The organism is Streptomyces sp. CB02414, from assembly GCF_001905385.1.
Lineage (GTDB): Bacteria > Actinomycetota > Actinomycetes > Streptomycetales > Streptomycetaceae > Streptomyces.
In genome coordinates, this window is record NZ_LIPF01000002.1 from 450,731 (window position 1) to 505,886 (window position 55,156).

A 55,156-nucleotide genomic window follows, 5' to 3' on the forward strand; every position below is an offset into this window, starting at 1 on the left:
GCACTGGCCATGCTGGCCGTGGTGCTGGTCCCCCTTCTGCGGCGCCGGCGGAGCGCGGTCGGCCTGGTCCCGCCCGGCCACCCCGACGCGGCGGATCCCGCGAACTACGGCTTCGCCCGCGAGGAGGAGCTCGACATCCGCATGCCCGGTCCCGACGAGGACCTGCTGGAAGTCCTGGACCTGGTGCAGCGCACCCAGGACTACCGGGGAGCCCGGCAGCTCCTGGCCGGCACGGAGGCCGAGGGCGAGCGGCGCTGGCAGCGCGTGCAGGCCTTCGCGGGCGCCGCGTCGCTGGAGCTGGCGCAGCGGCCCGGCGGTGTCGGTGAGACGCCGGGCGGCCAGTGGCTGCGGGTGTGGCGGGCCGAGGCCCCCAAGGACGCGGGCGGGGCGGCCGTGCAGGCCGAGTTCCTGGTGCAGCAGGCGTGGCGGACGGCGACGCCCGGCACGGACGAGTTCCGGATCATCATGGAGGAGGCGAAGGCGGCCTGCGGGGAGGCGGCGCTGCTCGCCCCCGGGGACCCGATCCCGTACATCGTCGAGCTGTCGGTGGCCCGCGGGCTCGGCTATCCGCGCGAGGAGTTCGAACAGCTCTGGCTGAAGATCCTCGACCGCGCCCCGAACCACATGGGGGCGCACCTGGCCGCCCTGCACTACTGGTGCGAGAAGTGGCACGGCTCCCGGGAGCTGGCGTACTCCTTCGCGGAGGCCGCGGCCGCCCGCGCACCGCGCGGTTCCCTCCTCGCGGCGATGCCGCTCTTCGCGGTCTACGAGCACCTGCCCGAGATCACCATGGTCCGCAGCTTCCACCAGAGCGAGGTCGTCACCAAGGCGGTCCACGGCGCGCTGCACGCGGTGCACTCGGCCCGTCCCGACGACCCGATGCAGGCGCACGTCCGCCATCTGCTGGTGTTCTTCCTGGTCCGCGGCGAGCGCTGGTCCGAGGCCATGAACCAGCTGATAGTGATCGACGGCCACGTGGGCGCACTGCCCTGGACCCTGTCCCCCGACCCGGCCGGGGAGTTCGCCGTCTACCGCGCCCTGGCGGTCGCGGGCTACGAGGCCAACGGCGGGAGCCCGGCGACACTCCCCCACTGACGGCCCCGGTACCGGTGGCTCGACGCGGGAGGGCGGCCAGGCGGCATCACCGCCTGGCCGCCCTCCCGTGACCGTCCGGTCCCGTCAGCCCTCGGAGCGGGCGGGCAGCCGCCATCCCGGGCGCGGGAAGTGGCAGGTGTAGCCGTCCGGGTACCGCTGGAGGTAGTCCTGGTGCTCGGGCTCGGCCTCCCAGAAGGGGCCGACCGGCTCCACCTCGGTGACGACCTTCCCCGGCCACAGCCCGGAGGCGTCCACGTCCGCGATCGTGTCCTCGGCGACCCGCTTCTGTTCGTCGTCCACGTAGTAGATCGCCGAGCGGTAGCTCATGCCGATGTCGTTGCCCTGGCGGTTCTTGGTGCTCGGGTCGTGGATCTGGAAGAAGAACTCCAGGAGCGTGCGGTAGTCGGTCTGCTCGGGGTCGAAGAGGATCTCGATGGCCTCCGCGTGCGTACCGTGATCGCGGTACGTCGCGTTCGGCACGTCACCCCCGGTGTAACCGACCCGGGTCGCCGTCACGCCCGGGAGCCGCCGGACCAGCTCCTCCATCCCCCAGAAGCATCCGCCCGCAAGCACGGCCCTCTGCGTCTGCGCGGCCATCGCGGCCCTCCAATTCCCGTCACTCTGATCACTGGGGCTACTCGGCTCGCACACCGACATCCCACGTCCACCTCCCTCAACGCAGGAACGCTGCGAGCGATTCCGCGCCGCATCGGGGGCATGCGGCCGCCGGCACGGCTCTTGCCCGGGCGGGGTGAGCGGTCACCTGGTGCGGACGGGCATATCGGTTCTGCCTCACTCGTTCGAGCGGTGGGCCGGCGCACGCGGTGGATACTCTGGGGCGTGGGACCAGAATCGCGCCCATGGGAGTAGCAATGACCACCTCGGCTGCCGGGCAACCACTCATCCCCCAGCCCCCTGCCACGGTCGCCGCCTTGCGCCAGGCGATCAGGCAGATCGTCCCGGCCGCGCTGCCGGCCTTCACGCGGGAGCTGGACCAGGCGGCCGACCAGTCCCGGCAGGGCTCCGACCTGGCCCCCTTGCAACGCTTCATCGCCCAGTGGGCCGCCTACGTCCACATCCAGCGGCAACCGGAGCTGGCAGCAGACCTGCGCAGCTGGGAGGAGCTGGCCGCGTCGGGGGACGCCGCCCAGGCACGCCAGGCCGCCTCGGAGATCGGCCGCATCCTCGACCAGGCACACGCCGCCGTCGGCCTTCCCTCCCGGTGACCACGGAGTGGCGATGGGAGTACGACCCTGACCACGTTCACGTGGCAGGCGGTGTCCCTGTTCATGTAGTGGCGGAAGTGGAACGGCTGGCGGGTCAACTCATCGACCTGGCCGGTACGGGCGTCGACATCAGCGAACTCGGCAACGGTCCGCGGCCCGGGGGGCTACGGCGGATGGACGCCGCCGGCGGCTGGTTCTACTTCCTCGTGGCACGCGGGAGCCGCTCGTCATCATCGTCCCTATCGTCCCACCGCTCGACGCGCTGTAGACCCCGGCCCCCGAAGCCACGGACACAGAGACCATGACCATCACGTCACCCTCGCTGGCGGTCCTCTGGCGGGACCTACGCCCCTCCGGCCCGCCCGTCGCTCACACGTTCCGCAGCGGGTACGCCGACCGATGGGTCCGTTTCCACACCCTTCCCGGATCGAAGCGCTACCCGGAGACGGCAGGCGAGTACGCGACCGTACTGGAGCGGCACAACGCCATCCTCGACGAGCTGTTCCCGGGCACCGATGTCTTCGTGGTGACCGCGGACTGGGCCGCCACAGCGGACGGTCCCGCCCACCACCCGGAGCCCCGCCGGACGCTGCACGCGGACGGGATCCACTGGTGGACCGACTCGGACACGGCCGATCCTGACCCCGACTTCCACGTCCACATGCGTCTCTACGCCGACCGACGGCCCTGGCGACCAGGCTGCGTCGACGAGCTGCTGCGTGCCGTCGCCGACGACCGGCTCGCCGAAGTGTTCCTCACCGACACCGGCCTCCGGCGCATCCACCACCCGTACGACGGCGGCGCGGACGTCGTCCTTGCCACACCGGCCGAACGGGACCGGTTCGCCAACCGGTATGTGGAGTGGTTGCCCACCTGACGGGACCGGTCCGTGACCACGAGACGTCCCGCGACAACCGGATCCTCACGTGTCCGAGGCTGTACCGCTGTCTACGACGGTCGGAGGGCCAACGAACGCAGCAAGCCAGCGGAACTCTCCAGCGGCTCCGGGTTGTGCGGAGTACGGCTCCCACGCCAAGGCGTAGGAGCCCGCCAATGCGCAGGTGTTCGGCACGTACTTCCCTTCGGCCCAGAGCAGCGTCCCGGCGAGCTCACGCCCCCCGTGGATCCTGAAGTCGTGGTCACGGGTAGGTCGGCGGCCGGGGACCGGTGGCGTCCACAGGGACGGTTCGTTGGTCAGCATGATCGCGAGACCGTTCTGTGCCGTGCGGCCGCAGAACCGCTCCAGCCTGGCTATGTCGCGTACGAAATTCAGGCGCGCGAGATCCGTGGCGGCGTGAGACCTGAGCGCGTAGTCCTCGGAGGGAGTGCCGGCCGTGCCGGTCCATTTCCGGGTGAAGTACTTGAACTCGACGGCGGTACGCGCATCGGGTCCGATGCAGAGCAGGTCCAGGTACTCGGTTCTCCCCGACGACCGTTGCGGAACCTCGAGCCGGGACTCGACCTCCGGTGCCAACTCCCACAGGGCTCGGGCGAAACTGTGCTGAAGATCGGCCTCGGAGTGGAAGACGGGCCTGCGCCGGCGCAACCGGGCCACGACCTCGTGCAAGGACGTCCGACCGGCGATGTTCCCTGGGCCGCCGACCGGTGCCATGGCTCTGTGCTTCATGGGACGACTACTCCACTTCGATGCCGAAATCCCGGACGAGTTCCTCCAGGCCGCCCGTGTAGCCCTTGCCGCCCAGGACGAAGTCCCAGTCACCGTTCGGCCGCCGGCGGAAGGAGCCGAGCACCAATGCCGTCTCGTGCGGCCGGCCGTCGGAGACTGCGAGCTGTCCGAGCTCGGCCGCACCCGGGTCGAGCAGCCGGATGCGTGCGTCCGTGAAACCGGAGAGGTCTGCGTTCGGGTTGATCTCCGGGTCGACGGCCGCCACCAGGACGAGGCGGTCGGCCTCAGCGGGCAGCCCTTCGAACGAGACGCAGATCGCGGCCTTGTCCGGTTCGGTCGCGGGAAGCGTACGCACTGAGCCGTCCGGCACCTGCGGGTTGTTGAAGAAGACGAAGTGATCGTCACTGAGGACCTGATTGCCACGACAGACCAGAGCGCACACGTCCAGGGCGACGCTCCCTGCCCATGACATGCCCAGGACGTTGTAAGCGTCGGGCAGCGGAGCGGCCCGTGACACCGACGTCTGTTGCTCCGGTGCTTGCCGGACGCCGTCGCCGAGGCGTCCCCGCAGTCCGTGACGGTGCAGGAGATCCACGAGTTCCGGGCCGGAGACGAGTTCCAGCGGCTTGCCGTTGGCGAAGGTGTGTGAACCCGGACCGAAGCCCGACGTCGTCACGAGCACGCCCTTGTTGGCACCGGCGTCCTGCACGGTTCCGTACAAGTCACGGACGGCGGCGGGCGGCACCGTGTTGCGGTAGCGCTTCACCTGGACGACGATCTTGCCGCCCCGGATCGGCGTGGGATCCAGCGCGTCGACGTCCACGCCGCCGTCGTTGGAACGCTGGGTGGTCACCGCCTGCATGCCCATCGCCCGGAAGAGATCGGCGACGAGCCCCTCGAAGGCGATCGGGTCCATGGCGAACAGGTCCGCTTCCTCACCGTCGCCGTGGGAGACGACGCTGTCACCGACGTCCGCGGGCCGCCTGCCCGGCCGTACCGGGGAGAGCTGGTCCGGTCGGGCCGAGACCTGTCCGCGAAGCGCGTCGGCCAGGCAGCTCCCTGCGTCCACCTGCGCCAGATGCAGGTCACGGAACGAGGAGCGTGAGGCCATCACGGTCGCGAGGAAGATGTGGCCGGGACGGCCCGTCGTCGGATCGTGCCCGTCGACGAACCCGTTCAAGGCCACTGACTCGAGCGCTCCCGCCTCGTCCGCGGCGAACAACTCGTGCAGGACCAGCAGCACGCACTGGGCCAGCACCTCCCGGTACAGGGCGCGGCGTCGGCCCACCGGCTGGGGGGTCTCCTTGTCCTGGTCCACGCTGGGCATGTACCGGACGGACTTCACACCCGGTACGACGTCGTAGGCGGGCAGCTCCCAGTCCAGGACCAGTTGCCCGGCCGCCGAGTCGTAGGCGGCCGTCACCTGGCGCGGGAATCCTTCCGGCCATGCCGTCGAGGCGTAGAGGGCCGCGGAGAAGTACTCGATCACCGCATCGGGGTCCCGGCGCCTCACTCCCTCGGTGACCGCCACCACCCCGGTGTTGTGCCGCCGCACATCGGCCAGTTGGGTGTCGGCCCACTGCTGGTACTGCCGTTGGTACGAGGCCAGCTCCCGCTGCCGGTGAGCCTCGGCTGCCTGCGCGGCCTGCCAGTCCCGCTCGAAGCGCGTCCGCGCCTCCGCCTGGGCCTGGGCCCGGCGGTTCGCCGTCCAGCCACTCTGCGTCTGGTAGTGCCTGAAGTCCGGCATGGGCACCGGCTGCGCCAACGGTCCGGGCGCGAAGGGCTGGACCTCCTCGGGCCGCAACAGAGCGGCAGCCGTGAACGCCGGAGCCCGGCAACCCGAGGCCAGCAGTCCTCGCAACGACGCCACCTTCGCGTCCAGTTCCTCGGTCCGTCGTAGAGCCTCCGCCTTACGGTACTCACGGTGGCTCTGAGCAGCCCGGTACTGATAGGCCCGCGCCTGCTGTTCCTGCTGCCTCAGCCGCCTGGCTTCGGCTTCCCGCTGCCGTTGCTGCTGCCGCTGCACCTCGGCCCAGACGCCGACGAGACCAGTAGACCGACGACTCATGTGCTGCATGCCCTCCCCAAGGCACCGGCTGTCCCCACAACCAGTTGTAACCAGACGACTCTAGCCAGCAATCGCCGTCTCGCCCATCCGGTCGTCGAGAATTCCGCGCCGGTCCCGTCTCCGCGGGTGGCAACCCCAGGGCGGTCCGGCCGGTCGAGGCGTGGATCATGGAGCCGTGACGGAGTGGACGACGAAGCCGCCGCCGGCCGAGCGGGCGGTGTTCGAGCCGGAACTCACGGCCTACCAGCGGACGCTGCGGAATCGGCTGCTGGCGGCCCCGGTGGTGCCCGCGCCAGATCCCTGGCGTCCGGTTTTCGAGTACCGGCGCGGCGTCCCCGTCGGCGGACTGCTCGGCATCGGCTTCGCGTCGCACCCCGAAAGCGGCCACGACCTGGTCATGGTCGTCTCGCGCGACGGCCACGGTCTCTTCGACGCCGTCACGGGCGAGAAGATCGCCAGGGACCGCGACCCCGATCCGGAGGACAGCACCCCCGCCGCGGTCGCCGACCTGTCCTGCCCCGGGCTGGGACCCGTAGCCGGGAGCCGCGTACGCATCGCGGGGCTCTTCGGCGGTGGGCTGCACACCACCACCGGGGACGGCTGGGCCCTGGAGGTGGTCACTCCCGCCTGGCCGAACGAACGCGTCCTTCTGTCCTGCGACGGCGGGCTCCCCCACACCCGTCCGCACGGACAAGAGTGGTGGCACGTCTTCCACGCCGACTACTCCTCCTTCCGTGCGGCCGGCTTCTCCCCGTCCGGACACACCCTCGCCGTGGCGACGAGCAGTGACCTCAGTTTGTGGACGAGAGCGGACGCCCGGCAGGGCTGAGCCCGGTCGGTCGCCGCGGTCGCTCCTTCAGTAGGGTCTTCGCAGCCGGTGCGCAGGGGCGGCAAGGGGCGGTTGGTGGGCGCGGGTTGGCTCGATCGGGGGAGTTGCGGATGTTGCGGACGGCTCGGGGGTTCGCGGTCGGTGCGGTGATGCTGACGGGGCTCACCGCTTGCGGTGGTGGCGGGGAACCCGTAGCCCGCGGTGACAGCACGGCGTCCGCCGACGCGGGCAGGGCGGACGCGCCGGCCACCGGCGGAGACCGGGAAGCGAAGGCACCGGTCGTACTCACCCAGGACCAGGTGCGCAGAGCGCTGGTCGACACGGAGAGTGCCCCGGACGGGTGGGAAGGATTCGGCGCCGACATCGAGGTACCGGAGGAGTCCCTCAGGATGTGCCGGGAGGACACGGGCACCCGGTGCGACGGCTTCGTCGCTCTGGGATCGTCGTTCATCCGGCAGTCGGTGTCCGGCGGCCGGGTCGTCTTCCGCATCTACGCCTTCGGCACGCCGGGCGACGCCGAGGCGGCGATGAAGGGCTTGGCAGCCGGGGAGCGCGGCAAGGCCGGCAGCCGGGCCCGTCCCTTGGACGTGCGGCTGGACACGGACGAGACCGATGCGTTCACCGGCCCGGAGACGATGATCGTCACCCGCCTGGGCGGCACGCTGGTCCGGGTGACGAGCGAGGGTCTTCCGCAGACCGTGCCCTACGCCGATCTCGCCAGGCTCCAGACGGCTCGCGTCCGGCAGACGGCCGCGCTGGAGGGCGTCGGTCCGTGATTCCTCCGGCCGGGGGCGGGAGCCGGTGACCCGGGGGCGGCCAGGACGGTGCCGGAACGCGGCGTCGCCCCGTCACTCCACCCGCCGCAACCCCGTCACCAGCACCCCCACCAGGCGCCGGGCGTCGTAGCGCGGGTCGTTCTCCGCGCCGATGCAGAGGTTGCCGACGCCGCGCATGAGTTGGTAGGCGGACAGGTCGGAGCGGATCTCGCCGGCGGCGGCCGCGGTGTCGAGGAGGCTGGTGCAGACCGGCACGAGGCGGTCGAGGAAGTACGCGTGCAGCGTCTCGAAGCCGGCGTCGCCGGACTGGAGCACGCCGGCGAGGCCGTGCTTGGTGACCAGGAAGTCGACGAAGAGGTCGATCCACCGGGCCAGGGCGGTGTACGGGGTGGGGCTGCTCGCCAGCAGTTCGGGGCCGGCCTCGGCGCAGGCCTCCACCTGGTGCCGGTAGACGCCGATGATGAGGTCGGCCCGCGTCGGGAAGTGGCGGTAGATCGTGGCCGTACCGACGCCCGCCTCGGCCGCGATGTCTCGGACCGGTGCCTCCACGCCGGACCTCACGAAAACCGCGGCGGCCGCTTCCAGGAGGGCCTCCTGGTTGCGCCGGGCGTCCGCCCGTCTGGGGCGGTCGGTGCGGCCCGCGGCCTCGTCGGCGTCCACCATCGCGTCGTTCCTCCAGATCCCGGCATTGCTAAACGGGACACCGTTCCGTATCTTCAAACGGGACGGTGTCCCGGTTGCCCATGATGCCAGAGCCCGGAGCCGTCGTGCCATGCCGTGCGCCCGCGCACCGCTGCCCCCTCTCCCTTCCCTCGACGGAGGAACACGATCATGCAGTACCGCACCTTGGGCCGTACCGGCGTCCAGGTCAGCTCCCTCGCGCTCGGCGCCATGAACTTCGGCGCCATCGGCCGCACCACCCAGGACGAGGCCACCGCCATCGTCGACGCCGCGCTGGAGGCCGGGGTCAACGTCATCGACACCGCCGACATGTACGGCCGGGGCGAGTCGGAGGAGATGGTCGGCAAGGCCGTCGCCGGCCGCCGCGAGGACATCGTGCTGGCCACCAAGGCGGTCATGCCGATGAGCGACGAGCGCAACCACCGGGGCGCCTCGCGCCGCTGGCTGGTCACCGCGCTCGACGACAGCCTGCGCCGCCTCGGTGTCGACCACGTCGACCTGTACCAGGTCCACCGGTGGGACCCGGAGACCGGCGACGAGGAGACCCTGGCGGCACTGACCGACCTCCAGCGCGCGGGGAAGATCCGCTACTTCGGGTCCTCGACCTTCCCCGCGTACCGCATCGTGCAGGCGCAGTGGGCCGCCCGCGAGCACCGCCTGAGCCGCTACGTCACCGAGCAGCCCAGCTACTCCGTCCTCCAGCGCGGGATCGAGAGCCACGTCCTGCCCGTGACCGAGGAGTACGGGCTCGGCGTCCTGGCGTGGAGCCCGCTGGCGTCGGGATGGCTGTCGGGCGCGGTGCGGGCGGGCCGGGAGATCGCCACCCACCGGTCGGCGTTCATGCCGGAGCGCTTCGACACCTCACTGCCCGCCAACCGGGCCCGGCTGGACGCCGTCGAGCGGCTGGCCCGGGTCGCCGACGAGGCCGGACTGACCATGATCCAGCTCGCCCTCGGCTTCGTGACCGCGCACCCCGCCGTGACCAGTGCCCTCATCGGCCCCCGCACCCTGGACCACCTGCACGCGCAGCTCGCCGCCGCCGACACCGTGCTCCCCGGCGACGTACTGGACGCGATCGACGAGATCGTCGCGCCCGGTACCGACCTGGCGGCGCACGAGAAGTTCGACACGCCGCCCGCGCTGCTCGACCCGTCGCTGCGGCGGCGCCGGCTCCCGGTCCCCGCCGGGCTCACGAGCGCGCGGTAGCCGACGCGCCGTCCTGCGCCCGCCCGGCCCGCTCCCTCAGGAACTCCTCCCACGTCCGCCGGCCCGTCCGCGCGCCCTCCAGCGTGAGGTTGGCGCCCGCGCGGTAGGCACGGCCCGCCTTGCCGGGGATGCGGACCGGCAGCCGCGGGCGCCGGCGGCGGCCGTGCAGGGCCAGGTAGGGCCGGACCAGGGCGGGCAGGTCGTGGACCTCGGGACCGGTCAGGTCGGGGACGCGGCCGGCGGGGGCCGCGAGGGCCAGTTCGGCCATGCGGGCGGCGACCTCACGGGAGTCGACGGGCTGGAGGCGCAGGCCGCCGGGGACGGGCAGGACCGGCAGCTTGGCCATCTTCTCGATCATCGTCAGGGTCAGCTCGTGGAACTGGGCCGCCCGCAGCACCGTCCACCCGATGCCCGACTCGGCGACGGCCCGCTCCGACTCCAGCTTCGTCCGCAGCCACGCCAGCGGGACGGCGTCCGCTCCGACGACCGAGATGTACACGAGGTGCCGTACGTCCGCCCCGGCGGCCGCGCGCACCAGGGTGCGGGTCGCCTCGTCGTCGCCCTTGGGGCCGCCGGCCAGGTGCAGCACGGTGTGTACGCCGGCGACGGCGGCCTCGACGCCCTCCCCGGTGAGGAGGTCGCCGGTCACGTAGGTGACGCCGTCCGCGTCGGGGCGGGGGCTCCGGGTGAGGATCCGCACCTCGTGGCCGGCCGCCCGCAGCAGCGGGACGACGTGGCCTCCCAGGGTGCCGGTGCCACCGGTGACCAGGAGGGGGGTGGTGGGGTCGGAGGGGGTCGAGGGGTACGTCATGGCTGCTGCTCCCGGGGTCCTGGCGTCCGGGGGAGCGGGTGTGGGTCCGCCCCGCCCGGACGTCCGCCTTGTGTGTCCGTGGCGGTATGACCCGGGGCGGGGCGGGAGTGTGACAGGGAGGGCGAGATTTCTTCCGCGGCCTCTTCCTCGTATCCTCCGCGGAGCCCTCCCCCGGCGTCAGATCGTCGCCGTGTCGATCACGAAGCGGTACCGCACGTCGCTCGCCACGACCCGCTCGTACGCCTCGTTGATCTCGGAGGCGGCGATCAGCTCGATCTCGGCGCCGAGGCCGTGCTCGGCGCAGAAGTCCAGCATCTCCTGGGTCTCGGCGATGCCGCCGATCATGGAGCCGGCGAGGGTCTTGTTGCCGCCGATGAGCGAGAACAGGTTCAGCGCGATGGGCTCCTCGGGGGCGCCGACGTTGACCAGGGCGCCGCCGGTCCTGAGCAGACCGAGGTAGGCCCCGAAGTCGAGCGGTGCGGAGACCGTGGAGAGGATCACGTCGAAGGTGCCCGCCAGGTCCTTGAAGGTCTGCTCGTCGCTGGTCGCGTAGTAATGGTCGGCACCCAGCTTCAGGCCGTCGTCCTTCTTGCGCAGCGACTGGGACAGGACGGTGACCTCGGCGCCCATCGCGTGCGCGATCTTGACGCCCATGTGGCCAAGGCCGCCCAGGCCGATCACGGCGACCTTCTTGCCGGGGCCGGCGCCCCAGTGCTTGAGCGGGGAGTACGTGGTGATGCCCGCGCACAGCAGCGGCGCGGCCACGTCCAGCGACAGCCCGTCGGGGATGCGGACGGTGAAGGCCTCGGCGACGACGACCTTCTGCGAGTAGCCGCCGTACGTGGGCTTACCGTCGTAGCCGACGGCGTTGTACGTGCCGACGCTGCCCTTGAGGCAGTGCTGCTCCATGCCGGCCTCGCAGTTCTCGCACTCGCGGCAGGAGTCGACGAGGCAGCCGACGCCTACGCGGTCGCCGACCTCGAACTTGGTGACGCCGGGGCCGACGGCCTCGACGACACCGGCGATCTCGTGACCGGGGACCATCGGGAAGATGGCCTCGCCCCAGCCCTCGCGGGCCTGGTGGATGTCGGAGTGGCAGATGCCGGCGAACTTGATGTCGATCAGGACGTCGTGCTCGCCCACCTCGCGCCGCTCGATGGTGGTGCGCTCCAGCGGAGCCTTGGCGGCGGGTGCTGCGTACGCGGCGACAGTGGTCATGCCGGGTTCTCCGGGATTCTCTTGGCTTGACTGGGTGATGCCTCCACCCTGCCCGCGACCTGCGGTTCCACCCAGACCACGGCTTTGCGTACGACCGGCGTGCGTACCACTGGCGGGGACAGGCTCCGGTGCGTACGACCGGGAATACGTCCGGCGATACTGGAAGCATGGATGGACAGCTTGACCGGCGGGCCGAACTGAGCGAGTTCCTGCGCACCCGGCGGGCCCGGCTGAAGCCGGAGGACGTGGGGCTGGAGTCCTTCGGGCGGCAGCGCCGGGTGCCCGGCCTGCGGCGGGAGGAGCTGGCGCAGCTGGCCGGGGTGTCGGTGGCGTACTACACGCGCCTGGAGCAGGGCAACGGGCAGAACGTGTCGGCGGAGGTCCTGGACGCCATCGCGCGCGCCCTGCGGCTGACCGACGCGGAACAGGCCCACCTGACGCATCTGGCGAGGCCGAAGCAGCAGCGCCGGCGGGCCGGGGCCCCGCGGGGCAGGCAGCCGGTGCGGGTGGCGCTGCTCCAGTTGCTGGAGTCGATCGAGACGGTGCCCGCGTACGTGACGGGCCGCCGCTCGGAGATCCTCGCCTGGAACCGGATGGCGGCAGCCCTCTTCGGCGACTGGGGCAAGCTGCCGGCCGCGGAGCGGAACTGGGCGCGGCTGGTCTTCCTGAACCCGGACTACCGCGAGTTGTTCGTGGACTGGGACCAGAAGGCGTACGACATGGTCAGCTTCCTGCGCATGGACGCGGGCCGGCACCCGGACGATCCGCGGCTGTCCGCGCTGGTCGGCGAACTGTCCGTGAAGAGCGAGGAGTTCCGGCGACTGTGGGCCACGCACGACGTCAAGGAGAAGAGCTACGGCGTCAAGCGGATGCGGCACCCGCTGGTGGGTGACCTGACCCTGTCCTTCGAGACGTTCCGTCTGGTCGACGACGACGAGCAGTGCTTCGTGACGTACCACGCCGAGCCGGGCTCGCCGTCGGCGGAGGGACTGCGGCTGCTGGCCAGTTGGGGGACGGACGCGGCGGCCACCTCCGCGGTCACGCCGTGAGCGCGCCCTGACTCAGCGCCGCGACGGAGGCAGGCCTTCCGCAACGATGTCGGCGAAGGCCCGGGCCGGCGGGGACAGCGCGTCCCAGCGGCGTACCGCCCAGCCGACCGACAGCGGCGGCAACGCCGGGATCGGGACCAGGCGCAACGGCCCGTGCTCCGTGGCGGCGGGCAGACCCGGTACGGCGGGCACGACGGCGTGTCCCAGGCCGAGTTCGGCGAGCAGCAGTGCCGTGTCCCAGTCGGCGACGCTCGTGTTCGAACCCGCCCTGACACCCAGCTCGTTGAAGGCCTCGTCCAGCAGCCCGCCGGAGGTCGAGTTGGGCGGCAGGCGGACGAGGGGGACCTCGTCGAGGTCGGGTACCTCGATGTGCGAACGCGCCGCGAGCGGGTCGTCCGCCCGGGCCGCGAGCACCCAGGGCAGGTCGAAGACGGGCCGCTGCTCTATCCCGCGTACCGAACCGGCGATGGTGATCCAGGCCAGGTCCAGGTCGCTGGAGAGCAGTGCGTCGAAACAGTCGCGGCTGGAGGTCTCGGTCCGGAACTCCAGGCTCACCCCCGGGAATCGCCGGCGGAATGACACGATCGCCTCGGCCATGAAGTGCCGCACGGTCGTCCCGCCGGTGGTGATCCGTACCGAGCCGGCCTCACCGTCCACGAGGTCCCCGAGTCGGCGCAGGGCGAGATCGAGCCCGGCAATGCCCTCGGACGCGGCTTCACACAGGACGCGCCCCGCGGCGGTGGGCACGACGCCGCGAGGCTGACGTTCCAGCAGGCTCGCACCGCTCTCCCGCTCCAGCCGCTTCACGTGCTGGCTCACCGCCGACTGGGTACAGCCCAGGTCCCGGGCCACGGCGCTGAGGCTCCCGGCCCGGCACACGGCGACGAACACGCGCAGGTCGTCCAGGGTCATGGACCCAAGGTACAGCTTGGAGGAGGCGAGCAATCCCCAGGATTGACTGGGGTATTGCGGGCCATCAGGATCGTACTGCGGTCCAGGCGGCAACCCGTCCGGTGCCCTCGCGCGGATCCGGACCGAGCGACGGCGCCGTCCGGGTGCCGACCCGGCGACCGCCCTGCCGCCCCGTCTGCCGTGCAGCCGGAGGCCCGAGCTGCCGGAAGGACCTCGCACATGACCACCTCTCCCGTACGTCCGTGGACCGTGGCCGTACTCGGCCCCGGCGGGGTCGGCGGACTGCTGGCCGCGCTGCTCGCCCGTGCGGGGCACCGGGTGATCTGTCTGGCGGGCCCGGCCACGGCGGCCGCCCTGCGCGAGGACGGGCTGCGCGTGCGCAGTGCGCAGTTCGACGACTTCTCCGTCCGGGTGGAGGCGGCCACCGAGCTGCGGGAGCCGGTCGACCTGTGCCTGGTGACGGTCAAGAGCACCCGCCTGGAGGCGGCCCTGGAGAAGGTCCCGCGTCAGATGCTCGACGAAGGGATCGTGCTGCCGCTGCTGAACGGCGTCGAGCATCTCGCGGGGCTGCGCCGGCACTTCGGGGAGCGTCGGGTGGTGGCGGGTGTCATCCGGGTGGAGTCGACTCGCGTCGCACCGGGAGCCGTCGAACACGGCAGCCCGTTCACCGAGGTCGATGTGGCGGGGCCCGCCGAACGGCTCGGGGAGTTGCGTGACGTCCTCCGCACCGCGGGCGTGACGGCCCAGGTGGCCGGCGACGAGTCCGCGCTGCTCTGGACCAAGCTGGCCTTCCTCGCGCCGTTCGCGCTGCTCACGACGTGGTACGGGAGGACGATCGGCGAGGTTCGCACCGAACGCCGCGCGGAGCTGGTCGCTGTCCTCAGGGAGGCAGCCGCGGTCGGCGGAGCCTGTGGTGCGTCCGTCGATGTCGCCCGGTCCCTGGCGCTGTACGAGGCGTTCCCGCCCTCCGCCAGGTCGTCGATGCAGCGGGACGCCGAAGCGGGGCACCCACTGGAACTGGACGCCATCGGGGGCGCGCTCCTGCGCGCCGCCCGGCGACACGGGGTGTCCGTTCCGGTGGTCGCACGGCTCGTGACGGACCTGGAACGCCGCCACCGTACGGTCACGCCGTGAGCGTGCCCCGGCTCAGTCGCTTCCCGCGCTCCGCCACGGGAGACGGCACTTCTCACGTTGAGGCGCTCCGGCCGGACGACGCCCCGTGCCGCCCGACCGGATTCAGGACCTCCCACCCTGTGCCGGGGCTACGGGTACCGGCGGGGTGAACACGCCTCCCAGCAGGGTGGCCGCCGGCAGGGAACTTCGTCGTGTGGCCGCAGTCGCTGTCGGCAGAACAGCGGAACAGAACATTCCGATGCGACCGCAGAGCGAACGGGACAGCGGCTGCCACCCCGGTGCGGGGGCGGCAGCCGCTGTGCGCGCGAAGACGTGGAGGTACTGAGGGGACGGTGACGGGTCAGACCGCCGAACCCGCCTTCCACTGGGCCCAGTCCATGTTCCAGCCGTTGAGGCCGTTGTCCGGGGCGATGGTCTTGTCGCCGGTGTTCTGGACGACGACCACGTCACCGACGATGGAGTTGTCGTAGAACCAGGCGCCCGGCGTGTTCGGGTCATCGGCGCCCTGGGCGTCGGCCAGGCCCACGCAGCCGTGGCTCGTGTTGGCCTTGCCGAAGATGCCCTTGCCCCAGTAGTTGCCGTGGATGAAGGTGCCGGAGGTGCTCAGGCGCATGGCGTGGGGCACGTCCTTGATGTCGTACTCGCCCTCGCCGTCGTCGTCGGTGAAGCCGACGGTCGCGCCGTTCATCCGGGTCTCCTTGAACTTCTCGGAGATCACCATCTGGCCTTCGTAGGTCTTGTTCTCGGGGGAGCCGGCGGAGATCGGGATGGTCTTGATCGTCTTGCCGTCCTGCGTGACCTTCATCTGCTTGGTCTTGGCGTCGACGTACGAGACCTGATTGCGGCCGATCTTGAAGGTGACCGACTTCTGCTGGACGCCGTAGACGCCCTCGGCGCCCTCGACCCCGTCGAGCGCCAGCTTGAGGGTGACGGTGGAGCCCTCCTGCCAGTAGTCCTGGGGGCGGCAGTCCATGCGCTGGGTGCTGAACCAGTGGCAGGCGACTTCCTGGCCGCTGCTGGTGTTGACCGTGATGCCCTTCTGGACGGCGGCCTTGTTGGTGATCTCCTTGTCGAAGTTGATCGACACGGGCATGCCCACGCCGACAGTGGTGCCGTCGTCCGGGGTGAAGGTGCCGATGAAGCTGTTCTTCGGGGAGACCGTGGTGAACGACGCGTTCTCGTGGGCGGCGCGGCCCTCGGAGTCGGTGGCGGTCGCCGTCACCTCGTAGGTGGTGGCGCGCTCCAGCTGGCCGCTGGGCTTCCAGCTCTTCTTGTCGGCGGATATCTGGCCCTCGACCGCAGTGCCGTCCTTGGCGGTCATCTTGACCTCGGTGAGCGAGCCCTTGCTCACCGTGACGGCGGCGGAGTTGTTGATGGAGGCGTTGTCGGTGCCGTCCCCAGGGGTGATCTTGATCTGGGCCTCGGACGACTTCTTGGCCGCCGCCTTGTCGGCCTCGGCCTGCGAGGTCTTGCCGTCCCCACCCGCGGAGGTGTCGGCGTCGCCGCTGGAACATGCCGAGAGCACCAGCACACCGCCGAGCAGTGCGGACGCGGCCGCCAGGCCCTTGCGCCGCTTACCGTCCGTCATCACACGCTTCTCCATCGTCGCCGATTCCCGTGACCCCGAGATTCCCCGTCAAGACTTTCAACGCTACGACCGGTTCATCCCGTTCCACATCGGTCTCCGGTGTGGGGCATACCACGTTTCCGCTCGGGGGCGGTACGTGCAGCGGTACGGGGGCGGTCCGTGCGCCCCGTGAGACGACGAAACCCCGGACGGTGGTTGCCGCCCGGGGTCACGAATTTCCCCACACCGCGTCAGCCGACCGTCATTTCATCGTCTTCCGGGTCGTTCTCGTCGCCATCTTCCTCGTCCGGGTCCCACTCGGGCGAATCGGGGTCGTAGTCGATCTGCTCACTGCTCCAGGAGGCCTGCTGGAGCTCCACCCCGGGCACCTCGCCGACCAGGTCGAACGGGTCGACGAGGTAGGCCAGGGCCTCGGCGGTGTCGTCGGTCACAGCGCTCTCGGCGTGCGCCCGTTCGGCGTCGGACAGGTCGGCGTCGCCGGCGACCGCCTGCAGCGCGGCACCGGTGACGGCCTGTTCGTCGTCGACCTCGAGGACGAGGTCGACGCGAATCCGTACAAAACGTGATGTCTGAGGAGTGCTCATGCCCGGAGCGTAAGGCCGACCGCTCCCGTGACTTTCCTGTGACCCGCGCCTTTCACTAACATCTGCCCACACGGCCAATTCGCCAGCGCCACAAGGGGATCGATATTCCGTGTCATCCGCTCGCCGTCCGTTGCTGACCGCCGCCGCCGCGGGCGGTCTGCTGTGCGCCCTGTGGTTCGTCCCGTCCGCGAACGCGACGCCGGAGACACCGGTGCTCGAGTCCGCCGCCGCGAGCCCGTCTCCGCAGGTCACCGCGCAGGCCAGAGCCGCCTCCACGGGCACGGCGGCCACCGGTGAGGAGACGGCCCGCCTGGCCGACACCGGAAGCTTCGACAGCACCCCCTACGTCGTCGGCGGCGCCCTCTGCCTCGGACTGGGCATCGGCTTCGTCGGGTACTCGGTGCGCCGGGAACGCCTTGAGTTTTAGAAGACTTGACGTTCTTTTGGGATTTTTGACCAAGTGAGAACAGGTGAGACCACGAAAGGGGCCCCCGTCACTCCGACGGGGACCCCCTCCCTGTTCGGCGGGAAGCGCTAGCGCAGCGGTCCGGTGACCGTCTCCGCCGCCGCGACCAGGTGCCCGTCGCGCACGAACGCGTCGGCCGCGGCGAGGTCGGGCGCCAGGTAGCGGTCCGGGCCGGGGCCTTCCACGCCGGCCGCCCGTACGGCGTCGATGACGGCCTGGGACGCCGGGGCCGGGGTCAGGCCCTCGCGGAGCTGGATCGCGCGCGTGGCGGCGTACAGCTCGACGGCGATCACCCGGGTGAGGTTGTCGACGGCCGTGCGCAGCTTGCGCGCCGCCGACCAGCCCATGGACACGTGGTCCTCCTGCATCGCTGAGGACGGGATCGAGTCCGCCGAGGCCGGTACGGCGAGCCGCTTCAACTCGCTGACCAGGGCCGCCTGCGTGTACTGGGCGATCATCAGCCCGGAGTCGACGCCGGCGTCGTCGGCGAGGAACGGCGGCAGGCCGTGGCTGCGGTTCTTGTCCAGCAGCCGGTCCGTGCGCCGCTCGGCGATGGAGCCGAGGTCCGCGACGGCGACGGCGAGGAAGTCGAGGACGTAGGCGACCGGGGCGCCGTGGAAGTTGCCGTTGGACTCCACGCGCCCGTCGGGCAGCACCACCGGGTTGTCCACGGCCGACGCCAGCTCACGCTCGGCGACGAGACCCGCGTGGGCCATCGTGTCGCGTCCGGCACCGGCGACCTGCGGGGCGCAGCGCACCGAGTAGGCGTCCTGGACGCGGGGGGCGTCGTCCTGATGGTGTCCGGTGAGCCCCGAGCCCTTGAGCACGGCGGCCATGTTGGCGGCGCTCGCGGCCTGCCCGGGGTGCGGGCGGATGGCGTGCAGCTCGGGGGCGAGCACCTTGTCGGTGCCGAGCAGGGCCTCCATGGTCAGCGCGGCGGTGATGTCGGCGCTCTTGTAGAGGGTGTCGAGGTCGGCGAGGGCCATGACCAGCATGCCGAGCATGCCGTCGGTGCCGTTGAGGAGGGCGAGACCCTCCTTCTCGCGCAGCTCGACCGGGGTGATCCCGTGCTCGGCGAGCAGTTCTCCGGCGGGCCGTACGGTGCCGTCGGGACCCTCGGCGTCGCCCTCGCCCATGAGGGTGAGCGCGCAGTGCGACAGCGGGGCGAGGTCGCCGGAGCAGCCGAGGGAGCCGTACTCGTGCACGACCGGGGTGATCCCGGCGTTCAGCACGTCGGCCATGGTCTGCGCGACCTCGGGACGGACGCCGGTGTGCCCGGAGCAGACGGTCTTCAGCCGCAGGAACATCAGCGCCCGGACCACCTCGCGCTCGACGCGCGGGCCCATCCCGGCGGCGTGCGAGCGGACGATGTTGCGCTGGAGCTGCGCCCGCAGGTCGGGGCTGATGTGCCGGGTCGCCAGGGCACCGAAGCCGGTGCTCACGCCGTACACGGGGTCCGGCTTGGCGGCCAGCGCGTCCACGATGCCGCGGGCGGCGGCGAGGGCCGCCACCGCCTCCTCGGAGAGCTCGATCCGGGCGCCGTCGCGCGCCACGGCGAGGACGTCGGACACGGTGACCCCGGACGTCCCCACCACCACAGTGTGCATATCCATATTCAGGAGCGTACGCAGTGAATTCGATGATGTCACGGGGGGATGCGTCACGGATGCGTGCCGCTTGCGCCCCTTACCGGTGCCGATCCTACGGAGCGTGCCGCCCCCGGAACCGCCTGCGCTCCCCGCCCTCCTCCCGCGACGGTTCGTCCGCCAGCCGTACGACGGGGTCGTCGGGTCCCTCGCGCCCCGCGACGACCGGCCCGGCCGCCCGTTCGGCCTTGGCCCGGTACTGGGCGGCGTCCGCGAGCCGGAACAGGCGGCGGGCGGAGGGAACCGGTCCGACGGGGTCCTCGGTGGACGCGACCCCGCAGGCCACGCCGTCGCCGAGCTCCAGTTCGGCCGCCCGGCGGCACAGCTCCTCGGCCGCCTTGACCACCGCGTCGGCGGGCGGGCCGACCGCGAGCAGGCAGAACTCGTCGCCGCCGAGCCGCGCCGCGAGTGCGCCCGGGAGCATCGCCCCGCACAGCGACAGCACCGAACCGAAACGTTCCAGCAGCCGGTCGCCGACCGCGTGCCCGTGTGTGTCGTTGACCCGCTTCAGGCCGTTCAGGTCGCAGACGACGAGACTGACGACGACGTGCTCCGCGCGGTGCCGCTCGACGGCCTCGTCCAGTGCGGCGTCCACCGCGCGGCGGTTGGCCAGCCCGGTGAGCGCGTCCGTGTAGGCGAGGCGCCGGACCTCCTCCAGCCGCTCGGTCTGCGCGATCCCGGCGGCGACCACCGAGGCCAGCACGGTGGCGAAGTCGGCGTCCGCCCGCTCGAAGACCCGCTCCCCCACCGGACGGGCCACGTACAGCTCGCCCCAGGCGCGGCCGTGCAGCACGATCGGCGCCACCACGCAGCAGCCGCGCCCCCGGCGGCGCAGGGCGGCGACGCGCTGGTGGACGTACCCGGGACGCCCCGCGGCGGGCCCCTCGGCCGTCTCGACCCAGGCGTCGGGCTCGCCCCCGCCGGCCCACCGCTCGTGCAGGAACTCGGTGATCTCCGCGAACTGGTGCACCGGGTAGGACTCGTCCTCCGGGAACTCCTCCTCCCCCTCGGCCCGCTCGCCCACGTTCACCAGGACCCGCAGCCGGCCCAGCTCGCGCTCCCACACCGACAGCGCCGCGAAACTGCCGCCCAGCGCCAGGCACCCGCCCAGGGCCGCCGCCCGCCACGCCTCGCGCGTGCTCTGCGCGGCGGCCATGCCCTGCGCCAACGCCACCACGGCCGTGAGCCGCCTGTCCTCACCCATCACTCCAGGCTAGGGAGTTTTATGGAGAAACGGGACTCAAGTGGGTCGAAATGGGGCGCCCGCCACAAGGGACACGAGGGAGCGGCCTCACTCCCCCGGCCAGCGCGGCGCGCGCTTCTCGTTGAACGCCGCGACGCCCTCCGCCCGGTCACCGGAGAACGCCACCGACCGCCACGCCGCGTCCTCGACCTCAAGACCGGCCCGCAGGTCGAGGCCGTGCCCGAGCCGCAGCGCCCGCTTGGCGGCCCGCAGCCCCACGGGCGAGTTCGCGGCCATCCGGGAGGCCAGCTCCAGCGCCTCCTCCCGGTCCCGGCCCTCCTCCACGAGCTGGTCCACGAGCCCCAGTTCCCGGGCCTCGGCGGCCTCCACCCGCCGCGCCGTGAACACCAGCTCGGCGGCGCGCGCGGCCCCCACCCGGCGCGGCAGCAGCTGCGTACCGCCGCCACCGGGGATCACGCCGACGGACACCTCGGGCAGCCCCACCACCGCCGTCGGGTCGGCCACGATCACGTCGCAGGACAGCGCCAGCTCGAACCCGCCGCCCAGCGCGAACCCGTGCACGGCCGCCACCGTCGGCACCGGCAGCTCCAGCACCGCGGTGTACGCGCCCCGCGTCACCGGGCGCTGCCGCAGCAGGTCGGCGTCGGAGAAGGAGTTGCGCTCCTTGAGGTCGGCGCCGACGCAGAACGCCCGCTCGTGGGTGGAGGTCAGCACCACGACCCGTACGCTCCGGTCCTCGCCCAGGGCCGCGCAGGCCGCGCCGACGGACCGGGCCATGGCGGTCGAGACGGCGTTCATGGCCTTCGGCCGGTCGAGCGCGAGCTCCGCGACATGCCCGTCTCCGTGCCGCCGCACCAGGACGAACTCTCCGAACCGCTCCTCGCTCATGACACCCTCCGGTTAACGCGGGTTAACAACTGGACGGCCCGATCATCGCAGGCGGACCCGCTCGGGGAAAGGCCGGGCACGCCTGCGTCCCGGTACCCTCGCCGCCCACCCGTTCGAGTGACATCCGGGCCAACCGCCGTGTCCCGGCCGCCGACGGAGCGTAGCGTCACTCCGCCACGGCGCAGGGGGGCGCGTGCGCACCGGGGAGGGCCCATGCAGAGGACCGGCACGACCGGCACGACCGGCACACCGACGGCCGGTACGGCGGCGAAGCCGCGACGCCCGTGGGACCACCGTGGGCGCCACCGCCGGCCACGCCCCCGCACGGCACTGCTGGCCACGGGCGGCCTCGCCGTGGCGGCCGGCGCCCTGAGTCTCGTACGGCTGCTGCCCGATCCCGGAGGCAGCGGCGAGGACGGGTTCCGCACCGAGGCCGGGCCGCGCGCCGGGGCGGACGCGGGGCAGGACACCGCGCCGGACCGGGCCCCGGCACCCGCCACCACGAGCACGGCCGGTCCCCCGGACGCGAGCCCGTCGGCGACCTCGGCCCTGGGAGGTCTGGGCGGATCTCCGGGGCCGGGCCTGATACCCGGCCCGTCCGCCGGCGGCCCCTCGGACGCGCTCCGGCCCTCGACGGCCGTCCCGGACGCAACGGACGCCTCGAACCCGGACGCCGAGGCTCCGGATGCCCGGACCTCACTCCCTCGCACTCCGCAGTCACCGCGACCGCCGCGTTCCCCCGAGCCGCCGTCGGCCACCGGTGCTCCCGAACCGCACCCCACCCCGCCACCGCCGCCACCGGCCCGCAGCGCGCCACCGAGTTCTCCCGCACCGTCCCCGGAGCCCGACGACCCGGGCCTGTGCGTGCCGATCATCGGCCTCTGCGTGGGCCTGCTCGGCGACGACGGCTGACGCACCCGTGCCCTGCGAGCGCGGAAGGCTTACGACTCCCCGCCGCTCCCCCGGCGCGAGAGCAGCCACGGCTCGACCACGCCCAGTCCGCGCACCGGCCGCTGCCACATCGGCTGGAGCGCGAAGCGGTACGAGGGCGGCTCCTCGCCCTCCTTCTCGGCCGTGGCCGCCTCCTCGGCCGCCGCCGCCTCCGAGGCCGGGGCGTCGCGGGTCCGGATCAGCTCCTCCGCGAGCGCGGCGTCGACGAGGACGGCGTCGCGGGGAGCTATCGAGGTGAGCCGGGAGGCCAGGTTCACGGTCGAACCGAAGACGTCGCCCATCCGGGTGGTGACCGTGCCGAAGGCGATGCCGACGCGCAGTTCCGGCATGGTCTCGTCGTTCGCCATAGTCTCGACTAGGAGCAGCGCGATCTCGGCGGCGGTGCCCGCGTCGTCGGCGGCGTAGAGCACCTCGTCGCCGAGGGTCTTGATCAGGCGTCCGCCGCGCGCGGCGACCAGGTCGGCGGCGGTGGTCTCGAAGGCCTCGACCAGCTCGCCGAGCTCCTCCTCCTCCATCCGGCGGGTCAGCCGCGTGAAGCCGACCAGGTCGGCGAAGCCGACCGCGAGCCGCCGGTCCACCATCTCCTCGTCGTCCCCGGCCTGGACGACCCGGCCGGCCGAGGCGGCGAGCTGGCGCCGCCAGACGTAGACCAGGAACTCCTGCAACTCGGGGAGGAGCAGCTCGACGATGGGATACGTCACCTCGGTGCGGGTCATCCCGGGCTCGGGCGGCTCGGTCAGCCCCTCCAGGAAGGAGTCGATCTGCCACTCGGCCAACCGGGCGGTGGTCTGCCCCGTGGACCGGGCCACCTGCACGGCCATCGCCTCGCTGAGCAGCCCCGCCTCGACCAGACCGGCCAGCCGCCGCAGGGCGAGGACGTCCGCCTCGGTGAGCGCCTTCGCCTGACCGATGTCGGCGAAGCCCATGGCCCGCCAGAAACGGGAGGCCAGCTCCATGGAGACGCCCGCGCTGCGGGCGGCCTGGAAGGGGGTGTAGCGGCGCTCGGCGCCCAGGATGAGCCCTTCCAGGCGCAGTGCGAGCGGGTCCTCGCCGGAGTCGGCGGAGTCCGGGGCGGGCTCGGGGTCCACCCGGCCGTCCCCGTCCGCGCCGGAGCCCGTGTCGTCGACGGTCACGCCTGCTGCCCTTCCGATCTGCCGCGGTCAGGTTCGACCGGCCCCAACTTTACGTCAGGTGTGCCCCAGCTCACTCCCGCTCGCCCCCCACACCGGACCCGCCCGGCCCACGCTCGCGGAACCCGTCCGGCCGCGCCCACGGACCCCGCCCGGGCCGCGCTCGCAAACCCCGCCCAAGCCGTACTCACAGCCCCCGACCGGCCCGCGCCCACGGACCCCGCCCGGGCCGCGCTCAAGGGCCCCGTCCAGGTCGTACTCACAGACCCCGCCCGGCCCGTACTCGCGGGCCCCCGCCCAAGCCGCGCCCACGGGCCCCACCCGGCGCCCCGCTCACGCCAACCGCAAGTGCACGATGTCGCCCGCCCCCACCGGCTCCTGCACGCCCGCCCCCGTGGCCAGCACCAGCCTGCCGTCCCCGTCCACGGCGACCGCCTCGCCCACCAGCGACCGGTCGCCGGGGAGCTCCGCCCGCACCATCCGACCGAGCGTCGCGCACCCGGCGGCGTAGGTCTCCTGGAGCCCGCTGGCCGCCGGGTCGCCCCCGGCCTCCCGCCACCGTCCGTACCAGTCCTCCAAGGACCGCAGCACACCCCGCAGCAACGGGTCCCGGTCCGTGTTCACGGCGCCGGCCAGCGCCAGCGACCCGGCCCGCGCGACCGGCAGCTCGTCCGCCCGGAGGCTGACGTTGATTCCGACGCCGATGACCACCCCGTCGTCACCGGCCCGCTCGGCGAGGATGCCGCCCGCCTTGCGCTCCTCGTCGCCGACGGTGACGAGGAGGTCGTTGGGCCACTTCAGGGCCGTGTCCACGCCCGCGACCCGGGACAGTCCGGTCGCCACCGCGACGCCGGTGAGCAACGGCAGCCAGCCCCAGCGCCGCACGGGCACCTCGGCGGGCCGCAGCAGTACGGAGAAGAACAGACCCGAGCGCGGCGGCGCCGACCACTGCCGGTCCAGGCGCCCCCGCGCGGCGGTCTGCTCCTCCGCGACGAGAACCACCCCCTCCGCCAGGTCCCCCTCCGCGGCCCTCGCCACGAGGTCGGTGTTGGTGGACCCGGTGCGCCGCACGACGTCCACCCGCCGCCACAGCCCGCCCTCGCGCACCAGTCCCCGGCGCAGCGCCGTGGTGCTCAGGGGCGGCCGGCTCAGGTCGGACCACGGGCTGCCGGAGGGGTCGGAGGCATCTTGGGGCGTCATGCAACCCACCCTAGGTGTGGGAAAGACCGCACTGCCGAACGGAAGGCCCCCTACTACTCTACGAACGAGTAACCGTCCCCCCTTTTGAGCAGGCAGGGAGCCGCATCCCGATGTCCGAGCCGGAAGAGCAGCAGCCCGACATCCACACGACCGCGGGCAAGCTCGCGGACCTGAGGCGCCGTATCGAGGAAGCGACGCACGCCGGTTCGGAACGCGCCGTCGAGAAGCAGCACGCCAAGGGCAAGCTGACGGCCCGTGAGCGCATCGACCTCCTCCTCGACGAGGGTTCCTTCGTCGAGCTGGACGAATTCGCCCGGCACCGCTCCACCAACTTCGGTCTCGACGCCAACCGCCCCTACGGCGACGGCGTCGTCACCGGCTACGGCACCGTCGACGGCCGTCCGGTCGCCGTCTTCTCGCAGGACTTCACGGTCTTCGGCGGGGCGCTGGGCGAGGTCTACGGCCAGAAGATCGTCAAGGTGATGGACTTCGCGCTGAAGACCGGCTGCCCGGTCATCGGCATCAACGACTCCGGCGGCGCCCGCATCCAGGAGGGCGTGGCCTCCCTGGGGGCGTACGGCGAGATCTTCCGCCGCAACACCCACGCCTCGGGCGTGATCCCGCAGATCAGCCTGGTCGTCGGCCCGTGCGCGGGCGGCGCGGTCTACTCCCCCGCGATCACCGACTTCACGGTGATGGTCGACCAGACCAGCCACATGTTCATCACCGGCCCCGACGTCATCAAGACGGTCACCGGCGAGGACGTCGGCTTCGAGGAGCTGGGCGGCGCCCGCACCCACAACTCCGCCTCCGGCGTGGCCCATCACATGGCGGGCGACGAGAAGGACGCCATCGAGTACGTCAAGCAGCTGCTGTCGTACCTGCCGTCCAACAACCTCTCCGAGCCCCCGGCCTTCCCGGAGGAGGCGGACCTCGAAGTCGGCGACGAGGACCGCGAGCTGGACACGATCGTCCCGGACTCCGCGAACCAGCCCTACGACATGCACGCCGTCATCGAGCACGTCCTCGACGACGGCGAGTTCTTCGAGACCCAGCCGCTGTTCGCGCCGAACATCGTCACCGGTTTCGGCCGGGTCGAGGGCCGCCCGGTCGGCATCGTCGCCAACCAGCCGATGCAGTTCGCCGGCTGCCTGGACATCACCGCCTCCGAGAAGGCGGCCCGCTTCGTCCGTACCTGCGACGCCTTCAACGTGCCCGTGCTGACCTTCGTCGACGTCCCCGGCTTCCTCCCTGGCGTGGACCAGGAGCACGACGGCATCATCCGGCGCGGCGCCAAGCTGATCTTCGCGTACGCCGAGGCCACGGTCCCGCTCATCACGGTCATCACCCGCAAGGCCTTCGGCGGCGCCTACGACGTCATGGGCTCCAAGCACCTGGGCGCCGACCTCAACCTGGCCTGGCCCACCGCCCAGATCGCCGTCATGGGCGCCCAGGGAGCGGTCAACATCCTGCACCGCCGCACCATCGCCGAGGCGGAGGCGAGCGGCGAGGACGTCGAGGCGGTCCGCGCCCGCCTGATCCAGGAGTACGAGGACGCCCTCCTCAACCCCTACGTCGCGGCCGAACGCGGCTACGTCGACGCGGTGATCATGCCCTCCGACACCCGCCGCCACATCGTCCGCGGCCTGCGTCAGCTGCGCACCAAGCGGGAATCCCTTCCCCCGAAGAAGCACGGCAACATCCCCCTGTAAGGAGCCGCTGTGATCAAGGTCGTACGGGGCAACCCGACCCCGGAGGAGCTGGCCGCCGCCCTGGCGGTGGTCCGCGCCCGCGCCGCGACGGCGACCGCCGAGCCGTCCGGCGCCGAGCCCCCGCGCGACGCGTGGTCCGACCCGTCCCGCATCGCGGCGGCCCACCTGCCCCACCCGGGCCCGACGTCATGGGGCCGCACCTACTGGCCGAGTTGAGGGACAACAACACCGCAGGGGCGCGGGGGACCGCGCACAGAGGCGGAACGCCGCGCCCCGATTTAAGTACCCGTACTCAAGCGCCGCCCCTCCGCCAGGCCCCACGCTAGTGGCATGCTGTGGTCCGACCCCGAGAACGAGCCGCCCGAAGAGCTGCGCGACATGCAGCACATGCTGCGGCGGCTCAGCGTCCTCCTGGCCACGGCCATGCTGCTGGCGATGATCGTGCTCGGCCTGAGATGAGCCGCAGCGCCACCGGTGGCTAATCTGACCCCATGACCGTTCAGCGCCGCAGGCGACTCGTCCTCGCCTCCCAGTCCCCGGCCCGCCTCGGCCTCCTCCGTCAGGCCGGGCTCACCCCCGAGGTGCTCGTCAGCGGCGTCGACGAGGACGCCGTCACCGCGCCCACCCCGGCCGAGCTCGCGCTGGCCCTCGCCGAGGCGAAGGCCTCCGTCGTGGCCGCCAAGCCCGAGGTGCACGGTGCGCTGGTGATCGGCTGCGACTCGGTGCTGGACCTGGACGGACAGGCTCTGGGCAAGCCGGCGGACGCCGAGGAGGCCACCGCACGCTGGAAGGCGATGCGCGGCCGCGCGGGCACCCTCCAGACCGGCCACTGCGTCTGGGACACCGCCTCCGGCCGCCACGTCTCGGCCACCGCGTCCACCGTCGTCCGCTTCGGCGAGCCGACCGACGAGGAGATCGCCGCCTACGTGGCCTCCGGCGAGCCCCTGTACGTCGCCGGGGCGTTCACCCTGGACGGCCGCTCGGCCCCCTTCATCGAAGGCATCGAGGGCGACCACGGGAACGTGATCGGCCTCAGCCTGCCCCTGCTCCGGCGCCTGCTGGCCGAGCTCGGAGTGGGCATCACGGAGTTGTGGGCGCCGGCGGAGGGGTGACCGGGGAGCCGTCGTCCCCCTTGCCGTCACCGGTCCGCCCGGCCGCGGACGCGTCCCGTGCGTCGTAGGTCATCAGCAGCAGCACGATGAGGCCGAGGACGAGGATCATGGCCAGGAAGGCGTGCCATCCGACCAGGCCCCACGAGAACGCGCCGAGCAGCCCGTGCACCACGGCCGCGCTGATCAGCAGGATCCGGCCGAGGCCCGCGGGCGACCGGTCGCGCACCGCCACCAGCAGGGCCGCCAGCCCGCACAGCGCGAAGTAGAGCCCGAAGACGATCCCGCCGATCTTCGAGGACACGGACATCATGTCCGGGTCGAGACCGGCCAGGGACATGTCCTGGCGGTCGACGACGACCCCGAGGAACCAGTTCAGCGCCGCGACGCCGACCGCCTCCGCGAAGAGCACGACCGCCACGGTCCACGCCACCGGCCTGCGCACTGTCACCGGTCCCCACCCACTTTCGACCGCTGTCGCACACGACAGCTGTTACCCCAAGTACGTTCGAGACATCCAGAACGCTACTCACGGGTAAACCTGGGGACAAGAGGTCTGCCACGGGCAAAGAATCATTGGGCCATTCGTAGGGACTCCACAAAGAAACAGAGTGGCCCGCAGCACCCTCTTACAGAGACCTTGCCCACACCGGGGGGCTAGGGTTTCCCCGAGGAGTCCTGCGTATCGCGGTACGACAAGGGCTTTCGCGGGTCGAGCGGGCCTCGAATCACGCTCCGTGTGGGCAAGCTCACCAGTGGGGACGGGTCGAAGTGCCGTGTCGGCAGTCCCTAAACTCGGCTTGTTTCAAGGAGGGAGCCTCAATCGTGCGCAAGGTGCTCATCGCCAACCGTGGCGAAATCGCTGTCCGCGTGGCCCGGGCCTGCCGGGACGCCGGGATCGCGAGCGTGGCCGTCTACGCGGACCCGGACCGGGACGCTCTGCATGTCCGCGTCGCTGATGAGGCGTTCGCCCTGGGTGGTGACACCCCTGCCGCCAGCTATCTGGACATCTCCAAGGTCCTCAAAGCCGCGCGGGAGTCCGGCGCGGACGCCGTCCACCCCGGCTACGGCTTCCTCTCGGAGAACGCCGAGTTCGCGCAGGCGGTGCTGGACGCGGGCCTGATCTGGATCGGCCCGCCGCCGCAGGCCATCCGCGACCTGGGCGACAAGGTCGCCGCCCGGCACATCGCCCAGCGCGCCGGCGCCCCGCTGGTCGCGGGCACCCCCGACCCCGTCTCCGGCGCCGACGAGGTCGTGGCGTTCGCGAAGGAGCACGGCCTGCCCATCGCGATCAAGGCCGCCTTCGGCGGCGGCGGACGCGGTCTGAAGGTCGCCCGCACCCTCGAAGAGGTCCCCGAGCTCTACGACTCCGCCGTACGCGAGGCGGTGGCCGCCTTCGGCCGCGGGGAGTGCTTCGTCGAGCGCTACCTCGACAAGCCCCGGCACGTGGAGACGCAGTGCCTGGCCGACCAGCACGGCAACGTGGTCGTCGTCTCCACCCGTGACTGCTCCCTCCAGCGCCGCCACCAGAAGCTCGTCGAGGAGGCCCCCGCGCCCTTCCTCTCCGACGCCCAGATGACCGAGCTGTACTCCGCCTCCAAGGCCATCCTCAAGGAGGCCGGCTACGTCGGCGCCGGCACGGTGGAGTTCCTCGTCGGCCTCGACGGCACGATCTCCTTCCTGGAGGTCAACACCCGCCTCCAGGTCGAGCACCCGGTCACCGAGGAAGTCGCCGGCATCGACCTGGTCCGCGAGATGTTCCGCATCGCCGACGGCGAGAAGCTCGGCTACGACGACCCGGAGCTGCGCGGCCACTCCTTCGAGTTCCGCATCAACGGCGAGGACCCCGGCCGGGGCTTCCTCCCCGCCCCCGGCACCGTGACCACGTTCGCCCCGCCGACCGGCCCGGGCGTCCGCCTGGACGCCGGCGTCGAGTCGGGCAGCGTCATCGGCCCGGCCTGGGACTCGCTGCTCGCCAAGCTCATCGTCACCGGCCGCACCCGCAAGGAGGCCCTGCAGCGCGCCGCCCGCGCCCTGGAGGAGTTCCAGGTCGAGGGCATGGCCACCGCCATCCCCTTCCACCGCGCGGTCGTCACCGACCCGGCCTTCGCTCCCGAGCTGACCGGCTCCTCCGACCCGTTCACGGTCCACACCCGCTGGATCGAGACGGAGTTCGTCAACGAGATCAAGCCCTTCACCTCTCCCGCCGACGCGGAGACGGACGAGGAGGCGGGCCGCGAGACCGTCGTCGTCGAGGTCGGCGGCAAGCGCCTGGAGGTCTCCCTCCCGTCCTCGCTCGGCATGTCCCTGGCCCGCACCGGCCTGGCGGCCGGCGCCAAGCCCAAGCGCCGCGCGGCCAAGAAGTCCGGCCCCGCCGCCTCCGGCGACACCCTCGCCTCGCCCATGCAGGGCACCATCGTCAAGATCGCCGTGGAAGAGGGCCAGGAGGTCCAGGAGGGCGACCTGATCGTCGTCCTGGAGGCCATGAAGATGGAACAGCCCCTCAACGCCCACAAGTCCGGCACCATCAAGGGCCTGGGCGCCGAGGTCGGCGCCTCGGTCACCTCCGGCGCCGCGATCTGCGAGATCAAGGACTGATCACCCGCACCGCAGCACACGACGGGGCGCCCGGCGGACACCGACACTCTCGGTCCGCCGGGCGCCCCGTCATCGCTGCCGGGGACGCGACGGGCCGCACGTCGTACGGCGGATCAGCGTCGGCGCAGGTCCGCGACGCGCGCCCGTTCCGCACCGGCGTTCTGCTCAGCCATGGCCGCGGCCGACCGCAGCCCCGCGGCGGCCCCCGGGACCTGACGGCGCGGCCCCGGAAGCGGCACGTCCCGGCGCTGCCGACGCGCCGGGACAGGTTCACCCCCCGAGGCTCCCGGGGCCCCGGAGCCCCCCGCCGCGCCCGCCCCCGCCACGGCGATCTGCACGCCCTGGTCCGCCAGGGCCTGCAACTCGGTGGCGCAGCGGTCGTCGTGGGCGGGCGGTTCGTCCGTGACCAGGCGGGTGATGACGTCCGTCGGCACGGTCTGGAACATGGTGTCGGTGCCCAGCTTGGAGTGATCGGCGAGCACCACCACCTCGGCGGCGGCCTGCACCAGCGCGCGGTCGACGGAGGCCGACAGCATGTTGGACGTGGACAGCCCCCGCTCCGCCGTCAGCCCGCTCCCGGACAGGAAGGCCTTGGACACCCGCAGCCCCTGGAGGGACTGTTCGGCGCCTGACCCGACCAGGGCGTAGTTGGATCCCCGGAGCGTGCCTCCGGTCATCACCACCTCGACCCGGTTGGCGTGGGCGAGGGCCTGGGCCACCAGCAGCGAGTTGGTGACGACGGTCAGCCCGGGCACCCGCGCGAGCCGGCGCGCCAGCTCCTGCGTCGTGGTCCCCGCCCCCACCACGATGGCCTCGCCCTCTTCGACGAAGCTCGCGGCGAGGTCGGCGATGGCCGTCTTCTCGGCGGTCGCGAGATGTGACTTCTGCGGAAAGCCGGATTCCCGCGTGAAACCGCCCGGCAATACCGCACCGCCGTGCCGGCGGTCGAGGAGTCCTTCTGCCTCCAGTGCGCGCACGTCCCGCCGTACGGTCACTTCGGAGGTCTGGACGACGCGGGCGAGCTCACGGAGCGACACGGCCCCGTTCGCTCGCACCATTTCGAGGATCAATTGGCGACGTTCTGCAGCGAACACGAAACTGACAGTAACCCCAACGACCGTCTGCTTTCAGCAGTATGCGCCGAATAACAGAAGTTGTTCGCACGGCAGAGGCGGAAGTGGTATACGTGCCTACCCGAGCCGCCTATGCCGCCCGCAAGCGCCGCAACTCCCCGTGACCGGCGGGGATTCGATTCCGGCCGCGACGGCCGCCGCTCAGCCCTCCCCGCCGGCCTTCCGCGTGTGCAGCTGCCGCGCGACCTCCGCGATCGACCCCGAAAGAGACGGGTACACGGTGAAGGCGTTCGCGATCTGTTCGACCGTCAGGTTGTTGTCGACCGCGATCGAGATGGGATGGATGAGCTCCGAGGCCCGCGGCGCCACCACGACGCCGCCCACCACGATCTCGGTACCGGGCCGGCAGAAGATCTTGACGAAACCGTCCCGGATGCCCTGCATCTTGGCGCGCGGGTTGCGCAGCAGCGGCAGCTTCACCACGCGGGCGTCGATCTTGCCGGAGTCGACGTCGGCCTGGGAGTACCCGACGGTGGCGATCTCGGGGTCGGTGAAGACGTTGGCGGAGACGGTCTTCAGGTTCAGCGGAGTGACCGCGTCGCCCAGGAAGTGGTACATGGCGATCCGCCCCTGCATGGCGGCCACCGAGGCCAGCGCGAAGACGCCCGTGACGTCGCCTGCGGCGTACACGCCGGGAGCCGAGGTCCGCGACACCCGGTCGGTGCGGATGTGCCCGGAGTCCTTGAGCTTGACGCCGGCCTCCTCCAGCCCCATCCCCTCGGTGTTGGGGATGGCACCGACGGCCATCAGACAGTGCGAGCCGGTGATGACACGCCCGTCCGACAGCGTCACCTCCACCCGGTCCCCCACCCGCTTGGCGGACTGGGCCCGGGACCGCGACATGACGTTCATCCCACGCCGCCGGAACACGTCCTCCAGCACGGCCGCGGCGTCCGGGTCCTCTCCGGGCAGCACCCGGTCCCGCGACGACACGAGCGTGACCCGCGACCCGAGCGCCTGATAGGCACCGGCGAACTCGGCACCGGTCACACCCGACCCGACCACGATGAGCTCCTCGGGCAGCTCGTCGAGGTCGTACACCTGGGTCCAGTTCAGAATCCGCTCACCATCGGGCCGCGCGTCCGGCAGCTCCCGCGGGTGCCCACCGGTGGCGATGAGCACCGCGTCCGCGGTCAGCGTCTCCTCGCTCCCGTCGGCGGCCCGCACCACGACCTTCCGCGACCCGTCGAGGGCCTGCATGCCCTCCAGCCGCCCGCGCCCGCGCATGACCCGCGCACCCGCACGCGTCACGGAGGCGGTGATGTCGTGCGACTGCGCCAGCGCGAGCCGCTTCACCCGCCGGTTGACCTTCCCCAGGTCGACGCCCACCACCCGGGCGGCCTGCTCCATGGGCGGGGTGTCGTCGGCGACGATGATCCCCAGCTCCTCGTAGGACGAGTCGAAGGTGGTCATCACCTCAGCCGTGGCGATGAGGGTCTTGGACGGCACGCAGTCGGTCAGCACCGACGCCCCGCCCAGACCGTCGCAGTCGACGACGGTCACCTCCGCGCCGAGCTGAGCGGCCACGAGCGCCGCTTCGTATCCGCCGGGTCCGCCGCCAATGATCACGATCCGAGTCACGTACTCCATTGTCCCGCACCCTTCAACGTCGGGCCGCCCGGGGGCGCAGTCGTTACAAGAACGGCGCGTACCCTCTCCCCATGTCGCTCTACGCCGCGTACGCCGGCAACCTTGACGCGCGGTTGATGACCCGCCGCGCCCCGCACTCGCCGCTGCGCGCGACCGGCTGGCTGAACGGGTGGCGGCTGACCTTCGGGGGCGAGCACATGGGCTGGGAGGGCGCGCTGGCGACCCTCGTGGAGGACCCGATCTCCCAGGTCTTCGTCGCCCTCTACGACATCGCCCCGATGGACGAGGACTCCCTGGACCGCTGGGAGGGCGTGGGCCTGGACGTCTACCGCCGCACCCGCGTCCGCGTCCACACCCTGGACGGCGAGGAGCAAGCCTGGACCTACGTCCTGAACGCCTACGAGGGCGGCCTGCCCTCCGCCCGCTACCTGGGCGAGGTGGCGGACGCGGCCGAGTCGGCCGGCGCACCCCACGACTACGTCATGGAACTCCGCAAACGCCCCTGCTGACGACCTCCTCGTCAGAAACAACAAAACAACAATCACAATCCCGTGAGCTCTGTCATCTACGCGCGTAGGCGTAAACCGGCTACCCTCTTCGGCGTGAACGCATCTCTTCTTCCGGACGACATCCAGGGCGACCCCTACGCCGCCGCCGACGCCGCCGCGGCCCGCCTGCGCGAACTCACCGGCGCCGAGTCCCACGACGTAGCCCTCGTGATGGGCTCCGGCTGGGCACCGGCCGTGGACGCCCTGGGCGCCCCCGAGGCCGAGTTCCAGGTCACCGACCTGCCGGGCTTCCCCAAGCCCGCGGTGGAGGGGCACGGCGGCAAGATCCGCTCGTACGCCCTCGGCGACAAGCGCGCGCTGGTCTTCCTGGGCCGCACCCACTACTACGAGGGCCACGGCGTGGCCGCCGTCTCCCACGGCGTCCGCACCGCCGTCGCCGCCGGCGCCAAGACCGTGGTCCTGACCAACGGCTGCGGCGGCCTGCGCGAGGGCATGCGCCCCGGCCAGCCGGTCCTGATCAGCGACCACATCAACCTCACCGCGACCTCTCCCATCATCGGCGCCAACTTCGTCGACCTCACCGACCTCTACTCGCCCCGTCTGCGGGCCCTGTGCAAGGAGGTCGACCCCACGCTGGAGGAGGGCGTCTACGCCCAGTTCCCCGGCCCGCACTACGAGACGCCCGCCGAGATCCGCATGGCCCGCGTCATCGGGGCCGACCTGGTGGGCATGTCGACGGTCCTCGAGGCGATCGCGGCCCGCGAGGCCGGCGCGGAGGTGCTGGGCATCTCCCTGGTGACCAACCTCGCGGCGGGCATGACGGGGGAGCCGCTGAACCACGAGGAGGTCCTGCAGGCAGGCCGCGATTCCGCCGCGCGGATGGGTGCGCTGCTTACGCAGGTGCTGGGGCGGCTGTAGTCCCCGGGGGCGGGGGGTGACGTCACCCGGCGTCCCCTTCGCACCCGGCGCGGTGTGGCCGTCGGGGGTGGGTCGCGCGGCCCGGCGCTGACGGGGTGCCGCTGCGCCCAACCGTGCCGCCCTGGGGTACCTCCCAGGCCGTTCAGGCACTGGGGGAGGCACGACTGCCCGCAGCTGGGGCAGCCGGGCGCGATGGCGCGGCACCCGCGCACCCGCGCACCCGCGCACCCGCGCACCCGCGCACCCCGCATGGTCGGTCAGCCGCGTACGGCGGGAAGGGGACGTGTCGGGGGGTGTCCGCCCGCAGCGGTTGGCGCGTCCGCGCCGTCCGCTTCTGTGGCCGACCGATTCCGCGCCGTTCCGAGGACGGACACCCCCCGGCGCGGCCCCGACCCACAGACAACCGAACGCGCTACCCGCACCCCCACCGAACCCGCACAGGCGCCGCAGGCATCCGCACCCCCACCCCCACCCCACCACCCCACGAGAGGCTGACCGACGTGCACGACGACGACCTCCTCGCCCGGGCCAAGGCATGGCTGGCCGAGGACCCCGACTCGGACACCCGCGCCGAGCTCGCCACGCTCATCGACGCCGAGGACCACACCGAGCTCACCGCGCGCTTCGCCGGCACCCTCCAGTTCGGCACCGCCGGCCTGCGGGGCGAACTCGGCGCCGGCCCCATGCGCATGAACCGCGCAGTCGTCATCCGCGCCGCCGCCGGCCTCGCCGCGTACCTCAAGAAGCAGGGCAACGACAACGGCCTCGTCGTCATCGGCTACGACGCCCGCCACAAGTCCGAGGACTTCGCCCGCGACACCGCCGCCGTCATGACCGGCGCCGGCCTGCGCGCGGCCGTCCTCCCCCGCCCGCTCCCCACCCCCGTCCTCGCCTTCGCCATCCGCCACCTCGGCGCCGTCGCCGGCGTGGAGGTCACCGCCAGCCACAACCCGCCCCGCGACAACGGCTACAAGGTGTACCTCGGCGACGGCTCCCAGATCGTGCCCCCCGCCGACGCGGACATCGCCGCCGAGATCGACGCCGTACGCTCCCTGAACGACGTCCCCCGCCCCACCACCGGCTGGCAGACCCTCGGCGACGACGTCCTCGACGCCTACCTCGCCCGCACGGACGCCGTCCTCGCCCCCGACTCCCCCCGCACCGCCCGCACCGTCTACACGGCGATGCACGGCGTCGGCAAGGACACCCTCCTCGCCGCCTTCGCCCGGGCCGGCTTCCCCGCCCCCGCCCTCGTCACCGAGCAGGCCGACCCCGACCCGGACTTCCCGACCGTCGCCTTCCCCAACCCGGAAGAGCCCGGCGCGATGGACCTCGCCTTCGCGAAGGCCCGCGAAACCGATCCCGACCTGATCATCGCCAACGACCCGGACGCCGACCGCCTCGCCGTCGCCGTACAGGACGGCACGGACTGGCGCATGCTCCGCGGCGACGAGGTCGGCGCCCTCCTCGCCGCCCACCTGGTCACCCGCGGAGCGCACGGCACGTTCGCCGAGTCGATCGTGTCCTCCTCCCTCCTCGGCCGCATCGCCGAGAAGGCGCACCTCCCCTACGAGGAGACCCTCACCGGCTTCAAGTGGATCGCCCGCGTCGACGGCATCCGTTACGGCTACGAGGAAGCCCTCGGCTACTGCGTCGACCCGGAGGGCGTCCGCGACAAGGACGGCATCACCGCGGCCCTCCTGATCACGGAGCTGGCCTCCGCCCTCAAGGCGGAGAACCGCACCCTCCTCGACCTGCTCGACGACATCGCCGTAGAGCACGGCCTGCACGCCACCGACCAGCTCTCCGTCCGGGTCGAGGACCTCTCCCTGATCGCCGCCGCGATGCACCGCCTGCGCGAACAGCCCCCGACCCGCCTGGCCGACCTGCCGGTCACGAACGCGGAGGACCTCACCCGGGGCACGGCCACCCTCCCGCCCACCGACGGCCTGCGCTACACGCTCGACGGTGCCCGGGTGATCGTCCGCCCGAGCGGTACGGAGCCGAAGCTGAAGTGCTACCTGGAGGTGGTCGTCCCGGTCACGGCCCACGCCGACCTCCCGAAGGCCCACGCGACGGCGAGGGACCTGCTGACGGCGCTCAAGCAGGACCTGTCGACAGCGGCGGGCATCTGAACCGCTGACACCGCTCCCACCGCAAGACCCCGCCGTACGTCACCCGGTCCCCATGGGGTGCCCCACCCGGAGGCACCCCATCGGGTGATATCGCGCAGCTCATTTGACGCACCCTCGCCTTACCTGGCCGCCCTCCGGGCAACGGTGGACCGGAACCGCACCGCCAAGAGCCAGGGAGCCGCCGCCGTGTCCTCGACCGCGCCCAAGACCACCCCGAACGGACACATCCCCGGCACCCGACGCCCCCGGACCCCGCCCGCCCCCACGCCACCCCGCAGCCGGCAGGCCCGCGCCCGGCACCTCCTGCGCACCGTGCGCGAAGCCACCCGGCACGCCGCCCCCGCCCTCGCCGCCTACCTCGCCGTACGCCTGACGGGTCTCGCGGTACTCGCCTTCTGGGCCCCCCGCCGCCACCAGGACCTGTGGGTCAACCTGGCCGCGCAGTGGGACTCGGACTGGTACCTGGGCATCGCCGAGCACGGCTACACCGAAGAACTCGGCACCGCGCCCAACGCCAACAACCTGGCGTTCTTCCCGCTCTATCCCGTCCTGGTGAAGGCGGTGGCGGTCCTCACCCCCGGCTCCCGCGCCTCCACGGGCCTCGGCCTCGCGGTCGTCGCCTCACTCGTCGCGGCCTGGGGCATCTTCGCCGTGGGCGACCGCCTGCACGGCCGCCGCGTCGGCGTGCTGCTGACCACGCTGTGGGCGGCGTTCCCGGTCGGCGCGGTGCAGTGGATGGGCTACACGGAGTCGCTGTTCACGGCGTGCGCGGCGTGGTCGCTGTACGCGGTGCTGACGGGCCGCTGGCTGTGGGCGGCCGGCTGCGCCGCGCTGGCGGGCCTGACCCGCCCGACCGGCATCGCGGTGGCGGCCGCGGTCACGGTGACGGCCCTGCTGCACCTCGCCCGGCACCGGGCCCTGGCACCGCGCGTCGTCGCGGCCGCGGTCCTGGCGCCGCTCGGCTGGTGCGCGTACCTCGCCTGGGTGGGGCTGCGGCTGGGCCGCTGGGACGGGTACTTCGCGGTACAGCGGCTCTGGTACAACGAGCTGGACGGCGGCCTGCGCACCCTGCACCAGTTCCGGTGGCTGCTGTGGCGCGACCCGGCCCCGCAGCTGTTCCTGGTGATGGTGACGCTCACGCTGGTCGGGGCGGTGGTGCTGTTCGGCCTGTCGGCGTGGGACCGCCAGCCGCCCGCGCTGCTGGTCTACACGGGCGTGGTGCTGGTGATCGTGCTGGGCAGCGGAGGCGTCTACTTCCCGCGCGCCCGGTTCCTGCTCCCGGCCTTCCCGCTGCTCCTGCCGCTGGCCCTGCACCTGTCCCGCGCCTCCCGACGCCACCGCGCGCTGGCGCTGACGGCGGCGGTGCTGGGCTCGGCGTACTGCGGTGCGTACATGCTCCTGGTGTGGCCGGCGGCGCCTTGACGCGCCCGGCCACGGTCACCCGGTGGCCGTCAGCACCGCCAACAGCACCGCCCCCACCACCGCCGGCGCGAGGATCTCGTAGGCCCACCGCACCGTCACCTCGCCCTGCGAGGTCTTGGCCGGCTTCCGCGCCTCCAACAGGTCGCGCAGCTCGTCCATGATCTTGTCGGCCTCGGCGCGCACCGGCCGGTCCACCGCCGCGTCCGGCTCCGCGCCGTCGATGTCGGTCCTGGCCCCGGACTGCCCGAAACCGCCGAGCCCGCGTCCCCGCCCCCGGCCGGCCCCGGCGGCCCGCCGCGCCTCCTGCCGTGCGGCCTTCTTGCGGCCGCGCAGCGAGACCGGGATGGACCACAGCTGGTACTTGTCGCCGCCCTCGGTGAGGACCTCGTTGGAGTACGCCGACCGGAAAGAGGCGACCTGCCCCCAGGGCACCACGATCACGCGGAACGGATTGCGCACGCGCAGCCGGTCGTCGTTGGCGAAGACGGCGGGCCGCACGGTGTAGGTGGCGATGAGCGGCACGAGGAACAGCAGCGCCGCGAGCGCCAGCCAGGGAGTGCGCCCCTCCCCGGCGACCACGGCGTCGATACCGAGCCAGAGGGCGAGGGCGAGCAGCAGAACGCCACCGGCGATGCCTGCGGGCGAGCGGTAGGCCCGGTCCTTGGACACGGGTACCGGAGGCTGCGGCGACGGTGACTGGGGCTCCGGGGTCGTCATGCAGCCGATTGTGCCCGACGCCACGCAGGGGGCTGACGCACGGGGCTGGCAGGCGGTGCCGGACCGCGCCCACCGACCGTGCCGCCCTTCGAAGAACCGCACGGGACTGTACAGCCGCTACGCGCGTAGATATGCTCGCCTGGTGACCATGCCCACCACTGCATCCGCTGCTCCCGCACACGGACTCGCCGACGTCACCGCGTCCGACAGCACGCTGCGCCGCTTCCTCCACGGGCTGCCCGGCGTCGACGCGGTCGGCCTGGAGGCGCGCGCCGCCTCGCTCGGCACCCGTTCGATCAAGACCACCGCGAAGGCGTACGCCCTCGACCTCGCCATCTCGATGGTCGACCTGACGACGCTGGAAGGCGCGGACACCCCGGGCAAGGTCCGGGCGCTCGGCGCGAAGGCGGCCCACCCCGACCCGACCGACCGCACCGCCCCCACCACGGCGGCCGTCTGCGTCTACCCCGACATGGTGCCCGCCGCCAAGGAGGCCGTGGCCGGTTCCGGCGTGAAGGTCGCCTCGGTCGCCACGGCGTTCCCGGCGGGCCGAGCCTCGCTCGCCGTCAAGCTGGCCGACGTGCGCGAGGCCGTGGCGGCGGGCGCCGACGAGGTCGACATGGTCATCGACCGCGGCGCCTTCCTCGCGGGGAACTACATGAAGGTGTACGACGAGATCACCGCCGTGCGCGAGGCCTGCGGCACATCCGCCCGGCTGAAGGTCATCTTCGAGACCGGCGAGCTGTCGACGTACGACAACATCCGCCGTGCGAGCTGGCTCGGCATGCTGGCGGGCGCCGACTTCATCAAGACGTCCACCGGCAAGGTCGCGGTGAACGCCACGCCCGCCAACACCCTCCTCATGCTGGAGGCGGTCCGCGACTTCCGCGCGCAGACCGGCGTCCAGGTCGGCGTGAAGCCGGCCGGCGGCATCCGCACCGCGAAGGACGCGATCAAGTTCCTGGTCCTGGTCAACGAGACCGCGGGTGCGGACTGGCTGGACAACCACTGGTTCCGCTTCGGCGCCTCCTCGCTCCTGAACGACCTGCTGATGCAGCGCCAGAAGCTGGCCACCGGCCGCTACTCCGGCCCCGACTACGTGACGGTGGACTGATCACCATGGCACCTGTTTTCGAGTACGCACCGGCGCCCGAGTCGCGCGCGGTCGTCGACATCGCGCCCTCGTACGGCCTGTTCATCGACGGCGAGTTCACCGAGGCCGCCGACGGCAAGGTCTTCAAGACCGTCTCCCCTTCGACCGAGGAGGTCCTCTCCGAGGTCGCCGAGGCCGGTGAGGCGGACGTCGACCGCGCCGTGAAGGCCGCCCGCAAGGCCTTCGAGAAGTGGTCGGCGCTGCCCGGCGCCGAGCGCGCGAAGTACCTCTTCCGCATCGCCCGGATCATCCAGGAGCGCAGCCGCGAGCTCGCCGTCCTGGAGACCCTGGACAACGGCAAGCCGATCAAGGAGACCCGCGACGCGGACCTCCCCCTGGTCGCCGCGCACTTCTTCTACTACGCGGGCTGGGCCGACAAGCTCGACCACGCCGGCTACGGCGCGAACCCGCGCCCGCTCGGCGTCGCGGGCCAGGTCATCCCGTGGAACTTCCCGCTCCTGATGCTGGCGTGGAAGATCGCCCCGGCGCTCGCGACGGGCAACACGGTGGTCCTCAAGCCCGCCGAGACGACCCCCCTGTCCGCCCTGTTCTTCGCGGACATCTGCCGCCAGGCCGGGCTCCCCAAGGGCGTCGTCAACATCATCACCGGCGACGGCCGCGCCGGCGCCGCGCTGACCGCCCACCCGGACGTGAACAAGGTCGCCTTCACCGGCTCCACGGCCGTCGGCAAGGAGATCGCGCGCACGGTCGCGGGCACCCGCAAGAAGCTGACGCTCGAACTGGGCGGCAAGGGCGCGAACATCGTCTTCGACGACGCCCCGATCGACCAGGCCGTCGAGGGCATCGTGAGCGGTATCTTCTTCAACCAGGGCCAGGTCTGCTGCGCGGGCTCCCGCCTGCTGGTCCAGGAGTCGATCCACGACGAACTCCTCGACTCCCTCAAGCGCAGGCTCGCCACGCTCCGCCTCGGCGACCCGCTGGACAAGAACACCGACATCGGCGCGATCAACTCCGCCGAGCAGCTGGCCCGGATCACCGCGCTCGCCGACCAGGGCGAGGCGGAGGGCGCCGAGCGCTGGTCCCCGGCCTGCGAACTCCCCTCGACCGGCTACTGGTTCGCCCCGACGCTCTTCACCAACGTCACCCAGGCGCACACGGTCGCCCGCGACGAGATCTTCGGCCCGGTCCTGTCCGTCCTCACCTTCCGTACGCCGGACGAGGCGGTCGCCAAGGCCAACAACACCCCGTACGGCCTGTCGGCCGGCATCTGGACGGAGAAGGGCTCGCGCATCCTGGCGGTCGCGAACAAGCTCCGTGCGGGCGTGATCTGGTCCAACACGTTCAACAAGTTCGACCCGACCTCGCCGTTCGGCGGCTACAAGGAGTCGGGCTTCGGCCGCGAGGGCGGCCGCCACGGCCTGGAGGCGTACCTCGATGTCTGACCGACTCAGCGTGCTGAAGACCTACAAGCTGTACGTCGGCGGGAAGTTCCCGCGTTCCGAGAGCGGCCGGGTGTACGAGGTGACCGACGCAAAGGGCAAGTGGCTGGCGAACGCCCCGCTCTCCTCCCGCAAGGACGCCCGTGACGCGGTGGTCGCCGCGCGCAAGGCGTTCGGCGGCTGGTCCGGCGCGACGGCGTACAACCGGGGCCAGATCCTCTACCGCATCGCCGAGATGCTGGAGGGCCGCCGCGACCAGTACGTCGCGGAGGTCACCGACGCCGAGGGCCTGTCGAAGTCGAAGGCGGCGGCGCAGGTGGACGCCGCGATCGACCGCTGGGTCTGGTACGCGGGCTGGACCGACAAGATCGCCCAGGTGACCGGCGGCGGCAACCCGGTGGCGGGCCCCTTCTTCAACCTCTCCTCGCCGGAGCCGACCGGCGTGGTGGCCGTCCTGGCCCCGCAGGAGTCGTCGTTCCTGGGCCTGGTCTCGGTCGTCGCCCCGGTCATCGCCACCGGCAACACGGCGGTCGTGGTGGCGTCGGAGAAGTCGCCCCTCCCCGCCCTCTCCCTGGGCGAGGTCCTGGCCACCTCCGACCTGCCCGGCGGCGTGGTCAACATCCTCTCCGGCCGTACGGCGGAGCTCGCCTCGCCCCTCGCCGCCCACCAGGACGTCAACGCGATCGACCTCGCGGGCGCCGGCGAGACGCTGGCGAAGGAACTGGAGATCGCGGCGGCCGACAACCTCAAGCGCGTCCTGCGCCCACAGCCTGTGGACGACGCGGACTGGTCGGCGACACCGGGCACCGACCGCATGACGGCGTTCCTGGAGACCAAGACGGTCTGGCACCCGACGGGCTCGCTGGGCGCGTCCGGCTCGTCGTACTGAGCCGCACCGACAGGGCCGCGGTCCCTTTCCGTCCGAAGGAACCGCGGCCCGCCGGGGTCACTCACTCACCGGAGCACGGCACCAGTTCCGGCTTTCTCGGCGCGGTCTTCCGTCCCGTCAGCGGGGCCAGATCCTTCATATACATTTCCGACCACCCTTTTCCGGCCAGAATCTCCTGGAGGCCCGAGCACACCTTGTTCTTCAGGAGAAGGTCACCCTTCCGCATCGCCACCCCGTAGGGTTCCGTACCCTCGCCGCTGGGCAGCAGTTTCAGATGCGCCGGATCCCGCTGGGCGTACCCGGCGAGAAGAACGTCGTCCGAGGCGACCGCGTACACGTCCGAGCGCTTGTCCAGCAGCCTTTCCACGCACTCCTCGTAGGTGTCGGGCTGCCACTTCCCGGTGGCGTACCCCTCCTTCCGCAGGTAGTCCCCGTATGTGGAATCCCGTGCCGTGCACACCTTGACCTGGTGCCTCTCCACGTCGGCGGCTTCGTCGAGATCGTATTTCGCGGAGTCCCTGCGCACGAGGAAGCTTCTGCCCGCCATGTAGTAGGGGCCGACGAAGGTGATGCCGTCCTTCTTCTCACGCTCGGGCGTCATGCTGTACGAGGCGATGACCAGGTCCACTTCCCCGTTCTTCAGCTTGCTCGCCCGGTTGGCCGTGGTCACCCCGTAGAAGTCGACCTGTTCCTTGTCGTAGCCCAGTTCGTCGGCGAGGGCATAGGCGATGTCGATGTCGAATCCGCTCCACACGCCGGTGTCCTTGTTGTGGAGGCTCAGGCCGGGCTGATCCTCCTTGGCACCGATCGTCAGCCTCTTCTTCCCGTCCCGCCATTGCTCCCACGCCTGCTCCGCGTCACCACCGGTGGATCCCGCACCCTGCGCCGAGGAGGCGTCGCCCTGCTCGCCCCCGGGCCCACTCCGGGAGACGAGCCAGCCTCCCCCGGCCAGCAGAACGACGCACGCGGCGGCCACAGCCACCTTCCATCCCCGGAACGGCCCGCCGCCCCGGCGCGGCGCCGACGGTGGGAGCACGGACGGAACACCCCCGGAAGGACCGCCTTCGGACGGAACGGCGTGGGAGGACGGGCCTTCGGCGCGGGACAGCGCGGGCGTCGGTACGGCCGCCGTCGGCACCGGGCGCGGGGCCGGCGTGCCCGGGTCCGCGAGGACCTCCCGGAGCATCTCCTCCGCCGCGGCCGCGTCGGGGCGGCGGCCGGGGTCCGTGACCAGCAGCTTCCGGATGACGGGGCCGAGGGGGCCGGCGTACCGGAGGACGGGGTCGGGCGACAGCCGGATGTTCTCCTGCACCCCTGCCATCTCGCTGCCGCCGAAGGGCAGGCGTCCCTCGACCATTTCGTAGAGGGTGACTCCCAGCGCCCAGAGGTCGGAGGCGGGCGTGGGACCGGAGTAGACGGGGGGAAAGAGTTCGGGCGCCAGGTAGGCAGGCGTGCCGATGATGCCGCCGTGCCGGGTGACCCGGTCCGCGCCCTCGAAGGTGGCGATGCCGAAGTCCACCAGAACCACCCGGCCGCCGTCCCGCACCAGGACGTTGCCCGGCTTGACGTCGCGGTGCAGGACCGACGCCTCGTGGACGGCCCGCAGGCCCTGGGCCATCTGGAGGCCGATCTCCGCGGCCCTGGGCACGCCGAGGACCCGGTCACGTCTCAACAGGTCGGCCAGCGAACGCCCTTCGAGCAGTTTCATCACGATCCAGACCTGGTCGGCGGTCTCGATCTGGTCGTGGACCGTCACGACGTTCTGGTGCTCGATCTTGGCGAGCGCCTCCGCCTCACGGCGGGCCCGCTGCATCGCGTCCTGCTGCGTGCCCGGGGTCATGGCCCTGCGGTCGAGGAGTCCCTTCACGGCGACGAACCGGCGCAGCCGTCGGTCGTGGGCCTTCCAGACCTCGCCCATTCCGCCGCTGCCGATGGGCTGCAGCAGCTCGTAGCGACCCTCGATCACCGCGTGGGGGGCGGAAGCACGATCTTCGGGATGCCCGCCGGCGCCGCCACCGGTCCCGTTGATTCCGTCGTCGTTGTGCACACGGCCCCCTGGCACCTCTTGCGCGAAACGTGGTTCACCAAGATTAGACGGCCGCGATGCCGCGCCGTGGAGTCCTCGTGACGAGCAGTCACGGCGGAGGACGCGCCGGCAGCAGCGGACTATCAGCAGCGCAAGGCGGAGGGGACGCTCGGAGAGGGCGCCCCCATGGATGAGGTGCGCCGGCGGCTGGGGCTCGACGAACTGGCGGACGCCCCCCGCCCCGCCGGGCCGGTCGCGTCAGCGCAGCAGTTCCGTCGCCTGCCCCACCACCGGCACGGCGCCCAGCGACTGCGCCTGGGCGACCGGCCCCGTCAGGGCCGTCGAGGTCAGCGGCTGGAAGTCGGCGACCTTCGTGCCGACGCCGTTGTCGAGGGGGTCGACACCGGTGCCGGCCAGCGGGTTGGGCTTGAGGCCGGCGACCGGGCCGGTGACGTGGCCGACGATGCCGGTCACCGCCTGGACGCCCGCCTGCGGGTCGATGTTGCCCAGCGAGGTGGGGCGGGTGTGGGCCAGGCCGGCGATCGTCTCGCCGCCGCCCTCCGCCGCGGAGGCCGTGGCCGCACCCGCCCCCAGGGCGGCCCCCGCGGTCGCGAGCAGGACCAGGGCACGGCGGGCGGTGGTGGTGCGGGGGGATGCGTGTCGGGCCATCGGTGAGCCACCTCTTGGTGTGGATTGCTACGGACTGCCCTGATAACAGCGCGCACCGTGATCAGGTCACCGCGCAGCGCGATCGGGATGTGACCCGCGCGGCAAAGTCCCCCCGCGGGGTCGTACGGCGGCCGCCGGATGCCTCAGACTGGTGTCCCGTGAGCTCCCATCCGCCCATACCGACCCGAGTCGTGCTGCTCTGCGGCCCTTCCGGCTCCGGCAAGTCCCTCCTCGCCGCCCACTCCGGCCTCCCGGTGCTGCGGCTCGACGACTTCTACAAGGAGGGCACCGACCCGACGCTGCCGCTGGTGCCGCAGAGCTCCGACATCGACTGGGACCACCCGGACTCGTGGGACGCGGACGCGGCCGTCGCCGCGATCACGGAGCTGTGCCGGTCGGGCCGTACGCGGGTGCCCGTCTACGACATCTCGCTGAGCGCGCGCACCGGCGAGGAGGCGGTCGACATCGGGCGCACCCCGCTGTTCCTCGCGGAGGGGATCTTCGCCGCCGAACTCGTGGCACGCTGCCGGGGGCTGGGCGTCCTGGCCGACGCGCTGTGTCTGAGCCGGGGCCCGGTGACGACCTTCCGCCGGCGCTTCGTGCGGGACCTGCGGGAGAGCCGCAAGTCGGTGCCGTTCCTGCTGCGCCGCGGCTGGCGGCTGATGCGGCAGGAACGGTCGCTCATCGCACGGCAGACGGCCCTGGGCGCGTACGCCTGCGACCGGGACGAGGCGATGGGCCGGCTGGCGGCTGCGGCGGCGGGACGGTGCACGACGGCCCGTACGGCGGCGTAACGCGGTACACGCGAGAGCGGGACTGGACGGACCCCCCGGCCCTCCAGCCCCGCTCTCTTCCCCCGTGCTCCCCCGTGTTCCCCGTTCCCCCCGTGCTGTTCCCCCGTGTCCCCCCTTGTTCCCCCGTGGTGCTTCCCCGTGAGTAAGAGCCCGGTCCCCTCCCCCTGATACACCCCGGCTCGAACTTTTTTCACGGGTCCTTCCGGAGGTCCCCCCGGACCTCCTGGCCTTCAGGCGACGAGTTCGCCGAAGGCGTCCTCCCGGTCACGGCCGAAGCTGAGGACCTCGTCCTCGCGCAGCCGGCGGAGCGACCGCCAGATGCTGGACTTCACCGTGCCGACACTGATGCCGAGGATGTCCGCGATCTCCGGGTCCGTGCGGCCCTCGTAGTAGCGCAGGACCAGCATGGTGCGCTGGAGCTCGGGCAGCCGGGCCAGCGCCTGCCACAGGACCGTGCGCAGTTCGGTGCCGCGCATCGCGTCCGTGTCGCCGGCCGTCTCCGGCAGTTCCTCGGTCGGGTACTCGTTGAGCTTGCGGCGCCGCCAGGCGCTGATGTGCAGGTTGGTCATGGTGCGGCGGAGGTATCCGCCGACCGCGGCCTTGTCGCTGATCCGGTCCCACGCCCGGTAGGTCGAGAACAGCGCGCTCTGCAGCAGGTCCTCGGCCTCGAAGCGGTCGCCGGTCAGGTGGTAGGCGGTGGCGTACAGGGAGGCGCGGCGCTCCTGGACGTAGGCGGTGAACTCCGCCTCCGACAGCGAGCGGCGCTCCCCCTCTGCCTCCCCGTACGCCGTTCCCCCGTGCGGTCCCCCCTGGGTTCCCCCCTTGGCGGCGTCCACCACCGTCATGTAGGTGGTGTGCTGCCGCCCGGTGCCGCGAGCGCACCCCCGCCCGCTCACGGCACCGGACTTCTCGGACCGGTGTGTGTGCACGTCGTGCAGACGCGTGACCACTGCGCTGGTGCTGGTGCCGTGCAGCGTGTTCATCTCGCGCCTCCCGTCGTGGACTTCCGGTGTTGCCTGTGCCGAAAATCTTGCCGGGGCGACTTCATGGCCGTGTCCGCCGACTGTCACAGACCTGTCACAGGGATCCGTCACCGGTGCCGCACGGTTCCTTCACAGGGTCCGGCGGCGGGGCGGGCACCGTTGTGGACCCACAGGTCGAACCGCACCCCCTCCATGGGCCAGAATGAGCCCGTGCCTTCCCTGTTGCTGATCGAGGACGACGACGCCATCCGCACGGCCCTGGAGCTCTCACTGACGCGCCAGGGTCACCGGGTGGCCACCGCTGCCAGCGGCGAGGACGGTCTGAAGCTGTTGCGCGAGCAGCGGCCGGACCTGATCGTGCTGGACGTGATGCTGCCCGGCATCGACGGGTTCGAGGTGTGCCGGCGCATCCGGCGCACCGACCAGCTGCCGATCATCCTGCTGACCGCGCGCAACGACGACATCGACGTGGTCGTCGGTCTCGAGTCGGGCGCCGACGACTACGTGGTCAAACCCGTCCAGGGCCGGGTGCTGGACGCCCGTATCCGGGCCGTGCTGCGGCGCGGGGAGCGGGAGTCCAGCGACTCGGCGAGCTTCGGCAGCCTCGTCATCGACCGTTCCGCGATGACCGTGACCAAGAACGGGGAGGACCTCCAGCTCACGCCGACCGAGCTGCGGCTGCTGCTGGAGCTGAGCCGGCGGCCGGGGCAGGCGCTGTCCCGGCAGCAGTTGCTGCGGCTGGTGTGGGAGCACGACTACCTCGGTGACTCCCGGCTGGTGGACGCCTGCGTGCAGCGGCTGCGCGCCAAGGTCGAGGACGTGCCGTCGTCGCCGACCCTGATCCGTACCGTGCGGGGTGTCGGCTACCGGCTGGATCCGCCTCAGTGACACAGGAACACCAGGGGGGTTCACGCGGCTGGGCCGCGGCGCGCAAGGGAGTCTGGTCCGGGCTGCTCTTCACCAGTCTGCGGCTCAGGCTCGTCCTCGTCTTCGGTCTGGTCGCGCTCACCGCGGCCGTCTCCGCGTCCGGCATCGCCTACTGGCTGAACCGGGAGGCGGTGCTGACGCGTGCCCAGGACGCCGTGCTGCGGGGCTTCGAGCAGGAGATGCAGAACCGCGCGGGCGCGCTGCCGGAGCATCCCTCGCAGGACGAACTGCAGCACACGGCGGGGCAGATGGCGGCCAGCAGCCAGCGGTTCAGCGTGCTGCTGGTCGCCGAAAACTCCGACGGGAAGACCGTGTACGGCAGTTCCGGCGGGCTGGGCGGTTTCTCGCTGGCCGACGTGCCCGAGTCGCTGCGCACCGCGGTGAACAAGGAGCAGAAGCTCACCTCGGCCAACGAGCACCCGTACCACCTGTACTGGCAGCGGACCACCGAGGACGGCACCCCGTACCTCGTGGCCGGCACGAAGGTGATCGGCGGCGGGCCGACCGGATACATGCTCAAGTCGCTGGAGCCGGAGGCGAAGGACCTGAACTCGCTGGCCTGGTCGCTGGGGATCGCCACCGGGCTCGCGCTGCTCGGCTCCGCGCTGCTGGCCCAGGCGCTGGCGACGACCGTGCTCAAGCCGGTGCACCGGCTCGGGGTCGCGGCGCGGCGGCTCGGCGAGGGCAAGCTGGACACCCGGCTGCGCGTCTCCGGCACCGACGAACTGGCCGATCTGTCCCGCACGTTCAACAGCGCCGCCGAGAACCTGGAGAAGCGGGTCGCGGACATGGCGGGCCGGGAGCAGGCGTCGCGGCGCTTCGTGGCGGACATGAGCCATGAGCTGCGTACGCCGCTGACGGCGCTCACCGCGGTGACGGAGGTACTGGAGGAGGAGCTGGAGTACGAGGGTGAGGGCGAGGGCGGGAGTTTCGACCCGATGGTCGAGCCCGCCGTGCGGCTGGTGGTCAGCGAGACGCGGCGGCTGAACGACCTGGTGGAGAACCTGATGGAGGTCACCCGCTTCGACGCGGGCACGGCCCGGCTGGTCCTCGACGACGTCGACGTGGCCGACCAGATCACCGCCTGCGTCGACGCCCGCGCCTGGCTGGACGCCGTCGACCTGGACGCCGAACGCGGCATCCACGCGCGGCTCGACCCGCGCCGGCTGGACGTCATCCTGGCCAACCTGATCGGCAACGCGCTCAAGCACGGCGGGTCGCCGGTGCGGGTGTCGGTGGCTCGGGCGGACGACGAGATCGTCATCCGGGTGCGGGACCACGGGCCCGGCATCCCCGAGGACGTCCTGCCGCACGTCTTCGACCGCTTCTACAAGGCGAGCGCGTCCCGGCCCCGCTCCGAGGGCAGCGGGCTCGGCCTGTCCATCGCCCTGGAGAACGCGCACATTCACGGCGGTGAGATCAGCGCCGAGAACCATCCCGAGGGGGGTGCGGTGTTCGTGCTGCGGCTGCCGCAGGCCCCGTCGCCGCCGGCGGACGGTGACGACGGCTCCTCGGGGGACGAGAGCAAGGGCGAGGACCCGGAGGGACAGGTCTGATGACCGTACGCCGTCGGCCGGTACTGCGCGGGGCGGTCCTGTGGGCCGTGCCGGCCCTGCTGCTCACCGGGTGCGGCATCCGTGCCACCGAGGTGCCCACGGACTTCGGTCCGGCGCCCTCGCGGGCGCGCTGCTCGCTCGCCGGGCCGGACGCGGCGGAACAGGCCGCGCCCGGGATGCCGGTGCGGGTGTTCCTGCTGTGCGGCTCGTCCCTGGTGGCCGTGGACCGGACGGTGCGGGTGCCGGAGGCCGCTGCGGACTCCGGGCGGCGGGCGCGGGTGGCCCAGGGGCTGCTCGACGAGCTGGCTCAGTCGCCGTCGGCCGCGGAGAAGCAGGCCGGCTACACGACGGACGTGCGCGACGGGATCACCGTGAGCGGCCCGCGGCCGGGTGACCCCGAGGACACGCTGCGCCTGGGCACCGCCCCCGACGACCTCACCTCGTACTCGCTCGCCCAGGTGGTGTGCACCTTCTCCGACTCGGCGGCGGCCGAGGGCGACGGCTCCGTCATCCTGGCCGGCCCGTCCGACGCGCCCGCCCGCCGCTACTCCTGCACGGACGAGGTCCGCACCCGGCCGGGCAGCAACGAGCCACCGTCCACGGAGGTCAACGACGGCTGACGGGCCGGCGGGGCCGTACGGTGTGGGCCGTGCGGTGCGGGCCGGGCGGTGCGGGCCGTGTGGCGCAAGCCTCACCCTTGCGTGGGAGGGGCCGGAACCGCGCGCGGCGGCGGCCGCGTCTAGGGGGGCGTGCAGCGTCATGGGTTCCTCGGCGGCAGCGCCGCGCTCCGCATCCGTGTGACAGGAAGTGTCCTCCTGGTCGCACATCTCGCGTTCGTCGCCTGGTACACGCTGCGGCCGCTGGACGTGCCCTGGGTGCTGCCGCCGAACCTGCACCCCTTCGACGGGATCCGCGCCGATCTGGCGCTGGGCTGGCCCGCGGCGGCCCGGGCCATCGGCGGGTCGCTGGCGCTGCTGGCGCCGCTGGGCGTGCTGCTGCCGGCGGCGAGCGGCCGGCTCGCCGTCTCTCCGCTGGGCTCGCTGCTGCGCACCACGGCCGCGGCGGCGCTGCTGTCGCTGGGCATCGAGCTGTTGCAGACCGGGGTGCCCGGCCAGGTCGTCGACGTCGACTCGCTGCTGCTGAACACGGCGGGCGTGGCCCTCGTGCACCTCGCCGTCGTGCCCGCGGGCCGCGCCCGGGTCCGTCGCTGGTCCGAGCGGGCGCCGCGGGAGGACGTTCCCCAGGAGGAGCCCGCTCAGGGTCGGACCCCGACGATTCCCAGGGTCGGTATCGCCCCGTAGAGCGACGCTTTGTTCCGTTCGTCTCCGTAGCGTGGAGGGCAGATGAAGGGGAAGCCGACAGGGCAGACCCCGCACACGCTGACGAAGGAGCCGCGATGTCCCGCCTCGCCCGCCCCACCCACGGCCGCATGATCGGCGGAGTGTGCGCCGCGCTGGCCCGGCGCTTCGGCACCTCCACCACCACGATGCGGGTGATCTTCGTGGCCTCCTGCCTGCTGCCCGGCCCGCAGTTCCTGCTCTACCTGGCGCTGTGGATCCTGCTGCCGTCCGAGGAGAAGGCCGCGCGGACGGCCTGGTGACCGGCCCGCACCGAAGGTGACGGCGCCCGATGGACGTACCTCCCCTCTGGTACGCCGAAGGGGCGCACCCGGCGACACCGGGTGCGCCCCTTCCGGCGCGTCTGGAGCCCTGGGTCAGCCGCCGATCGGGAGGCCGTTGACCGGCAGGCCCTGAGTGGGCAGGCCCTTCGCGGGCAGACCGCCGAGGAGTCCGGCGACCGGCTTGGTCGGGCCCTCGGAGAGCTGCTGCTCGACAACCTGCTCGACGACCGGCTGCGCGGCGGTGAGGCCCGTGGCGGAGACCTTCCGGCCCTGCTCCACGATGTTGCCGGCGCCGGGTACCACCTGGGAGACGGTCTCCGCGGGGAGCGTCCGGGCGACGGAGTCCACCGTCTGGGCGGTGTCCGGGAGCGCGGGGGCCGCGGTGGCCGCGCCCGCGCCGGCGGCGGCGAAGGCGGCACCGAGGGCGGCGACACCGAGGGTCTTGGCAGCAGACTGCTTCATGAAATGCGTCCTCGAATGGGATGACGGGGATGTGAGCGGTCCTTGACCGTAAACACGTACCGCCCCCGGCGGCAAACATCGAAATGCGGACGGATTGTGAAAGCCCGTCCGCATTTCCGTATTACCGTCCTCCCTCGATCAGCCCTCGCCCTCGGCAAATGCGCTGGTGGAAGCGGTATACTGGAACAGCCATTCGGACTTCAGCTCCGCGTATCCGGGCTTGATGACGTCATTGATCATGGCCAGTCGTTCATCGAAAGGAATGAACGCTGATTTCATCGCATTGACGGAGAACCACTGCATGTCGTCGAGCGTGTAACCGAACGCGTCGACAAGGTGCTCGAATTCGCGGCTCATGCTGGTGTGGGACATCAGCCGGTTGTCCGTGTTCACCGTGGCACGGAAGTGCAGTCGGCGCAGCAGGCCGATCGGATGCTCGGCGTACGAGTCCGCCGCGCCGGTCTGGAGGTTGGAGCTGGGGCACAGCTCCAGGGGAATGCGCTTGTCCCGGACGTACGAGGCGAGCCGGCCGAGCTTGACCGTGCCGTCCTCGTGGACCTGGATGTCGTCGATGATGCGCACGCCGTGCCCGAGCCGGTCGGCGCCGCACCACTGGAGGGCCTGCCAGATGGACGGCAGCCCGAAGGCCTCACCCGCGTGAATGGTGAAGTGGTTGTTCTCCCGCTTGAGGTATTCGAAGGCGTCCAGGTGCCGGGTGGGCGGGTAGCCGGCCTCGGCGCCCGCGATGTCGAAGCCGACGACGCCGAGGTCGCGGTAGCGGTTGGCGAGTTCGGCGATCTCCAGGGCGCGGGCGGCGTGCCGCATGGCGGTGAGCAGGGCGCCGACGCGGATGCGGTGGCCGCCCTCCCTGGCCCGCCGCTCGCCCTCCCGGAAGCCCTCGTTGACGGCCTCCACGACCTCTTCGAGGCTGAGTCCGCCCTCCAGGTGCTGCTCGGGGGCGTAGCGCACCTCGGCGTAGACGACGCCGTCCTCGGCGAGGTCCTCGGCGCACTCGGCGGCGACCCGGACCAGGGCGTCGCGGGTCTGCATGACGCCCACGGTGTGGGAGAAGGTCTCCAGGTAACGCTCCAGGGAACCGGAGTCGGCGGCCTGGCGGAACCAGGTGCCGAGCTGGTCGGCGTCGGTCTCCGGGAGGTTCGAGTAGCCCGTGGCGCGGGCGAGTTCGACGACCGTGCCGGGGCGCAGCCCGCCGTCGAGGTGATCGTGCAGCAGAACCTTCGGCGCCCGGCGGATGTGGTCCGGCGTCGGCGTCCTCGCGCTGGTCTTCGCGGTGCTCTGGCTCGTCATTTCCGCACTCTAGCCCCTACGCGCGTAGAGCACCGGGTGAACGCCCGGACACACAGCTTTACGAACCGGCCGATATGTAACGGTGACTGCGAAGACGGGTGGCGTACACCCGGTCTTCTGAGAATGTTCTGCCATGGCACAGCAAGCGACGCCGGTCCGTCGGGCCCGGCTGGGGCGAACGCTCGGTCCGGAGCGGACGGCGGTGAGCGGGGTGGTGCTGCTGCTCCCCGCCGGGGACGAGGTGTCCAGCCGCAGACCGTCTCCGCTGCTGACGGCGGCCTCCGTGCGCACGCTCGGGCGCCGGCTCGCGCGCGCGGGGCGGGACGAGGGCCTGGCCACGCATGTCGTGCACTACCGCTACCGCGGCTGGAACGGTGCGGAGGCCCACCTCGCCCGCGACGCCGACTGGGCCGCCGACGAGGCCGTACGGCGCTACGGCGACGTGCCCGTCTGCCTGGCCGGCCTCGGCATGGGCGGGCGGGCCGCGCTGCGGGCGGCCGGACACGAGGCCGTCAGTTCCGTGCTGGCGATCGCCCCTTGGCTGCCCGACGAGGACGTGGCCGCGTCGCCGGAGCCGGTGAAGCAGCTCGCCGGGCGGCAGGTGCTGATCGTGCACGGCACCAACGACGAACGCAGCGACCCCGAGCTGTCGTTCCGGCTGGCCTCCCGGGCGAAGAAGGCCAACCGTGCCGTGTGCCGGTTCGAAGTCCACTCCGACGGCCACGGCTTGCGTCACTACCGGGAGGAAGTGGCCGCGCTCGCGGAGGACTTCGTGATGGGTGCGCTCTTCGGGCAGTCCTTCTCCCGCCCGCTGGAGGACGCGCTGGCCGCTCCCCCGCCCCTGGGGCTGCGGATGCCGTTGGCGGTGGGGTTCGGGAAGTCGCTGCGGCGGTAGCCGCACGCTGCGGTCAGGTCGGGAGGAGGTGGCCCCTTCTCGACAGCAGGAACTTCTTGAACGCCGCCACCGGCGGTGTGTCCGTGCGCCCCGCCAGCCAGGCCACGCCGATCTCCCGGGCCGCGCGCGGCGCCGTGACCGTCAGTTCCACCACGCCGGGGCGGGGCACCGCGGGCGGCGGCAGGAGCGCGACGCCGAGACCGGCGGCGACCAGGCCCCGCAGGGTCTCCGCCTCCTCCCCCTCGAAGGCCACCCGGGGCCGGAAACCCGCCTCCTTGCACAGGGCGTCGGTGATGCGGCGCAGGCCGTATCCGGGCTCCAGGGTCACGAAGTTCTCGTCGGCGGCCTCGGCGAGGCGGATGCGCCGCCGGCCGGCCAGCGGATGGTCGGCGGGGACGACCAGGCGCAGTTTCTGCTCGTCCAGGCGGCGGGCGACCAGGTCGTGGGCGTCCGGGACCGGGGAGGTCAGGCACAGGTCGAGTTCGCCGGCGCGCAGGCGTTCCAGCATCGCCTCGCCGTAGTTCTGGACGAGACTGAAGCGCACCCGGGGATGGTCGGCGCGGAAGGCGTGCAGCAGGCCGGGGACGGTCTCGGCGCCCATGGTGTGCAGAAAGCCGAAGGCGACCTTGCCGGTGGCCGGGTCGGCGTCCGCGCGGACCTCCTCGGCGGCCCGCTCGACCTCGGCGAGGGCACGCTCGACCGAGCCGAGGAAGGTGCGCCCGGCGACGGTCAGCGCGAGGGTGCGGCCGCGGCGGACGAACAGGTCGACACCCAGGTCCGCTTCGAGGCGGACGAGGGCACGGGAGAGCGTCGACTGGGGGACGTTCATCTCCTGCGCGGCCCGGGTGACGTGCTCGGTACGGGCCACGCCGGCGAAGTGTGCGAGGCGGGGCGCGAGCAGCGCGACGATGTCTTCTGTGTCACCGGAAGGTGACAGGCGACCCTGTGAGCTTTGCTGATGCACCATGGGAACGATTATGGCCATTCCATGCATTGGACGGATGAGTCGCGGTCTCCGTACGGTCACGGTATGACTCCCGCCGATACCGGGGCGTCCACCACCGTGGGCGCCGCCGTTTCCGTCTCCGCTCCCGACGTCCCCGGCACACCCGACGTCCACGCGTCGCGCATGGCCCCCGGCGGCCCCGGCTACCGCCGGATGAGTCTCGCCCTCTTCCTCGCGGGCGTAGCGACCTTCGCGCTGCTCTACTCCACCCAGGCGCTGCTGCCCCTGATCTCCGGCGGCATGGGCGTCACGGCGGGCGACGCGAGCTGGACGGTGGCCGCGGCGACCGGTGGCCTCGCGGTGTTCGTCCTGCCGATGAGCGCGCTGTCGGAGCGGTTCGGACGGCGTACGGTCATGACGGCGTCCCTGGCGGTCGCGGTGACCGTCGGGCTGCTGGTCCCCTTCGCCCCGTCGCTGCCGGCGCTGGTCGCGCTGCGCGCGGTGCAGGGCGCGGCGCTGGCGGGGCTGCCCGCCTCGGCGACCGCCTACCTGGCGGAGGAGGTCACCCCGCGGGCGCTGGTCACCGCGATCGGCCTGTTCGTCGCGGGCAACAGCGTCGGCGGGATGAGCGGCCGGGTCATCACCGGCTGGGTCGCCCAGGAGTGGGGCTGGCGGGTCGCCGTCGGCGTGATCGGCGTGGTGGCGGTGGCGTGCGCGGTGGCCTTCCGGATGCTGCTGCCGGCGCCGAAGCACTTCACCCCGGGCTCGCTGCGCCCGAGGGTGCTGGCCCGCACGGTCCGCGACCACCTCGCCAACCCGCTGCTGCGCCGCCTGTACGCGATCGGCGCGCTGTTCATGACGGTGTTCGGCGGCGTCTACACCGTGATCGGCTACCGCCTGGCGGAAGCCCCGTTCTCGCTCCCGCAGGGCCTGATCGGCTCGATCTTCCTGGTGTACCTGGTGGGCACGGTCTCGGCGTCCACCGCGGGCCGCCTGGTGGGCCGCCTCGGCCGCCGCGGGGCGCTGTACCTGGGCGGCGGTACGACCGCGGCAGGCCTGCTGCTCTCCCTCGCGCCCTCCCTCCCGCTGGTCCTGGTGGGCCTGGTGCTGATCACGGCGGGCTTCTTCGCCGGGCACGCGGTGGCCTCCTCGGCGGTGAGCCGGACGGCCACGCACGGCCGCGCGCAGGCCTCGGCGCTGTACCAGTCCGCCTACTACATCGGCTCCAGCGCGGGCAGCACGGTCGGCGCGGTGGCCTTCCACTCCGGCGGCTGGGCCGGGACGGTCGGCGTCGGCCTGCTGGCGGTGTCCGGCGTCGTGGCGATCACGGTGGCCGGTTCGCTGGCGGCGCGGCGCACGGGCGGGGGCGTGCCGGCGCGGGCCTGAAAGCGCCGG

Annotated in this window: 54 protein-coding genes (1 of these 54 only partly in view); 30 read left to right on the plus strand and 24 right to left on the minus strand. The window is 72.2% G+C overall.

Features of this window, described 5'->3' with window-relative positions; genetic code table 11:
* Positions 1-1,095 carry the 3' portion of a hypothetical protein gene (locus AMK11_RS08185; protein ID WP_073724722.1) on the plus strand. The gene continues 24 nt to the left of window position 1, outside the view, so only the last 1,095 of its 1,119 coding nucleotides appear in the window; the start codon falls outside the window, past its left edge; its stop codon occupies positions 1,093-1,095.
* Between the two features lie 84 nt (positions 1,096-1,179).
* On the opposite strand, the gene msrA is transcribed toward AMK11_RS08185, so the two are convergent.
* Positions 1,180-1,692, minus strand: coding sequence for a peptide-methionine (S)-S-oxide reductase MsrA (gene msrA / locus AMK11_RS08190; protein WP_073724724.1), 513 nt, complete (start codon positions 1,690-1,692; stop codon positions 1,180-1,182).
* A gap of 275 nt (positions 1,693-1,967) precedes the next feature.
* Between msrA and AMK11_RS08195 the strand changes: the two genes are divergently transcribed.
* Both AMK11_RS08195 and AMK11_RS08205 read left to right on the plus strand, forming a co-directional pair.
* The gene (locus AMK11_RS08195; protein WP_073724726.1) at positions 1,968-2,321 is read left to right on the plus strand and encodes a DUF6247 family protein; all 354 of its coding nucleotides are present in this window, start codon (positions 1,968-1,970) and stop codon (positions 2,319-2,321) included.
* 301 nt (positions 2,322-2,622) lie between these two features.
* Positions 2,623-3,198, plus strand: a complete 576-nt coding sequence (locus AMK11_RS08205) for a DUF3885 domain-containing protein (protein WP_073724728.1) — start codon at positions 2,623-2,625, stop codon at positions 3,196-3,198.
* A 45-nt stretch (positions 3,199-3,243) separates the two neighbouring features.
* On the opposite strand, the gene AMK11_RS08210 is transcribed toward AMK11_RS08205, so the two are convergent.
* A complete protein-coding gene (locus AMK11_RS08210; RefSeq protein WP_073725676.1) occupies positions 3,244-3,933 on the minus strand; it encodes a hypothetical protein in 690 nt (229 codons plus the stop codon).
* A gap of 22 nt (positions 3,934-3,955) precedes the next feature.
* Entirely contained in the window at positions 3,956-6,016 is a 2,061-nt protein-coding gene (locus tag AMK11_RS08215; protein ID WP_198941334.1) for a restriction endonuclease, read from the minus strand.
* A gap of 175 nt (positions 6,017-6,191) precedes the next feature.
* On the opposite strand from AMK11_RS08215, the gene AMK11_RS08220 reads away from it, so the two are divergent.
* Positions 6,192-6,845, plus strand: a complete 654-nt coding sequence (locus AMK11_RS08220) for a hypothetical protein (RefSeq protein WP_073724732.1) — start codon at positions 6,192-6,194, stop codon at positions 6,843-6,845.
* A 110-nt stretch (positions 6,846-6,955) separates the two neighbouring features.
* Positions 6,956-7,621: a hypothetical protein gene (locus AMK11_RS37345; protein ID WP_073724734.1), complete on the plus strand. Its 666-nt coding sequence runs from the start codon at positions 6,956-6,958 to the stop codon at positions 7,619-7,621.
* A 72-nt stretch (positions 7,622-7,693) separates the two neighbouring features.
* Here the strand turns inward: AMK11_RS37345 and AMK11_RS08230 are convergent, their stop codons facing one another.
* Positions 7,694-8,284: a TetR/AcrR family transcriptional regulator gene (locus AMK11_RS08230; RefSeq protein ID WP_073724736.1), complete on the minus strand. Its 591-nt coding sequence runs from the start codon at positions 8,282-8,284 to the stop codon at positions 7,694-7,696.
* Positions 8,285-8,452: 168 nt separating this feature from the next.
* Between AMK11_RS08230 and AMK11_RS08235 the strand changes: the two genes are divergently transcribed.
* A complete protein-coding gene (locus AMK11_RS08235) occupies positions 8,453-9,508 on the plus strand; it encodes an aldo/keto reductase (protein ID WP_073724738.1) in 1,056 nt (351 codons plus the stop codon).
* Here the strand turns inward: AMK11_RS08235 and AMK11_RS08240 are convergent.
* A complete protein-coding gene (locus AMK11_RS08240; protein ID WP_073724740.1) occupies positions 9,492-10,319 on the minus strand; it encodes an SDR family oxidoreductase in 828 nt (275 codons plus the stop codon). The two genes, AMK11_RS08235 and AMK11_RS08240, sit on opposite strands and share 17 nt — an antisense overlap.
* Before the next feature lie 177 nt (positions 10,320-10,496).
* Positions 10,497-11,537, minus strand: coding sequence for an NAD(P)-dependent alcohol dehydrogenase (locus AMK11_RS08245; RefSeq protein ID WP_073724742.1), 1,041 nt, complete (start codon positions 11,535-11,537; stop codon positions 10,497-10,499).
* Between the two features lie 167 nt (positions 11,538-11,704).
* On the opposite strand from AMK11_RS08245, the gene AMK11_RS08250 reads away from it, so the two are divergent.
* On the plus strand, positions 11,705-12,586 hold the full coding sequence (locus tag AMK11_RS08250; RefSeq protein ID WP_073724744.1) for a helix-turn-helix domain-containing protein: 882 nt from the start codon (positions 11,705-11,707) through the stop codon (positions 12,584-12,586).
* Positions 12,587-12,598: 12 nt separating this feature from the next.
* Here AMK11_RS08250 and AMK11_RS08255 read toward each other — a convergent pair whose 3' ends face one another.
* Positions 12,599-13,498: a LysR family transcriptional regulator gene (locus AMK11_RS08255; RefSeq protein WP_073724745.1), complete on the minus strand. Its 900-nt coding sequence runs from the start codon at positions 13,496-13,498 to the stop codon at positions 12,599-12,601.
* A gap of 219 nt (positions 13,499-13,717) precedes the next feature.
* Between AMK11_RS08255 and AMK11_RS08260 the strand changes: the two genes are divergently transcribed.
* Positions 13,718-14,632, plus strand: a complete 915-nt coding sequence (locus tag AMK11_RS08260; protein WP_073724746.1) for a ketopantoate reductase family protein — start codon at positions 13,718-13,720, stop codon at positions 14,630-14,632.
* 340 nt (positions 14,633-14,972) lie between these two features.
* Here the strand turns inward: AMK11_RS08260 and AMK11_RS08265 are convergent, their stop codons facing one another.
* Positions 14,973-16,220 carry a L,D-transpeptidase gene (locus AMK11_RS08265; protein ID WP_073725678.1) on the minus strand — a complete coding sequence of 416 codons (1,248 nt, stop codon included), beginning with the start codon at positions 16,218-16,220 and terminating at the stop codon, positions 14,973-14,975.
* 230 nt (positions 16,221-16,450) lie between these two features.
* A complete protein-coding gene (locus AMK11_RS38105; RefSeq protein WP_073724747.1) occupies positions 16,451-16,804 on the minus strand; it encodes a hypothetical protein in 354 nt (117 codons plus the stop codon).
* 109 nt (positions 16,805-16,913) lie between these two features.
* Here AMK11_RS38105 and AMK11_RS38110 point away from each other — a divergent pair, with 109 nt between their 5' ends.
* Positions 16,914-17,231 carry a hypothetical protein gene (locus tag AMK11_RS38110; protein WP_073724748.1) on the plus strand — a complete coding sequence of 106 codons (318 nt, stop codon included), beginning with the start codon at positions 16,914-16,916 and terminating at the stop codon, positions 17,229-17,231.
* A gap of 107 nt (positions 17,232-17,338) precedes the next feature.
* Here AMK11_RS38110 and hutH read toward each other — a convergent pair whose 3' ends face one another.
* The 3 genes from hutH to AMK11_RS08290 form a co-directional block, all read right to left on the minus strand.
* Positions 17,339-18,877 (minus strand): histidine ammonia-lyase, encoded by a 1,539-nt coding sequence (gene hutH, locus AMK11_RS08280; protein ID WP_073724749.1) that lies wholly within the window; start codon positions 18,875-18,877, stop codon positions 17,339-17,341.
* A 94-nt stretch (positions 18,878-18,971) separates the two neighbouring features.
* The gene (locus AMK11_RS08285) at positions 18,972-20,120 is read right to left on the minus strand and encodes a GGDEF domain-containing protein (RefSeq protein WP_073724750.1); all 1,149 of its coding nucleotides are present in this window, start codon (positions 20,118-20,120) and stop codon (positions 18,972-18,974) included.
* Positions 20,121-20,207: 87 nt separating this feature from the next.
* Positions 20,208-21,008, minus strand: a complete 801-nt coding sequence (locus AMK11_RS08290; protein WP_073724751.1) for an enoyl-CoA hydratase/isomerase family protein — start codon at positions 21,006-21,008, stop codon at positions 20,208-20,210.
* 213 nt (positions 21,009-21,221) lie between these two features.
* Between AMK11_RS08290 and AMK11_RS08295 the strand changes: the two genes are divergently transcribed.
* Positions 21,222-21,920, plus strand: a complete 699-nt coding sequence (locus tag AMK11_RS08295) for a hypothetical protein (protein ID WP_198941317.1) — start codon at positions 21,222-21,224, stop codon at positions 21,918-21,920.
* A 29-nt stretch (positions 21,921-21,949) separates the two neighbouring features.
* On the opposite strand, the gene AMK11_RS08300 is transcribed toward AMK11_RS08295, so the two are convergent.
* Together AMK11_RS08300 and AMK11_RS08305 are read right to left on the minus strand one after the other, a co-directional pair.
* Complete coding sequence (locus tag AMK11_RS08300; protein WP_073724752.1) at positions 21,950-23,092, minus strand: adenylate/guanylate cyclase domain-containing protein; 1,143 nt, start codon at positions 23,090-23,092, stop codon at positions 21,950-21,952.
* 330 nt (positions 23,093-23,422) lie between these two features.
* Complete coding sequence (locus AMK11_RS08305; RefSeq protein WP_073724753.1) at positions 23,423-24,289, minus strand: biotin--[acetyl-CoA-carboxylase] ligase; 867 nt, start codon at positions 24,287-24,289, stop codon at positions 23,423-23,425.
* A 110-nt stretch (positions 24,290-24,399) separates the two neighbouring features.
* Here AMK11_RS08305 and AMK11_RS08310 point away from each other — a divergent pair, with 110 nt between their 5' ends.
* The 4 genes from AMK11_RS08310 to AMK11_RS08320 all read left to right on the plus strand — a co-directional run bounded on the left by AMK11_RS08310 (position 24,400) and on the right by AMK11_RS08320 (position 27,113).
* Positions 24,400-26,001: an acyl-CoA carboxylase subunit beta gene (locus tag AMK11_RS08310; RefSeq protein WP_073724754.1), complete on the plus strand. Its 1,602-nt coding sequence runs from the start codon at positions 24,400-24,402 to the stop codon at positions 25,999-26,001.
* A 9-nt stretch (positions 26,002-26,010) separates the two neighbouring features.
* Positions 26,011-26,217 carry an acyl-CoA carboxylase epsilon subunit gene (locus AMK11_RS08315; RefSeq protein ID WP_073724755.1) on the plus strand — a complete coding sequence of 69 codons (207 nt, stop codon included), beginning with the start codon at positions 26,011-26,013 and terminating at the stop codon, positions 26,215-26,217.
* A 114-nt stretch (positions 26,218-26,331) separates the two neighbouring features.
* Positions 26,332-26,460: a morphogenic membrane protein MmpB gene (mmpB, locus tag AMK11_RS38950; protein ID WP_079187310.1), complete on the plus strand. Its 129-nt coding sequence runs from the start codon at positions 26,332-26,334 to the stop codon at positions 26,458-26,460.
* Positions 26,461-26,492: 32 nt separating this feature from the next.
* Positions 26,493-27,113: a nucleoside triphosphate pyrophosphatase gene (locus tag AMK11_RS08320; protein WP_073724756.1), complete on the plus strand. Its 621-nt coding sequence runs from the start codon at positions 26,493-26,495 to the stop codon at positions 27,111-27,113.
* On the opposite strand, the gene AMK11_RS08325 is transcribed toward AMK11_RS08320, so the two are convergent.
* On the minus strand, positions 27,082-27,561 hold the full coding sequence (locus AMK11_RS08325; protein ID WP_073724757.1) for a hypothetical protein: 480 nt from the start codon (positions 27,559-27,561) through the stop codon (positions 27,082-27,084). The genes AMK11_RS08320 and AMK11_RS08325 overlap by 32 nt on opposite strands.
* A 374-nt stretch (positions 27,562-27,935) precedes the next feature.
* On the opposite strand from AMK11_RS08325, the gene AMK11_RS08330 reads away from it, so the two are divergent.
* Positions 27,936-29,708 carry an acetyl/propionyl/methylcrotonyl-CoA carboxylase subunit alpha gene (locus AMK11_RS08330; RefSeq protein ID WP_073724759.1) on the plus strand — a complete coding sequence of 591 codons (1,773 nt, stop codon included), beginning with the start codon at positions 27,936-27,938 and terminating at the stop codon, positions 29,706-29,708.
* A 113-nt stretch (positions 29,709-29,821) separates the two neighbouring features.
* Here the strand turns inward: AMK11_RS08330 and AMK11_RS08335 are convergent, their stop codons facing one another.
* Positions 29,822-30,802 carry a DeoR/GlpR family DNA-binding transcription regulator gene (locus tag AMK11_RS08335; protein WP_073724761.1) on the minus strand — a complete coding sequence of 327 codons (981 nt, stop codon included), beginning with the start codon at positions 30,800-30,802 and terminating at the stop codon, positions 29,822-29,824.
* A 180-nt stretch (positions 30,803-30,982) separates the two neighbouring features.
* Positions 30,983-32,431 carry an NAD(P)H-quinone dehydrogenase gene (locus AMK11_RS08340; RefSeq protein WP_198941318.1) on the minus strand — a complete coding sequence of 483 codons (1,449 nt, stop codon included), beginning with the start codon at positions 32,429-32,431 and terminating at the stop codon, positions 30,983-30,985.
* 71 nt (positions 32,432-32,502) lie between these two features.
* On the opposite strand from AMK11_RS08340, the gene AMK11_RS08345 reads away from it, so the two are divergent.
* The 4 genes from AMK11_RS08345 to AMK11_RS08360 all read left to right on the plus strand — a co-directional run bounded on the left by AMK11_RS08345 (position 32,503) and on the right by AMK11_RS08360 (position 37,415).
* Complete coding sequence (locus AMK11_RS08345) at positions 32,503-32,940, plus strand: gamma-glutamylcyclotransferase (RefSeq protein WP_073724763.1); 438 nt, start codon at positions 32,503-32,505, stop codon at positions 32,938-32,940.
* A 93-nt stretch (positions 32,941-33,033) separates the two neighbouring features.
* On the plus strand, positions 33,034-33,858 hold the full coding sequence (locus tag AMK11_RS08350; RefSeq protein ID WP_073724765.1) for a purine-nucleoside phosphorylase: 825 nt from the start codon (positions 33,034-33,036) through the stop codon (positions 33,856-33,858).
* 491 nt (positions 33,859-34,349) lie between these two features.
* Positions 34,350-35,993 carry a phospho-sugar mutase gene (locus AMK11_RS08355; protein ID WP_073725685.1) on the plus strand — a complete coding sequence of 548 codons (1,644 nt, stop codon included), beginning with the start codon at positions 34,350-34,352 and terminating at the stop codon, positions 35,991-35,993.
* Positions 35,994-36,179: 186 nt separating this feature from the next.
* The gene (locus tag AMK11_RS08360; protein WP_073724767.1) at positions 36,180-37,415 is read left to right on the plus strand and encodes a hypothetical protein; all 1,236 of its coding nucleotides are present in this window, start codon (positions 36,180-36,182) and stop codon (positions 37,413-37,415) included.
* A gap of 15 nt (positions 37,416-37,430) precedes the next feature.
* On the opposite strand, the gene AMK11_RS08365 is transcribed toward AMK11_RS08360, so the two are convergent.
* Entirely contained in the window at positions 37,431-38,132 is a 702-nt protein-coding gene (locus tag AMK11_RS08365) for a PH domain-containing protein (RefSeq protein ID WP_079187311.1), read from the minus strand.
* A 148-nt stretch (positions 38,133-38,280) separates the two neighbouring features.
* Here AMK11_RS08365 and deoC point away from each other — a divergent pair, with 148 nt between their 5' ends.
* Genes deoC through AMK11_RS08380 form a run of 3 tightly spaced genes read left to right on the plus strand, consistent with a single transcriptional unit; the run spans position 38,281 to position 41,574 of the window.
* A complete protein-coding gene (gene deoC / locus AMK11_RS08370; RefSeq protein ID WP_073725687.1) occupies positions 38,281-39,246 on the plus strand; it encodes a deoxyribose-phosphate aldolase in 966 nt (321 codons plus the stop codon).
* A gap of 5 nt (positions 39,247-39,251) precedes the next feature.
* Positions 39,252-40,688 (plus strand): aldehyde dehydrogenase family protein, encoded by a 1,437-nt coding sequence (locus tag AMK11_RS08375; RefSeq protein WP_073724771.1) that lies wholly within the window; start codon positions 39,252-39,254, stop codon positions 40,686-40,688.
* Positions 40,681-41,574, plus strand: coding sequence for an aldehyde dehydrogenase family protein (locus tag AMK11_RS08380; RefSeq protein ID WP_073724773.1), 894 nt, complete (start codon positions 40,681-40,683; stop codon positions 41,572-41,574). The genes AMK11_RS08375 and AMK11_RS08380 overlap by 8 nt, the downstream gene beginning before the upstream one ends.
* Before the next feature lie 61 nt (positions 41,575-41,635).
* Here the strand turns inward: AMK11_RS08380 and AMK11_RS08385 are convergent, their stop codons facing one another.
* Entirely contained in the window at positions 41,636-43,621 is a 1,986-nt protein-coding gene (locus tag AMK11_RS08385) for a bifunctional serine/threonine-protein kinase/glutamate ABC transporter substrate-binding protein (protein WP_073724775.1), read from the minus strand.
* A 237-nt stretch (positions 43,622-43,858) separates the two neighbouring features.
* Positions 43,859-44,269, minus strand: a complete 411-nt coding sequence (locus AMK11_RS08395; protein WP_073724777.1) for a hypothetical protein — start codon at positions 44,267-44,269, stop codon at positions 43,859-43,861.
* 191 nt (positions 44,270-44,460) lie between these two features.
* Here AMK11_RS08395 and AMK11_RS08400 point away from each other — a divergent pair, with 191 nt between their 5' ends.
* Positions 44,461-45,063, plus strand: coding sequence for a uridine kinase family protein (locus AMK11_RS08400; protein WP_073724778.1), 603 nt, complete (start codon positions 44,461-44,463; stop codon positions 45,061-45,063).
* 230 nt (positions 45,064-45,293) lie between these two features.
* Here the strand turns inward: AMK11_RS08400 and AMK11_RS08405 are convergent, their stop codons facing one another.
* Complete coding sequence (locus AMK11_RS08405; RefSeq protein ID WP_073724779.1) at positions 45,294-46,046, minus strand: SigE family RNA polymerase sigma factor; 753 nt, start codon at positions 46,044-46,046, stop codon at positions 45,294-45,296.
* 210 nt (positions 46,047-46,256) lie between these two features.
* On the opposite strand from AMK11_RS08405, the gene afsQ1 reads away from it, so the two are divergent.
* From afsQ1 to AMK11_RS08430, 5 genes are all read left to right on the plus strand, one after another.
* Complete coding sequence (afsQ1, locus tag AMK11_RS08410; protein WP_029394402.1) at positions 46,257-46,934, plus strand: two-component system response regulator AfsQ1; 678 nt, start codon at positions 46,257-46,259, stop codon at positions 46,932-46,934.
* Complete coding sequence (locus tag AMK11_RS08415; protein WP_073724780.1) at positions 46,931-48,529, plus strand: sensor histidine kinase; 1,599 nt, start codon at positions 46,931-46,933, stop codon at positions 48,527-48,529. Before afsQ1 ends, AMK11_RS08415 begins: the two co-directional genes overlap by 4 nt.
* Complete coding sequence (locus tag AMK11_RS08420; protein ID WP_073724781.1) at positions 48,529-49,149, plus strand: hypothetical protein; 621 nt, start codon at positions 48,529-48,531, stop codon at positions 49,147-49,149. Before AMK11_RS08415 ends, AMK11_RS08420 begins: the two co-directional genes overlap by 1 nt.
* Positions 49,150-49,278: 129 nt before the next feature.
* Positions 49,279-49,830 carry a VanZ family protein gene (locus tag AMK11_RS08425; protein ID WP_073724782.1) on the plus strand — a complete coding sequence of 184 codons (552 nt, stop codon included), beginning with the start codon at positions 49,279-49,281 and terminating at the stop codon, positions 49,828-49,830.
* 95 nt (positions 49,831-49,925) lie between these two features.
* Complete coding sequence (locus AMK11_RS08430) at positions 49,926-50,129, plus strand: PspC domain-containing protein (RefSeq protein WP_073724783.1); 204 nt, start codon at positions 49,926-49,928, stop codon at positions 50,127-50,129.
* A 114-nt stretch (positions 50,130-50,243) separates the two neighbouring features.
* Here the strand turns inward: AMK11_RS08430 and AMK11_RS08435 are convergent, their stop codons facing one another.
* Entirely contained in the window at positions 50,244-50,612 is a 369-nt protein-coding gene (locus AMK11_RS08435; protein WP_073724784.1) for an ATP-binding protein, read from the minus strand.
* A gap of 138 nt (positions 50,613-50,750) precedes the next feature.
* Positions 50,751-51,920 carry an adenosine deaminase gene (locus tag AMK11_RS08440; RefSeq protein WP_073724785.1) on the minus strand — a complete coding sequence of 390 codons (1,170 nt, stop codon included), beginning with the start codon at positions 51,918-51,920 and terminating at the stop codon, positions 50,751-50,753.
* Positions 51,921-52,053: 133 nt separating this feature from the next.
* On the opposite strand from AMK11_RS08440, the gene AMK11_RS08445 reads away from it, so the two are divergent.
* The gene (locus AMK11_RS08445; protein ID WP_079187313.1) at positions 52,054-52,815 is read left to right on the plus strand and encodes an alpha/beta hydrolase; all 762 of its coding nucleotides are present in this window, start codon (positions 52,054-52,056) and stop codon (positions 52,813-52,815) included.
* Positions 52,816-52,828: 13 nt separating this feature from the next.
* Here AMK11_RS08445 and AMK11_RS08450 read toward each other — a convergent pair whose 3' ends face one another.
* Positions 52,829-53,782, minus strand: coding sequence for a LysR family transcriptional regulator (locus tag AMK11_RS08450; protein WP_073724787.1), 954 nt, complete (start codon positions 53,780-53,782; stop codon positions 52,829-52,831).
* A 63-nt stretch (positions 53,783-53,845) separates the two neighbouring features.
* On the opposite strand from AMK11_RS08450, the gene AMK11_RS08455 reads away from it, so the two are divergent.
* Positions 53,846-55,147 carry an MFS transporter gene (locus AMK11_RS08455; RefSeq protein ID WP_073724788.1) on the plus strand — a complete coding sequence of 434 codons (1,302 nt, stop codon included), beginning with the start codon at positions 53,846-53,848 and terminating at the stop codon, positions 55,145-55,147.
* Positions 55,148-55,156 lie beyond the last annotated feature (9 nt).

Bases quoted from the DNA above. Each gene is read 5' to 3' on its own strand.
- msrA (WP_073724724.1), bottom strand. From the start codon at position 1,692: ATGGCCGCGCAGACGCAGAGGGCCGTGCTTGCGGGCGGATGCTTCTGG.
- AMK11_RS08195 (WP_073724726.1), top strand. From the start codon at position 1,968: ATGACCACCTCGGCTGCCGGGCAACCACTCATCCCCCAGCCCCCTGCC.
- AMK11_RS08205 (WP_073724728.1), top strand. From the start codon at position 2,623: ATGACCATCACGTCACCCTCGCTGGCGGTCCTCTGGCGGGACCTACGC.
- AMK11_RS08210 (WP_073725676.1), bottom strand. From the start codon at position 3,933: ATGGCACCGGTCGGCGGCCCAGGGAACATCGCCGGTCGGACGTCCTTG.
- AMK11_RS08215 (WP_198941334.1), bottom strand. From the start codon at position 6,016: ATGAGTCGTCGGTCTACTGGTCTCGTCGGCGTCTGGGCCGAGGTGCAG.
- AMK11_RS37345 (WP_073724734.1), top strand. From the start codon at position 6,956: ATGTTGCGGACGGCTCGGGGGTTCGCGGTCGGTGCGGTGATGCTGACG.
- AMK11_RS08230 (WP_073724736.1), bottom strand. From the start codon at position 8,284: ATGGTGGACGCCGACGAGGCCGCGGGCCGCACCGACCGCCCCAGACGG.
- AMK11_RS08235 (WP_073724738.1), top strand. From the start codon at position 8,453: ATGCAGTACCGCACCTTGGGCCGTACCGGCGTCCAGGTCAGCTCCCTC.
- AMK11_RS08240 (WP_073724740.1), bottom strand. From the start codon at position 10,319: ATGACGTACCCCTCGACCCCCTCCGACCCCACCACCCCCCTCCTGGTC.
- AMK11_RS08245 (WP_073724742.1), bottom strand. From the start codon at position 11,537: ATGACCACTGTCGCCGCGTACGCAGCACCCGCCGCCAAGGCTCCGCTG.
- AMK11_RS08250 (WP_073724744.1), top strand. From the start codon at position 11,705: ATGGATGGACAGCTTGACCGGCGGGCCGAACTGAGCGAGTTCCTGCGC.
- AMK11_RS08255 (WP_073724745.1), bottom strand. From the start codon at position 13,498: ATGACCCTGGACGACCTGCGCGTGTTCGTCGCCGTGTGCCGGGCCGGG.
- AMK11_RS08260 (WP_073724746.1), top strand. From the start codon at position 13,718: ATGACCACCTCTCCCGTACGTCCGTGGACCGTGGCCGTACTCGGCCCC.
- AMK11_RS08265 (WP_073725678.1), bottom strand. From the start codon at position 16,220: ATGACGGACGGTAAGCGGCGCAAGGGCCTGGCGGCCGCGTCCGCACTG.
- AMK11_RS38105 (WP_073724747.1), bottom strand. From the start codon at position 16,804: ATGAGCACTCCTCAGACATCACGTTTTGTACGGATTCGCGTCGACCTC.
- hutH (WP_073724749.1), bottom strand. From the start codon at position 18,877: ATGCACACTGTGGTGGTGGGGACGTCCGGGGTCACCGTGTCCGACGTC.
- AMK11_RS08285 (WP_073724750.1), bottom strand. From the start codon at position 20,120: ATGGGTGAGGACAGGCGGCTCACGGCCGTGGTGGCGTTGGCGCAGGGC.
- AMK11_RS08290 (WP_073724751.1), bottom strand. From the start codon at position 21,008: ATGAGCGAGGAGCGGTTCGGAGAGTTCGTCCTGGTGCGGCGGCACGGA.
- AMK11_RS08295 (WP_198941317.1), top strand. From the start codon at position 21,222: ATGCAGAGGACCGGCACGACCGGCACGACCGGCACACCGACGGCCGGT.
- AMK11_RS08305 (WP_073724753.1), bottom strand. From the start codon at position 24,289: ATGACGCCCCAAGATGCCTCCGACCCCTCCGGCAGCCCGTGGTCCGAC.
- AMK11_RS08310 (WP_073724754.1), top strand. From the start codon at position 24,400: ATGTCCGAGCCGGAAGAGCAGCAGCCCGACATCCACACGACCGCGGGC.
- mmpB (WP_079187310.1), top strand. From the start codon at position 26,332: ATGCTGTGGTCCGACCCCGAGAACGAGCCGCCCGAAGAGCTGCGCGAC.
- AMK11_RS08320 (WP_073724756.1), top strand. From the start codon at position 26,493: ATGACCGTTCAGCGCCGCAGGCGACTCGTCCTCGCCTCCCAGTCCCCG.
- AMK11_RS08340 (WP_198941318.1), bottom strand. From the start codon at position 32,431: ATGGAGTACGTGACTCGGATCGTGATCATTGGCGGCGGACCCGGCGGA.
- AMK11_RS08345 (WP_073724763.1), top strand. From the start codon at position 32,503: ATGTCGCTCTACGCCGCGTACGCCGGCAACCTTGACGCGCGGTTGATG.
- AMK11_RS08365 (WP_079187311.1), bottom strand. From the start codon at position 38,132: ATGACGACCCCGGAGCCCCAGTCACCGTCGCCGCAGCCTCCGGTACCC.
- deoC (WP_073725687.1), top strand. From the start codon at position 38,281: ATGCCCACCACTGCATCCGCTGCTCCCGCACACGGACTCGCCGACGTC.
- AMK11_RS08375 (WP_073724771.1), top strand. From the start codon at position 39,252: ATGGCACCTGTTTTCGAGTACGCACCGGCGCCCGAGTCGCGCGCGGTC.
- AMK11_RS08380 (WP_073724773.1), top strand. From the start codon at position 40,681: ATGTCTGACCGACTCAGCGTGCTGAAGACCTACAAGCTGTACGTCGGC.
- AMK11_RS08395 (WP_073724777.1), bottom strand. From the start codon at position 44,269: ATGGCCCGACACGCATCCCCCCGCACCACCACCGCCCGCCGTGCCCTG.
- AMK11_RS08405 (WP_073724779.1), bottom strand. From the start codon at position 46,046: ATGAACACGCTGCACGGCACCAGCACCAGCGCAGTGGTCACGCGTCTG.
- AMK11_RS08420 (WP_073724781.1), top strand. From the start codon at position 48,529: ATGACCGTACGCCGTCGGCCGGTACTGCGCGGGGCGGTCCTGTGGGCC.
- AMK11_RS08430 (WP_073724783.1), top strand. From the start codon at position 49,926: ATGTCCCGCCTCGCCCGCCCCACCCACGGCCGCATGATCGGCGGAGTG.
- AMK11_RS08435 (WP_073724784.1), bottom strand. From the start codon at position 50,612: ATGAAGCAGTCTGCTGCCAAGACCCTCGGTGTCGCCGCCCTCGGTGCC.
- AMK11_RS08440 (WP_073724785.1), bottom strand. From the start codon at position 51,920: ATGACGAGCCAGAGCACCGCGAAGACCAGCGCGAGGACGCCGACGCCG.
- AMK11_RS08445 (WP_079187313.1), top strand. From the start codon at position 52,054: ATGGCACAGCAAGCGACGCCGGTCCGTCGGGCCCGGCTGGGGCGAACG.
- AMK11_RS08450 (WP_073724787.1), bottom strand. From the start codon at position 53,782: ATGGTGCATCAGCAAAGCTCACAGGGTCGCCTGTCACCTTCCGGTGAC.
- AMK11_RS08455 (WP_073724788.1), top strand. From the start codon at position 53,846: ATGACTCCCGCCGATACCGGGGCGTCCACCACCGTGGGCGCCGCCGTT.